This is a genomic window from Nocardia sp. NPDC050717 (assembly GCF_040654275.1).
GTDB lineage: Bacteria > Actinomycetota > Actinomycetes > Mycobacteriales > Mycobacteriaceae > Nocardia.
In genome coordinates this window covers 56,334-113,164 of sequence record NZ_JBFAHR010000009.1, presented here as the reverse complement: position 1 = coordinate 113,164, position 56,831 = coordinate 56,334, and the positions used below count along the sequence as shown (strand labels likewise).

Below are 56,831 nucleotides of genomic sequence, written 5' to 3'. Positions count from 1 at the left end.
GCCGCCGATCCCCATCAGCACGCGCGCGGCGATCAGGATCTCGGCGCTGGGCGCGAACGCGGCGAGCACCGAGGCCAGGCCGAACAGGGAGGCGCCGAGGAGCAGGATGTTGCGGCGGCCGATCCGATCGCCGAGATTGCCCATCGTGATGAGCAGCCCCGCCAGCATGAAGCCGTAGATATCGAGGATCCAGAGCTGTTGGGAGGCACTGGGGTCCAGGTCGGCCGTGAGCGTCGGCATGGCGAGGAACAGCACCGAGATGTCCATCGACACCAGCAGCACCGGGAGCAGCAGCACGCCGAGGCCCAGCCACGCGCGGCGTCCACCGGCGACTGCGGTGGGCACCGCCGGTTCCAGCTTCGTCATTCCGACATCCTTCCAGGGGTTTGCGTACGCCGTACGCGGGGAACGGGTACAGTGTACGCATGACCGGGGGTAATGGAAAGTGAATCATGGGATGACTGATGCGAAGCTCACCCGCACCGCGATCGTCGACGTAGCGATCGCCCTCGCCGACGCCGACGGGCTCGACGCGGTCTCGATGCGGCGCATCGCCGAGCGGCTCGAGGTCGGCACCATGTCGCTGTATCGGCACGTGACCAACAAGGACGAGCTGATCGCCGCGATGACCGACGAGATCGCGGCTCGGCATCCCTATCCCGACCCGGCGGGGCGCGGTTGGACCTGGCGCGATCGCGTCCGCATCGCGGCGCAGATCGATTGGGAGCTCTACCAGCAGCATCCCTGGGTGCTGCTCACCTTCGCGGTGCCCCGCTACAGCTTCGGCCCGCAGGGGCTGAACAGCCTGGCCTGGCTGGTGGCGGGGCTGCGCGAGCTGGAGGTGTCGGTGCGCGAGGCCACCACCATGGCGTTCACGGTGTGGAACTACATCTCCGGCGCGAGCCTGCCCGTCGTCGGCGGCTCGCTGCTGGCCGAGAAGCGCACCGCCACCGACGACACGAACGGGCTGCGGGATCTACTGGAGGGCACTCCCTCGTTCCCGGTGCCACCCGCCCTGGCCGAGCTGAACGGTGCCGGGGTGAGCGAGCTGACCTCGGAGGACCTGCTGTTCCTCGGCCTGGACGCGCTGTGCGACGGATTCGCGGCCCGCGCCGACCGCGAGCAGCGACCGATGGCGGGCTGACCACGGCGCTTGACCTCAACCGTCATTCAGGTTGAACGATGGTGGCCATGCACGCGATCAGACTGCACGAATTCGGTCCCGCCACGAACCTGCGCTACGAGACCGTCCCCGATCCCGAACCCGCCGCCGGTCAGGTGCGCATCGCCGTCGCGGCGAGCGGTGTGCACCTGGTCGACACCGCGTTGCGCCGTGGCGAGCCGGGCCCGTTCCCGGTGCCCGCCCTGCCGACGGTGCCCGGACGTGAGATCGCCGGAGTCGTCGACCGGGTGGGTGATGGCGTCGATCCGGGCCTGCTCGGCCGCGCGGTGGTCACCCATCTCGGCACCGCCCCCGGCGGGTACGCCGAGCTGGCGGTGGCCGCCGCCGATCGCCTGCTGACCATCCCCGACGGCGTCTCCCCCGGCGCCGCCGTCGCCATGGTCGGCACCGGCCGCACCACCCTCGGCATCCTGCTGTTCACCGATCTCGACGCCGACAGTGTCGCGGTGGTGACCGCGGCGGCCGGTGGCATCGGCACCCTGCTCACGCAGTACGCCAGAGCGATGGGCGCCACCGTGATCGGGCTGGCGGGCGGGCCCGCGAAGGTCCGCCGGGTCGAGGCCAACGGCGCCGACATCGCCGTGGACTACACCGTCGCCGACTGGCCGGACCGGGTCCGCGCCCGCCTGGGCGGACGCACCGCGACCGATGTGTTCGACGGTGTCGGCGGCGCGAACGGCGCGGCCGCGGTCGATCTGCTCGGCCCGGGCGGCACCCACCTGATCTACGGCTGGTCCAGCGGCACCGAAACCGCCATGGACCCGACGACTCTCGCGTCCCGGCACCTCACCTCCCGCTCCGTACTCGGCCCGCCGATGATCGAACGCGCCGGCGGCGATCTCCTGCCTCTGTCCCAGCGCGCCCTCGACCTCACCGCCGAGGGCATCTTCACCCCCGCGCTCACGGAGTTCCCCCTCGCCGAGGCCGCCCGGGCCCACGAGGCGCTCGAATCCCGCGCCACCACAGGGAAAGTCGTCCTCATCCCCTGAGCCACGCGCACCGGGCCGTGGTGAAGACTGGTCGCATGACGGACGCACAGGAACCCGCAGATCGTCGCCTCGCAGCCGCAGCCCTGGCCGCGAACGACCCCACCGGGTGGTTCGAGCCCCTCTACGCCGAGGCCGCTGCGGGTTCCTCGCCCGTCCCCTGGGACCGCCCCGACCCGAATCCCCTGCTGGTGGACTGGTTCACCGGTCGTTCGACGCCGCGGGGAATCCGCGCCCTGGTCATCGGCTGCGGCTTCGGCACCGACGCCGAATTCGTCGCCGCCCAGGGCATCCGCACCACCGCCTTCGACATCTCCCCCACCGCGATCCACAGCGCCCGCGCCCGCCACCCCGAGTCGCCGGTCACCTACCGGGTCGCCGATCTGCTGCACCCGCCCGCGGCCTGGACGGCGGCCTTCGACCTGGTGATCGAATCCATCACCGTGCAATCCCTGCCACCGGCGGTGCGCGAGCCCGCCACCGCGGCCCTGCGCACCTTCCTGGCCCCCGGCGCGACCCTGCTCGTCATCGCCGACATCGCCGGCGCACCCCTGCCCGGCCCACCCTGGCCCCTCACCCCGGAAGACATCGACGCCATCGCCACCCCCGACCTCACCCCGGTCCGCGTCGAGCGCCTCCCCCGCCCCGACCTCCCCGGCCGCCACCGCTGGCGCGCCGAATTCCACCGGGCGGCCTCGACCGTCTGACGTCCGTCACGGCAGCGCCGCGCAGTTGCTCGGGGCGGGGACCTCGGCGAGGCGCTGGGTGAGCCAGTCGTGAGCGGCGACCGTCGCGGGCAGGAATTCCAGCAGGTGGCCGATCGCGGTACTCGGAAACAACGGGGGCAGCCAGACCGTCGGCTCGAACTGTACGGTGGCGCCCTGCCCGCACCAGTCGACAGCGAGCTGACGGACCTGCGGATAGGTCAGCACATCGTCGTTGGTACCGGCGGCGATCAGGACCGGCGCCACCGGCTTTCGCCTGCCGATGCGCTGATCGTCGACGATCGCCGCCAGTTCCGGTGTGCTGTCGATGATCTCGATCGGCTGCCGTCCGCCTGCGGTGTACCAGGTGACCGGTCGCAGCATGGTGCGCAGCACCGCTTCCGCGACGCAGGTCGTGGCCAGCTCGGCCATCATCTGCTTGCCCGCGGCATTGGTGACCTCGTCGACGACGGGCGCGAGCTCCGGGTTGTTCGCGACGATGCCGTTGAGCGTGTAACCGAGCAATCCGGGCGCGAAGCCACCGAGCACCCCGGGCACGAGCCCGTTGACGGCGGGCGCGCTCGCCAGTACCGCGCGCAGGTCCGCGGGCGGCGCCCCGGTATAGGTGCCGCGCAGGTCGAGTTCCGGGGCGTAGTCACCGTGCAGTTCGGCCGCGGCGGCCGCCGCGCCGCCGCCCTGGGAGTAACCGAAGATCGCACTGGGACGGGTGATTCCGGTCAGCGCCCGGGCGGCGCGGATCGAGTCGAGGACCGCGTGCGCTTCGGCCGCCCGGTTGACGTAGTCGTGCACCGCGGGTGTGCCGAGCCCGTGGTAGTCGGTCATCACCACCGCCATGCCGCGCGCGAGCAGCGCATAGGCGGTGACGATCTCGTAGCTGACCCACAGGTCGAGCGGGAAGCTGTAATGGACGAGTTCGGCGAATCCCTTCGACGGCGCGCACTGGTCGCCCTGCCCCTGGGTGCCCGGCGCCACCGCGACGAGCGGTCGCGGCCCCGGACCGGGCCAGGGCAGCGTGGGTTCGAGATACGTGCCGGTGACCGCGGCGGGACGCCCGTGCGTGTCGGCGCTGAGGTACATGATCCGCACGGCGTTCGCGGGCACCTGGCCCTGCGCGCCGGGCACCGACAGGGCGAGTGTGAACGGTTCGCTGCGCACGATCTGCCCGGGCGCCCCGGCCGGCAGCGGCGTCGGCGGTAGGTAGAAGTCGCCCCGCGATCCGGACCCCGAGGCCGACCCGGAACCCGGTGTCGCGGCGGCGGGCCCGGTGACGGCGATCAGCGCCACGGCGAGCATCGCCGCCGCGAGTGTCGCCCAGGGACTGCGTTTCCCGGCGAGGCCCCGGCCGGTGCGCCGCGCGGAGGTCATCGCGTCGAGCGACATTCGCGCTCCTTCGGGTCTGCGGCTCCGGCCGCGGTGGTCGTGATCAGGAAGTCGTTGTCGTCGGGTTCGGTGAGCAGGGCGGTCATCGTCGCGCGGTCGAAGGGCCACAGGTCGATGGTGTTCTGTTCGGTGAAGTACCAGGAGTTGCAGCCGGTGTTCCACACGGTCGGACCCATCGCCTCGGTGACCGCGTCGGTGAACCGGGTGGTGGCCTCCTCGGTGACCTCGACGGTGTCGAACTCGCCCGCGGCGAAGCGTCGCAGCCAGCGGGTGATGTAGCGGGCGGTCAGTTCGGCCGAGTACTGCAGGGAGATCGATCCGGTCGGGGAATTCGGCCCGAGCACGGTGAACAGATTCGGGAAGCCCGGAATGGCGGACATCCGGTAGGCGCGTGGGCCTTTCGCCCACGCCTGGTCGATGGTGAGCCCGTCGCGGCCGCGCAGGTTCATCGGCCGCATGTAGTTGTGCGGGTGGAAGCCGGTCGCGAAGACGATGACGTCGACCGCGTGTTCGCGCCCGTCGGCGGTGCGGATGCCGGCCGGGGTGATCTCGGTGATCGCGTCGGTCACCAGTCCGGCGTTGTCCGCCTGGATCGCCCGGTAGTAGCTGCCGGAGAGGACCTGCCGCTTGCACAGGGGCTGATAGCCGGGCGTCAGCGACTCGCGCAGAGCCTTGTCACGGACCTGCACGCGCAGCGACCACCTCGCCAGCTCCTGCACGGCGCGCCTGCGCCAGGTCGGACGCAGCGCGACATCGGCGAGGATCCCCGACGCCCACAGCGCCGCCGCGTAGACACGGTCGTGCAGGGCGGGCGAGGCCGCGAGCGCCTTGGCCACGAGGGCGGATCGGCGCAATCCCATCGGCGCCCACAGCACCCACTGCGGGGTGCGGGTGAACTGGAGCAGCCGCGCCGCCTCGGGTTGCAGCGCCGAGACCACCTGCACGCCCGTCGATCCGGACCCGATCACCGCGACACGCCTGCCCGCGGTGACGAGCGCGTCGTCCCAGCGGGCCGTGTGCACGACTGTGCCCTCGAAGCTGTCGAGGCCGGGCAGATCCGGGGTGAACGGATGGTGCAGGACCCCGGTCGCGGCGATGACGAAGTCCGCGCTCAACCGGGTGCCGTCCGCGACGGTCACCTGCCATCGATCGTCCTCGAACACCGCGTCGGTGACTTCGCTGTCCAGGCGAAGATGCGCGCGCAAGCCGAATTCGTCCACGACTTTCGCGTGATAGCGCTGGATCTCCGGGCCGGTGGCCCACACCCGGCTCCAGTCCGGCTTCGGCGCGAAGCCGAACTGATAGAGCTGGGACGGTACATCACAGGTCAGCCCGGGGTAGCGGTTCCAGAACCACACCCCGCCGACGTCGGATCCCTTCTCCAGGATCACGAAGTCCTCGAAGCCCGCTTTCTTGAAGGTGACGGCGGCCGCGATCCCGGCGACACCGGCGCCGATGATGATGATGGAGGGTTCGCGAGGTGGCGTCGTTGCCATGGGTTTCGCCTTTCGGGGTAGCGCGTTGTCAGGGTCCGGTCGGGGCGCGCAGGGCCGCCCGCAGGACTTTTCCGCCGGCGTTGCGCGGGATCTCGTCGAGCACGATGAATCGCTTGGGCACCTTGTAGCGCTCGAGTCCTTCGCGGACATGCTGTTTGAGCGACGCCTCGCCCGGGTCGGCCGCGCCGGGACCGAGCACGATGTAGGCGTCGAGGACCTGGCCGAATTCGGCGTCGGGCACGCCGATCACGACCGCGTCGCTGATGGCGGGGTGCGCGGCGAGCAGGTTCTCGACTTCACCGGGGAAGACGTTCTCCCCGCCGGAGACGATCATGTCGTCGGCGCGACCGTCGATGAACAGCAGGCCGCCGGCATCGATGTGGCCCATGTCGCCGGTCGAGACGTGGCCGTCGACGATCTCCTTGGCCGAGGTCCGCGCCGTGGGATCGGGAGTGTAGCCGGTGTATTCCAGGCCGCTGCGGACGAAGATCTCGCCGATCTCCCCCGGCGCGGCGTCGCTCCGGTCGGCCCGCAGGATACGGACCGACACTCCGAGGGCGGGGCGGCCGACCGTGTCGGAGGCGGCCACGAGATCGGCGGGTGTGGCGATCGTGACCAGTCCCGCTTCGGTCGAGCCGTACCCGTTGACCAGGATCGGGCCGAAGACCTCGATCAGCCGCGCGACCGTCGTCGGGGAGATCGGCGCGGCGCCGGTGACGATGATGCGCAATGCCGCACGCCCCGAACCGCTTTCGGCCAGTTCCGGCGCCGCGAGCAGGCGCTGCAGCATGACCGGCACCGCCATCACCGCCGTCACCCGGTGCCGGGCGATGTCGTCGAGCGCGGCGGCGGCGTCGAAGCGACGGCGGCAGATCGCGGTCGCGCCGAGCGCCAGCGGACCGAGCAGCGACAGCAGCCCGAATCCGTGGAACATCGGCGGCGCCACCAGGACCCGGTCGGTGGAGCGCAGTCGCAGAATGGACATCGCGGTCAGCGTGAGCGCCACGATCGCGGTGGGCTTCACCGCCCGCGGCACCCCTTTGGCCAGGCCGGTGGTCCCCGAGGTCAGCAGGGTCATCGCCACCGCCCGCCGCACGCGCGGCGGTGCCGGATGACGGCGACCCGCGAGCTCGTCCAGTGTCGGGAAGTCGCCGGGGCCGGTGCCGGGTTCGTGCCAGGCCAGTACCCGCAGGCCCGCGATGCCCGCCTCGGCCACCGCGGCGGTGTACTCGTCGTCGTAGACGAGGACGTCGGGGTTGTGCCTGGCGAGGATGGATCGCAGTTGCGCGGCCGGGAGTTCGGTGTTGATGAAGATCAACTCCGCGCCCAGTTGCGCCCCCGCCGACATCGCCTCGGCGAAGCCGCGGTGGTTGCGGCAGAGGATGCCGACCGACCTCGGTGGTGTCGGGGTGGCGGCATACAGTGCCGCGGCGATCGCCTCTGTCCGTCGCTGCAACTGCCGATAGGTCAGGTGCCCGGAGTCGTCGATGATCGCGATCTTGTCCGGGTGCCGAATCGCGGTGGCCGCCAGCAACATCGCCGGAGTCGGTCCGTACCGATGGAAGGCACGCGCCAACGCCGCTGCCTTGCGCGGGCCGACGGGGGCGAGCATCCCCGAAGCGAGGACCGCCGGAATCGCCGCGCCCCACTGGCGGGCGGTGTGCGTCAGGTCAGTGGGCACGGGTGTTCACCCGCGGTCGATCGTCCCGGTCGGCCGGTACCGGAGTGGGCGTGATCCGCGACAGCGAGGCCTGGGTGTCCCCCAGGTTTCGGTAGATCCGTTCCACGAGCACCTCGAGTGGCAGCCGGAACACGGTGGCCGACACCGCCGAGGGGAACCCGTAGAGCGGGGTCATCGTCCGCGGCTTCTTGACCACCGCCTTGGCCAGCACCTTCGCCGCGTCGTCCGGGGTCTGCCCGGGAAGCACGCGCATCCACCGGCTCGGGGCGCTCATTCTCGTGTGCAGCAGGCCGCCGTAGAAGGTCGTCAGCGTGACCCCGTCCGCGCGGGCTTCGGCGCCGACCGCGCGCATCCACCAGTCGAAGGCCAGTTTCGACGACAGGTAGAAGCCCCACTTCGGCGCGTTGGGGAACATGATCCCGACGGTGGAGACGTTCACGATGTGGCCGCTGCCGCGCGCCCGCATGCCGGGCAGCAGTGCCAGCGTCAGCCGCATCGGCCCGAGGTAGTTGGCGCCTGCGGTGGCGGTGAGGTCCTTGGGCCGGTCATAGGACAGGTGGATCGAACGCCGTAACGACTTGCCCGCGTTGTGGATCAGCACATCGACCTCGCCCAGGCCGTAGCGCACCGACGCCGCGAACTCCGCGACGGACTGCTCGTCGGTGAGATCGAGGCGATACGGGTACGCTTCGCCGCCGGCCGCGTTGATCTCCTCGGCCACCTCGAGCAGCCGCTCCATCGAACGGGCGGCGATGACCACCCGCGCACCGGCCGCGGCGAACCAGCGCGCGGTCGCCTCGCCGACGCCGAACGACGCCCCGGTGATCACGACGACCTTGCCCTCGACCGCGCGCCGCAGCGCCGCGCTGCTGCGCAGTCCGCGGGGGCCGACGAGCCAGGCGATTCCGCGCGCGAGCGGCGTCTCCACGATCCGCGCGGGACCGGTGGGCAGAACTTCGGACATCAGTGATCACTCCGTCGTCTTCGATGCGGTGGACAGGGAGCCGAGGAATGCCACGGCCTGGGGGTCGGACAGCGCGGCATCGATGGCCCGCTGCGTCAGTTCGATGTCCGGGTCGGTGCGCAGCGCGGCCAGGATGGTCCCGAACATGGTGCCCACGACGAGCTCTTTGACCTGCGCGCGACTGATCGCGCGGGTGCGCGCCCAGTGCAGCGCCAGGCCCTCGAGGTAGGACACGAAGCCGTCGATCGCCGCGCGCAAGACCGGCGAGGCGTCCGAGCCGGTCACCTCGACGACCAGGGCGTCGGTCAGCTGGACGCGGTAGCGGTCGCGGATCTGCCGTACCTCGGCGTCGGCGACATCGGCGTACAACGCCTCGAAGGCCCGCGGCTGATGCTCGGCCTCGTCGAGGAACCGGTCGATTCCGCGGGTCAACCGGTCGAGCGCTGGTCCGCGCATGGCGAGCAGGTCGCCCCAGAACTCCTCGGCCGCCTGTTCGAGAACCGCCAGGTAGAAGCCTCGCTTGCCGCCGAAGTGATAGCTGATCGATCCCGCGGCCACCCCGAGCGAGCGCGCCAGATCGACGATGGACACCTCTTCGTAGCGATCGCTGCTGAACGCCGCCTTCCCCGCCGTCAACAGCGCCGCACGCGAGGCCTCGCCTCGTCGATTGCCGACCACCACACCTCCCAGAGTTTGAATCGGATTCAGTAACGCTGAGAGTAGGGGTCGCCCACCCCCCGGTCAAGAACTTTCTGAATACGATTCAATAAGTCCGTCGACCTCCGCGCGCAGGACGTCAACGCAAGTACTGCACCAGGCGGAACTCGTGCTCCACGAGATCACGCATGACCATGACGACGTACCGGCATGACCGGATCGGGTAGGCGAAGACCCGCTATTCGCCCTGCGCGGCAACAGGTTCCGCGGGCCGCCGCCAGGCCGGGATCGTGCGATAGGTGGCGGCGCGCAGGACCCACTCGACGGGGCCGTAGGGGTGGCCGCGCAGCCACCAGGTACTGATGGCGAGCTGGGCGGCGAAGGTGAGCAGGGCGACGCCGATGACGGCCAGGGGCGGGAGGTCGTCGGCGAGGGCGAAACCGTAGCCGGTGTAGACGATCATGAGCACGACCGACTGGCCGATGTAGTTGGTGGCGGCCATCCGGCCCGCGGGGGCGAGCAGGGCGAGGAACCGGCCGGTGCGCGGCAGGTGCGTCAGGCGCAGGATCGCGGCGAGGTAGGCGAAGGTCATGGCGGGAGCGATCAGGTACTGCACGCCGTGCAGCAGCGGCGGGTCCCACCAGTGCATGAGCTGGCCGAAGGTCATGGCCGAGATCGGCACGCCGAGACCGAACCCGATCAGCATCGCGCGAGAAGACCAGCGGCGCAGCGTCTCCGGGTCCTCGAACAGCCTGCGGTTGCCCGCCGTCATCCCGAGCAGGAACATCGCCAGGCTCGGCAGGCCCTGGCTGAACCAGATCAGGAACAGCCAGATCGGGGCGATAGCGGTCTGGGCGGCGAAGGTGTCGGCGAAGCCACCGGTGTAGTCGGCCGACAGCTTCGGCAGGTCGAAGAACTCGCCGAGCCCGAGGATGCCGACGTCGCCGCCGGGCAGGAACGCCCACACCGACCACAGGGTGTACAGCACGATCGCGGTGACGATCGCGGTGCGCGCCTTCTTCTTCCGCAGCGCGATCAGCAGCAGGCACAGCACCGCGTACAGGGTGAGGATGTCGCCGATCCACAGGAACCAGACGTGCAGCAGCCCGATCCCGAACAGGGCGCCACACCGCCGCAGCAACCGCCGGGTGGGTGCGGCGCCCGCCCGCTCGGCGGCGGCGATCTGCAGCGTGAACGAGTACCCGAACAGGAAGGCGAACAGCAGATAGAAGCGACCGGTGAACAGCGCGTCGACGGCCGCGCGCACCACCTGGTCGAGGGTGCCGTCGAACACCGAGACCGGCTTGTCGCGGGTGCCGACCACCGACCAGAGCGTGGTCGCGACGATCGCGTTGGTGATCAGGATGCCGAACAGCGCGAACCCGCGCACGATGTCGATCTCGGCGATGCGGCGGCCCGAAGGTGGTGCGGACGAGCGTGTTCCGGCGGTCATTCACCGAGGGTAGGCGTGGCGTGCCGCTCGGCTCGTCCACCGCGAGAGCGAATTCTCCCCACGACCCAGGTCCCTCCCACATCCGTCTCGCGGCGTATTGACATCGGCGCCTGCGACTAGAATTCGCCCGTGCGCACTCCCCGCCCGCCGCGACCCGACCTGGTCGCCGCCGTCGAATCCCTGCACGCCGATCTCGCGCGCTGGCTGGGTTCGGCCGCGCCGGACGAGGTCTTCGACCGCTTCGCCGCCGCGCAGCATCCGGCGTTCACCATGGTCACCACCGCGGGCGCGGTGCTCGCGCGCGATGAACTGCTGACCGGTCTGCGCCGCGCGCGCAACGCCCGCCCCGGCCTCGCCATCGACATCACCGAGGTCGAGACCGTCGTCGACGACGCGACGATCGTGCTCCGGTTCCTCGAGACCCATCGCGTCGGCGCCACGGCCGACTCGCGCCGGGTCACCGCCGTGCTCGACCGCGACCTGCGCTGGCGCAGCGTGCACGAAACGCCGCTGCCCTGATCGAGGCCGCCGCGGTGCCACAATGGGAGCCGACTCGGGCGGGGACACGCGACCACCACGGAGGCCCAGATGCAGGCAGTCGTCATCGACGAGTTCGGCGAACCGAAGGATGTGCTCGGCACGCGGGAGGTGCCCGCGCCGGAGCCCGGGCCGGGTGAGGTGCGGATCGCGACCATCCTCTCCCCGATCCACAATCACGACCTGGCCATCATCCGCGGCGTCTACGGATACCGGCCGCCGCTGCCCGCCACCCCCGGCACCGAGGCGGTGGGTGTCGTCGACGCGGTCGGCGCGGGCGTCACCGGGCCCGAGGTCGGTCAGCGCGTGGCGGTCGCGGGGGCACGGGCGGCCTGGGCCGACTACTTCCTGGCCCGCGCCGACCAGGTCGTCCCGATGCCGCCGAGCGTGCCCGACGAGACGGCCTGCCAGCTGCTGGCGATGCCGTTGAGTTCGCTTATGCTCCTCGACGACCTGCGGGTGCGACCGGGCGAGTGGATCGCGGTGAACGCCGCGAACGGTGCGGTCGGCCGGCTGGTGAACCTGTTCGCGCAGCAGCGCGGCGTCCGGGTGCTGAGCCTGGTGCGCGGGCCCGACTCGGTGCGCGCTATCGAGCAACTCGGCTACGGGCCGGTGCTCGACACCGAGGTCGACGGCTGGACGGCGCGGGCGGCGGAGGTCACCAACGGCGAACCGATCGTGCGCGGTGTCGATCAGGTCAGCGGTCCGGCCGCCAACGCGTTGATGTCACTGCTGGCGCCCCGCGGCGAGCTGGTCTCCTTCGGCGCGCTGTCGGGTCAGCCGCTGATCATCGACACCGGCGCGGTTATCTTCAAACAGGCTGTGGTGAAAGGTTTCTGGGGCCAGCAGCGCGGCGCCGAGATTGATCGCGGCGACTACGTGCGGCTGATCACCGAACTGGTCGGCTGGGCCGCCGACGGCACCGTGCGCCTCGACGTGCAGGCCGAGTTCCCGCTCGACCGGGCCGCCGAGGCCGCCGTCGCCGCGGAGACGCCGGGCCGCAACGCCAAGGTGGTCCTGCGCGCCGGCGCCCGCTGACCGCGGCGATCGGCAGCGCCGATCATGCGATCGCGGCCCACGGTGTTCGCCGCCGTGGGCCGCGTCGCCTTGGTACGGTCCGCCCACCCCGAGCGAAGGAGCCGTCCGGCATGACGACACCGCCGAACCCCGACTACGCCCAGGTGGTTCCCGCCGCCGTGCTGTCGATGCCCGCCGCCGCCCACCTCGGTTTCCGCTTCGGCCGGATCGCGCCCGGCGAGGTGGAACTCGTCCAGCCGCACCGCCCCGAACTCACCCAGCACAACGGCTATCTGCAGGGCGGCGTGCTCGGTTCGCTGGCGGATTTCGCGGCAGGGTCGGCCGCGGGCACCCTGCTCCCGATCGGGTGGGTCAACATGACCATCGACTACACGGTGAAGCTCCTGGCTCCGGCCAAGGGCGCCGAGATCATCGCCAGGGGCCGGGTGATCAAGCCGGGCGCCACGCTGACCGTCGCGGCGGCCGAGCTGTTCTCCGTAGAGGACGGCACCGAAACCCTGTGCGCCACGGCGCTGGTCACGCTCCGCAATGTGAACACGGCGGGCTGACCGCCGGTCTCAGCGCCGGTCGACGGCCACCGCGGCGTACGGCGTCGACGGGGTGGGAGGGGTGTCGAAGCGGGCGTTCGGCAGATAGAGGCGGTCCCCGAAGGCCGCGACGGTGGCGGGGACGTCGAAGCGGGGGTCGGTGATCCGCCGCTCGACCTGTCCCCGCGTCCCGGCGCCGTCGAGCGTGAGGACCGCGACGGCGTTGCGCCGGTTCTGGACGGCGAACAGCGTATTGCCTTGCAGCAGCAGCCCGTCCACGTCGGGTAGCGAATCGCCGTGCAGGTCCACGCGCGTGGTGAGCCCCGTCGCCGGATCGACGCGGAACAGCTCACCGGTCACCGATTGCGCGATCAGCAGCGCGCTCCCGTCCGGCGTCCGCACGATCCCGTTGGCGTTGAAAGCCTCGGGGACATAGGTCATGTCACCGCTGAGCGGGATCCGGCGCACCTGCTCGGCCCGCGGCAGGGCGCCGTCCGGCCCGATCGGCAGGTGATAGAGGACCGCGGCAGTGGAGTCGGTGACCCACGCGCCCTCGGCGGTGAGCACGATGTCGTTGACGAAAGTGCCGGGGCCGGTGGCGAACCGGTAGGTGGCCAGCACCGCGCCGGTCCCGGTGTCGAGCACCCGGAGGTCCCCGCCGGTGCCGCCCGCCACGAAGAGCCTGCCACGATCGTCGAGCTGCAGGCCGAGCGCGGGTGTCCCCGGACCTCGGCTGAGCAGGTGCCCCTGCCCGGTGACGAGGTCGGCCCGATAGATCGACCCGTCGGCCATGGAACCGAAGTAGGCCACCGGCAGCGCCCCGATGGCGATCCCCTCGGCCTGGAACCCGTCGGGCAGCACGATCGTGGTGGGAAACAAGGGTCCCTGCGCGACCGCGTGGTCGACGGGGAGCAGGACGGCCGCGGCGACGGCGACCGATCCGAGAAGACGTACCGCACTGTTCATGTCCTCTATCGAAGACCGTCGGCATCCATGAATCCAACACATGTTTGTCACCACAACGATCGTGATACACGATGATCGGATGGAGTTGCAGCAGTTGCGCTATGTCCTGGCCGTCGCCGAGACGAACAGTTTCACCCGGGCGGCCGAGCGCTGCCTGGTTGTCCAGTCCGCGCTGAGTCACCAGATCGCCAAGCTGGAGCGCGAATTGGGGGCGCCGCTGTTCGAGCGGACCAGCCGCCGGGTGCGGCTCACCCCGGCTGGCGCGGCCTTTCTCCCGGCCGCGCGCCAGTGCCTCGCGGCCGCCGAGCGGGCGGGCGCGGAGGTCGCGGCCGCGATCGGCGAGGTGCGCGGCAGGCTCGCGGTCGGGCTGATCCCGACCGTCGCCGCGGTGGATCTGCCCGCCGCGCTGGGCGCGTTCCGGGCCCGCCACCCGGCGGTGCGGATCAGTCTGCGGGTCGGGGCGAGCGAGGACCTGGCCGAGCAGGTCGAACAGGGCGCCCTGGACGTGGCGTTCCTCGGCATGCCGACCACGGTGCGCCCGCGCGGGGTCGCGGTCCACGAACTCGCGCGCGATCGGCTCGTCGCGGTGGTCGCACCGGGGCATCGGCTCGCCTCCGCCGGCGAGGTCGACCTGCGGGCACTGGCCGAGGAGGTCTTCGTCGATCTCCCGGCGGGGACGGCGGGCCGCGTCCAGTCCGATCTCGCCTTCGCCGCGGCCGGGCTGACCCGCGACGTCGCCTTCGAGGTCACGACGGCGGACTACATCGCACGCCTGGTCGCCGCCGATCTGTGCGTGGCCATGCTGCCGAGAGCCCATGCGCCACAACTGGTCGGCGTGCGCACGATCGAGGTCACCGACGCGCCCACCCGGGTGGAGTACGCCGTCTGGAGCCGGACGGGCCGCAGTCCCGCCGCCACGGCATTGCTCGCCGCCCTCGACATCCCGACCGGCACCGACAGCCCGACCGGCACCGACGGCCCCGCCGATGTCGGCGGGGCCGTGGGCAGCGCGTCACTCAGGCCGGCGTGACCGCCACCGGCAGCGACTCCAGGCCGCGGATGACGACATTCGGCTTGAACGGCGGGTTCTCGCTGCGCAGTTCCAGCGAGCCGACCTTGCGCAGCAGCACGTCGAGCAGGATCTCCATCTCCAGCAGCGCCAGCGGGGCGCCGAGGCAGTAGTGGATGCCGAGGCTGAAGCCCAGGTGCTTCTTGGCCGGGTTCTTCGGGTCGGAGTAGCGGGTCACGTCCACCCGCTCCGGATCGGGGAACGCGGCCGGATCGTGATTGCTCGAATTGATCAGCACCACCACCCCTTCGCCCTGCTCGAACCGGTGCCCGGCCACCGTGATCGGCCGGGTCGCGGCGCGCGTGGTGATCTGTACCGACGGGTCGAGGCGCAACAGTTCGTCCGGGGTGTGGGCGAGCATCTCGGGACGGTCGCGCAGCACCTGGATCTGCTCGGGGTTGCGCAGCAGGCGCAGCATGCCGGTGCCGATGAGATTGGCGGTGGTCTCGTGCCCGGCGACGAAGGTGGTGATGCAGGTGGCGAGCAGTTCCTGCTCGGTGAGCACGTCGCCGCGGTCCTCGACCTGCGACAGCGCGCTGAGCAGATCGTCGCGCGGGCTCACGCGGCGTTCGTTGAGCAGTTCGCGGAAGTAGCCCATGAATCCGCGCGAGGCCGCGCTGCGCGCCCGCAGGCATTCCTCGGGCAGCGTGTAGTCGTGGTCGAAGCCGCGGGCCAGGTCCTGCGACCAGCGGTGCACCTGGTCGTAGGCCTCCTTGGGCACGCCGATCAGCTCGCAGGCGATGATCAGCGGCAGCGGGTAGGCGATCAGCTCGACGAGGTCGAATTCGCCCGCGGCCATGGCGTCGTCGACGAGCTGCTCGCACAGCTGCTCGATCCGTGGGCGCAGCCGGGTCACCATGCGCGGGGTGAATCCCTTGGTGACGAGGTTGCGCAGGCGGGTGTGGTCCGGCGGCTCCATCCACAGGAACGAGGTGGGCAATTCCTCGGGGGCGTTCTCCGGCGACACCGTCGGGTGCATCATCGCCGCTTCCTCGGCGTGACTCCAGGCGGTGGTGGACAGCACCGCCGCGCAGTCCTCGTAGCGGGTGAGCACGTGGTGGCCGAGCGGGGTCTGGTGGATCGGGCCCGCTTCGCGCAGCACGCGGGCGGGGCTGTAGGGGTCGGCGCGTCCGTCGGGCCCGAACAGCTGGACCAGTGCGGTCTGGACGGCGTCGGTATCGATCGTGGAGGTCATGGGTGGGTCTCCTCGCGAGGGTGGTCAGGACAGGAGGATGCGGCGCAGCGTGCCCGGCGCGGTGAGCGCGGCGGGCGGATCGACCAGGTGGGCGACCCGCAGGAAGGTCCTCGCCACGCGCGGATCGTGGTGGGCGACGCGCTGCACCCTGGTCACGAAGACATCGGTGAGCCGGGTGCGCAGGGTGCGCCTGCCCGCCACGCCGGGATGGCGCAGATCCGAGCCGGCGGCCAGCTGCCAGGCCACCGCCACCGCGTCGGCGGCGGCCGCGTAGAAGCGAGCGGGGAGGTCGTCGGCGTCGAGGCTCTCGCGCAGGGCCGCGGCCTGCAGCGCGGCCACGGTCATGCCCTGGGCGTAGAGCGGGTTGAACGCGCACTGGGCGTCGCCGAGCACGACGAGCCCGGCGGGCGGGGAACTCTGGCGATCGAAGCGCCTGCGTACGGCGGTGCGGAAGCGGTACGGGACCGGCTCGCCGAGGGCGTCGGAGCCGACGACGATGGTGTGGATGTCGGGCGCCGACAGCGACGCGGCGTAGTCGAGGAAGCCCTGGTCGTCGGTCGGCGGGTGGTCGCCGAGCATCCCGGCGAGGGTGACGTGCCAGCGGTCGCCCTCCACCCGCACCGCCCCGCCGCCCCGCCCGTCGGCGCCGGTCGACACGATCACCGACGCCTGTCCTCCGAGCTGGCCGGGCCGGTGCCGGAAGAACCGCGACGCGTAGCCCAGATCCACGTCGAGACGTTCCTCCTCGGGCACCGCCGCGCCGATCTCGGTGAGCCACTGGATGATCCGCGAGCCGCGGCCGCCCGCGTCGACGATCAGGTCGGCGGCCAGGGTCTGCTCGCCCGCCGGGCCGCTCACCCGGACGGCGCGCACCCGCTCGGCGTCACCGACCAGGCCCTGCGCCGTCGTCCTGGTCAGCAGTTCGATGCCGCGCAGCCGCAGGGTGCGCCGGCGCAGCACGGTTTCGAGCAGCGACCGGGTGGCGATCAGCGAGGTGAGGCCGGTCGCGCCCGCCGCCAGCCGGGAGCCGCCGACGTACCAGCGGGTGCCGACGAGCACCTCGGCCACGGTCGCACCGTCCGAGACGGCTTCCTCGGTGAAGCCCGGATACAGCTCCTCCATGATCCGGCGGCCCCGGTCGAGCAGGCCGTGCAGGTGCCAGGCCTGCGGAACTCCGCGGCGCACAGTCTCTTTCGCGTCCAGCTCGTCGCGTTCCACCAGGGTGACCCGATCGAACCGCTCGGCGAGCACCCGCGCCGCCAGCAGCCCGGCGAACCCGGCGCCGATGACGAGCGCGTGCTGGCGCGAGGCGGTCACAGGGTCACCGGGAGGTGCCGGATGCCGCGATGGATCAGGCTGGGCCGGTATTCGATCGGCTGCTCGGCCAGTGCCAGCTCGGGCGCGCGATCGAGCAGCGTGCGGATCGCGGTCTCGGCCTCGATCCGGGCCAGCGGCGCGCCGACGCAGTAGTGGATGCCGAGACTGAACCCGAGATGCTTGCGCGGCGGGCGGTTTCCGGTGAAGCGGGTGATGTCGAAGGTGTCGGGATCGTGGTACACCCGCTCGTCGCGATTGGCCGAGCCGGTGAGCACGACGACGCCGTCGCCGCGCCGGAAGCTGTGCTCACCGACCTGTGTGTCGGCCAGCGCCACCCGGATCGTGAACTGGGTGGGCGCGTCATAGCGCAGCATCTCGTCGATGGCGGGCCCGATCAGTTCCGGACGCGCGCGCAGCAGCGCGAGCTGCCCGGGATGGCGCAGCAGGGCGAGCATGCCGTTGCCGATGAGGTTGATCGAGGTCTCCATGCCCGCCACGAGCAGCAGCAGCGACATCCCGATCACCTCGGGCTCGGTGAGGAAGTCACCGTCCACGCTGGCCGCGACGAGTTCGCTGAGCAGGTCGGTGCCGCGCCGCTGCTTCTTCTCGGCGATGAGCCCGGCGAAGTGGCCCATGCAGGCGATGGCCGCGTCGGTGCGGGCGCTGATGTCGTCGGGCCCGAGCAGCGAGTCGGGGTCGCTGCCGCGCGCGATGGCCAGCTGCCAGGCGCGGAAGCTGGGACCGTCGGCGGCGTCGGCGCCGAGCAGCCGCACCGCGACCATGGCGACGGCCAGCGGGACCGCCAGATCCTCGAGCACGTCGAGTTCGCCGCGCTCGAGCGCCGCGTCGACCAGGCCGTCCACCACGGTGCCCGCCACCGGCGCCAGCTCGCCGATCATCTTGGGGGTGAACGCCTTGGCCACCAGCTTGCGGTAGCGCCCGTGCTCGGGCGGGTCCATCCGGACGAACGAGCCGGGGATGGCGGCGCTGGTGTCGCGGAAGGGGCTGATGCCCGCCGCGTAACCGTGGCCCCAATCGGCGCCGGTGAGGACCGCCGCGCACTCCTCGTAGCGGGTCACCAGCCGCACCGGCACCTCATCGAGCGAGTACGGGAACAGCGGGGTGGCGGTGCGCACGCGGGCATAGGCGGGATACGGGTCGGCGCGGTGCTCGGGCGCGAAGGCGTCGAAGGTGAGGTCGGCGGGGACAGCGGTACTCATCGGCCCTCCAGGCTGATTCGCAGTTCGGACATGCCGCGCACGACCACGTTCGGGCGATACGGCGGTTCGGCGAGCAGGTGCATCCGCTCGACCCTGGTGGCGACGGCGCGCAGCACCGCCTGCATCTCGAGGCGGGCCAGCGGCGCGCCGAGGCAGTAGTGCAGACCGAGACCGAACGACAGGTGCCGTTCGGGTCGCCGGCCCGGCAGGTAGCGGCCGATGTCGAAGCGGTCGGCCTCGGGGAAGGCCTCCGGATCGCGGGCCGCAGAGCCGATCAGCACGATCACCGCGTCGCCCGGAACGAAAGTCCTTCCGGCGAGGTCGATCTCGTGCCGGGCGGTGCGGGTGGTCAGGTGCACGGGCGGGTCGTAGCGCAACACCTCGTCGACGGCGGGACCACACAGCGCGGGGTCCTCGCGCAGCCGCTGGAACTGGTCGGGATGCCGGATCAGCGCCAGCAACCCGTTGCCGATGAGATTGACCGTGGTCTCGTGCCCGGCCACGACGAGGATGAGCAGGGTGCCGATCAGTTCGGTGCGGGTGAGCCGGACCCCGGCCTCCTCGGCGTGGACCAGCGCCGTGATCAGGTCGTCGCGCGGGTCGGCGCGCCGCTGGGCGACCAGGTCGCCGAAGAACTCGTCGAACGCGTGCACGGCCGTGGTGCGCGCGGCCAGTTCGGCCGGGCTCAGCAGGGTGTCGGGGTCGAGGCCGCGCGCGATGTGCGCGGAGATCTCGCGCACGTGGGCGTGCGCTTCGGCGGGGACGCCGAGCAGTTCGCAGATCAGCGTCAACGGCACCGGGTAGGCCAGCGCCTCGAGCGCGTTCGTCTCGCCGTCGGCCAGCATGGCGGTGAGCAGTCCGTCGACGAGCCGGTCGGCCCGCTCGTGCAGTCCGGCGACGGTGCGGGCGGTGAACGCCTTGCCCACCAGACCGCGCAGACGGGTGTGGTCCGGCGGCTCCATCCACAGGAACGAGCCGGGCAGTTCCACATCGCTGTCGCCGTGCAGCAGCTCCGGTTCCTCGGCGTGGCTCCAGCGCGGATCACTCAGGATGGCCTGGGCCTGCGCGTGCCGCGGTACCAGGTGGGTCTCGCGCGGCCCCGGCACGAACGGCCCGGCGGCGCGCAGGGTCTCGTAACTGGGGTACGGGTCGTGGCGGCAGTGCGGCGCGACGCTCTCCAGCACCGCGATCTGCACCGGGGTCGGGTCCTCGACCGCGACATGATCGGAAGTCACCGGCAGCTCCTAGGGGCGATTTCGGTGCGGGGATTTCGCCGCTCATCGTCGTCGCGCGGGGGCCGCGAATTCGCCCAGTATCGCCTGCTCCGATCGGGCGATAGTCGAATATCTTTATCAGGCAGTGCAATTGGCCGATCGACGGTGATTATCGGCGCGCGTATTTCGTTATTCGTTCAACGCGATGTCATATGCCGCTGTTGTCGTTTCCGGCATGAATTCCTCGCGTTCGAGCGACACGCTCACCACGCTGCTGGCCCGGGTCGCCGCCGAGCGGCCGGACGTGCCTGCGACGTTCTGGTCGGTCTCGGAGCAGCTGGACAACGCCGAGATGCTGGCACGCGCCCGGACGACGGCGACCGCGCTGGTGCGGCGCGGGATCGGCCGTGGCGAACCCGTCGGCGTGCTCAGCCCCAACGCGCCGGAGTTCCTGACCTCGCTGTTCGGCATCGCCGCCGCGGGCGGCGCCGCCACTCCCCTGCCGCTGCCCGCGGGCGCCGGGGCGACAGCCGCCTACCCGGCCAAGCTGGCGGCGATCACCGCGGCGGCCGGCATGCGGACGATCCTCGTCTCGCCCCGCTTCGCCTCGATGATCCCGCTGCTCGGGGACATCGGCGTCGAATTCGTCGACACCGGCGCACTCGTCGACGAGGTCACCGCCGACGTGGACATCCTGCCCACCCCCGGCCCCGACGATCTGGCCATCGTGCAATTCACCTCCGGCAGCACCGCGCTGCCCAAGGGTGTGCGCCTCACCCACGCGAACGTGGTGAGCGGACTGGCCGCCATCCGCACCGGCATCGATCTCGGACTCGACGATCAGGGCGGATTCTGGTTGCCGCTGTTCCACGACATGGGACTGTTCGGCACCCTGTCGGCGGTGCTGCGCGGCATCCCGTCGCACGTGTGGTCGCCGCTCGCGTTCGTGAAGGATCCGGCGCGCTGGCTCGGCGAGTTCGCCGCGACGAAGACCACCATCACCGCGATGCCGAACTTCGGCTACGAGGCGCTACTCGCCGCGATCCCGCCGGAGCGGGTCGCCGACTACGACCTGAGTCACTGGCGGATCGCGTTCAACGGCGCCGAACCGATCGCCGAATCGGTGGTCAGCGCGTTCTGCGAACGGTTCGCGCCCGCCGGTTTCGCAGCCTCGACGATGTTCGGCGTGTACGGCATGGCCGAGGCCACCCTCGCGGTCGCGTTCCCGCCGCTGCTGCGCGAGCCGGTGTTCGAGTGGGTCGACCGTGCCCTGCTCTCGGACGCCGCCGTGGCCGACGAGGTGCCGCGCGACGCCGCGGGCGCGCGGGCGGTGGCCTCGGTCGGCGGACCCGTCGAAGGGATCGCGGTGCGGATCGTGCACACCGACACCGGCGCCGACCTGCCCGACGGGCGGGTCGGCGAGATCCTGATCCACGGCGCGCCGGTCACAGACGGCTATCTCACCGCCGACCCGGAGTCCGTGGCCGACCGATTCGTCGACGGGTGGTTGCGCACCGGCGATCTCGGCTACCGGCGCGGCGCCGAACTGTTCGTCACCGGCCGCTGCAAGGACATGATCACCGTGCGCGGCGTGAACTACTACGCCCAGGACGTCGAGGCGGCCGTCCGTGACCTCGACGGCATCCACAAGGGCCGCTGCACCGCCGCCGTCGATCCCGACGCCGACGACGTGATCGCCCTGATCGCCGAGACCGAACGCACCGGCGCCGCGGCCGACGCGCTCGCCGAGGCCATCCGCGCGGCCGTCGCCGCCCACCTCGGGCTGGGTGCGGTCGAGGTGCACCTGGTCGCGCCGCGCAGCATCCCCCGCACCAGCAGCGGCAAGCTCCAACGCCTCGCCGCCCGCGATCTGATCGGCCGGCGATGACGCCGCGCCCGGCTCCCCTTCGATCGAACGGAGTGCCTCGTGCACAGCTTTGACGTGTTCCGCCACTACGAACGCCTGCACTGGAAACTGAGCGATCTGGACCTGCCCGCCGTCGACCCGACGCTGGTCCGCCCCGAATACATCACCCTGGCCAAGAGCGCCGCGATGGGCGAGTCCAATGTGATCGCCGCGGTGCACGGATTCCTCAACGAATTCGTCGACGACTACGACTTCTCCACCTTCGCGGTGGTGTGGGGTTACCAGGAGGTGCAGCACCACTACGCGTTCCGCTCCTGGCTCGGCGCGATCGGCGAGGACGTGGAGGACCGCGCCGTGGACGCCATGCGCGAACCGTACGCGCCGGGCAGTACGCCCTCGGCGACGCTGGCCACCAACATCATCTCCGAGCTCACCGTCAACCACGTGTACCGCGCGGTGTCGAGCTGGGTGGCCGAACCGGTGCTGAAGGAGTTGTTGCTCAACGCCAGTCGCGACGAGGCCGGGCACGCGCGCGAGTTCATCCACTACACCAACGAGCGGCTGAAGAAGCGCCCGGAGGAACTGCCCTCGGTGCTCGAGACCCTCTATGTCTACAGCTCCGAGGCCAAGATCAAGCATCCGGTGAGCACCTTCAAGGCGGGCATCGCCGAACTCGGCGACCACGAGACCATCGACACCGGCTTCGAGCTGTTCCTCGAGCAGGTCGCCGCCGAGGGCGAACTCGAGGTGCTGCACGACAAGGTGCGCCGCACCTTCGCCTCGATCACCGGGCTCGACCTGTCCAGCAACGCGAAGGTGCGTCGCGCGCTGGCCGACGCCATCGCCTGATGACGGCCGCCGAGCAGACCGCGGCCGTCACGGTGCCGTGGTCGGTGATCCCCGACTACCACTGCTTCGGCTGCTCCCCGCACAACGCCGCCGGGCTGCGCCTGAGCTTCACGCCGCGCTCCGACGGCGCCCTGGTGGCGGCGTTCCGGCTGGGCCGGGCCTTCGAGTCCTATCCCGGTGTCGTGCACGGCGGCCTGATCGGCGTGGTGTGCGACGAGGTGATGGGCAATCTCATCGTGCTCGCGCGCAACGTGCCCGCCTTCACCGTCTCCCAGCGCACCCGCTTCCTCACCCCGCTGCTGATCGACCGCGAATACCGCTGTGTGGCAACGCTGCCCGCCGAGCGCGGTGCGGGTCCGATCGCCGCGCACGCGGAGATCCTCGATGCCGACGGCGCGGTGTGCGCGACGTCGACGGCCACCTACCAGCCCTTCGAGCTGCACGCGGTCCGCGACCAGCTCACCCTCGACGACGACGAAGTCGCCCTGCTCGACCACGCCCTGTCCACGGCGAACACCTTCTCCCCGAACGGAGCCCGGCCATGACCACCACTTCCGCCGACACCATCCTGCGCACGGTCACCGAGATCGCGGTCACCGAGACCGGCCTGCCCGCCGCCGACCTGACCCCCGACGCCGACCTGCGCGCCATGGCCGGTGTCGATTCGGTGCGGGTGCTGCGGATGATCGCCCGCATCGAGCGCACCTTCGACATCGAACTCGAGGACGAAGACGTCTTCGGCATGTCCACCCTGGCCGAGGTCACCGCCGTGGTGGAGCGCTCCGTGCGCGGAGCGTCCGCATGACGGTCGTCGCCGATACCAATCAGCACTACGATCTCGATCCCGACATCTTCGGCGAGTTCCTCGATCCGCTGCGCAAATACAGTGCGGCACTGTACGAATCCGCCGACGACACCCTGGAGACGGCGCAGCGCAACAAGCTGCGCTTCGTCGCCGAGCGGCTCGGGCTGCGCGGCGGGGAACACCTGCTCGACGTCGGCTGCGGCTGGGGTTCGCTGATCCTGTACATGGCGAGCGAACTGGGTTGCCACACACTGGGTGTCAGCCCGGCGCCCCGCCAGCACGACTACATCGCCGCGCAGGCCGCCGCACGCGGGGTGAGCGAGCTGGTGCGGACCCGCGTCGGGCATTTCGAGCGGCTCGAGCTGCCGGCGCGCGGTTTCGACGCCGTCACCCTGCTCGGCTCGATCGTGCACATGCCCGATCCCGACGAGGTGTTCCGCCGCGCCAAGGCGGTGCTGCGCCGCGGCGGCACCCTCTACGTGTCGGAGAGCTGCTTCCGCAACGCGGCCACCCGCACCGCGTTCGACGATCGTGACGGCACCGGATTCGTCCGCGAGGACATCTTCGGTTTCGGCGAGCTGCGCCCGCTCTCGGAGCTGGTCGCGTCCGCCGAGAACGCCGGCTTCTCGGTGCTCTCGGTCGACGACCTCACCGAGAACTACCGGCGCACGATCGAGGACTGGATCGCCAATGTCGACGCCGCCGCCGACCGCATCGACGCGCACGGCGCCGGCCTGGCGGCCAAGCTGCGCCACTATCTCGAGATCGCCAACGCGGGCTGGGGTTACACCACCAAGCACTACGCGCTGGTCTGCCGGAATGCCAGGTAGGACATGATCAGCACACCGGGGCTGCTGCCCGTCACCGAGCTCACCGCCGCGGTCGACGGCTTCCTCGCCGCCTCCCCCGCGACCCGCGCCTGGGACGTGGAGACCGCCTTCGACTGGGCCGCCGCCGACGCGGGCAGGCTCACCGAGGGACAACGGTCCGCTGTCCAGTTCGTCACCCTCATCGAGGATCACCTGCCCGGCTATTTCGACGTCTACCACCGGCACTTCCCGGTCGACGACAGCGTGGACCTGCCGACCTTCGAACACAATCGGGAGCTCTACCACTTCACGGTGCGCTGGGCGCTCGAGGAGGACACCCACGCCAGGGCACTGGCCCGCTATCAGGAGTCGGCGGGCATGGCCGAAAGGTCGACGCTGCGTGCGGAACTGGCGGTCGAGGGGCACAAACCGTTCGACCTGCCCTACGACCATCCCGTCCAGTTCTTCGCCTACGCGCTGGTGCAGGAGAAGGCGACGCAGATGTACTACCAGCAGCTGCGCGATGTCGTCGCCGACCCGGTGCTGGCCGCGGTGCTCACCCGGCTGTCCCGGGACGAGGCCAGGCATTTCAGTTTCATGGCCGAGGTGGTGACCCGGTACCTGCGCCACGACGGTGACGCCGTGGTGGCCCCGATCCGCGACGTCATCGCCCATTTCCGGATGCCGCTGTCGGACACGCTGCGCGGTTATTGGCGGTGGGCGCTGCGCATCGCCGAGGTCACCGACTACGACCACACCGCCGCCTACGAGCACCTGGTGAAGGTGATCGACCGGGCGGTGGACACCCGCACCGAGCCGGTCGACGAGCTCATCACGTTCGTCGAGAGCTGCCGCACCATCGCCTGAGCACACGAGGACGGCCCCGCTCCTCGCGAGCGGGGCCGTCCTCGTCGGTGTCAGTTGCTCTGGGCCAGCACGAGAATCGTGGTGCTGCCGTGGGCGATGAGCTTGCCCGCAGCGTCGGTGATGCGGCCCTCCGCGGTGGCGGTGCGCCTGCCGACGTGGACGGCGGTGGCCTCGCAGGTCAGGCGGCTGCCGTCGAGGGTGACGGCGCGGATGAAGTTCACCTTCAGCTCGAGGGTGGTGTAGGCGACACCGTCGGCGAGCTCGGTGAACACCGCGCTGCCCATGGCGGTGTCGAGCAGCGTGGCGAGCACGCCGCCGTGCACGGTGAACATGGCGTTGATGGTCGCCGGGTTCGGGTCGAGGTAGTAGCGGGTGCGTCCCTTGGCCGCGCTCTCCAGGCGGATGCCGAGCGAATCGCCGACCCCCAGTTTCTCCTGCAGCCCGCGTTCGAACACCGCGGTCAGTTCGGCGACGCGCCGGGCCGCGGTCGCGTCGACGTCGACATCAGTACTGGTCATGGTTTTCCTCCCTGCGGACGATTCCTCCGCCATTCGACCAGCGCGTGGTGAATTCCGTCTTGCCGCAAGCCATTCCATCCCGACCTCCGATCGCCTGATCGAGATCACCCGAGTTCGGCGAGTCGTTCGCCGGGCGCCGGTACCGTCGCGGGATGGCCGACATCACCGCAGCCGCCCCCGTCGCGTCCATCGGCGCCGACTTCTTCGACGATCCACACGCCCACTACCGGCGCTGGCGCGCCGAGGCCCCGGTGCACCGGGTCCGCTTCCCCGACGACGTCATCCGCTGGGTGATCGTCGGCTACGCCGAAGCCCGCCAGGCACTGGCCGATCCGCGCCTGGCCAAGGATGTCGTGCGGGTCGACGCGATCCTGCACGACAAGCGCGACTCCACCCCCTCGGACCCGAACGCGCTGACCCTGCTCAGCCACATGCTCAGCACCGACCCACCCGCGCACACCCGGCTGCGCAAGCTGGTGAACAAGGCGTTCACCGCCAAGCAGGTCGCCACGTTGCGCCCTCGGATCGAGCAGATCACCACCGCGCTGCTCGACGCCGTCGCCGGCCGCGACGAGGTGGATCTGCTGGCGGAGTTCGCCAATCCCCTTCCGGTGACGGTGATCTGCGAGCTGCTCGGCGTGCCCTACGCCGATCGCGCCGACTTCCAGGCCTGGACGCGTGCCCTGGTCACCGTCGTCGGGGAGGGCGAGGACACCGAGCGTCCGGCCGCGTCGGCGGCGATGGTCGGCTACCTGGCGAACCTGGTGCGGGCCAAGCAGGCCGAGCCCGCCGACGACCTGCTGTCCCAGCTGGTCCTGGCCGACGACGACGGCGACCGCCTCACCGACCGCGAGCTGGTGTCGATGGCGTTCCTGCTGCTGGTCGCCGGGCACGAGACCACCGTCAATCTCATCGCCAACGGCGTCAACGCGCTGCTGCGCGACCGCGCGCAGTGGCAGGCCCTGTGCGCCGACCCGGCGGGAGTGCCCGCGGCGATCGAGGAGTTCCTCCGCTACGACGGACCGGTCGGCATGGCGACGGTGCGGTACACGACCGAGCCGGTCACCCTGGGCGGCATCGAGATCCCCGCGAACGAGCTGGTCTACGTCTCGCTCGCGGCCGCCAACCGCGACCCCGCCCGCTTCGCCGACCCGGACACCCTCACCGTCGACGGCCACCCCACCGGCCACCTCGCCTTCGGCCACGGCATCCACTTCTGCGTCGGCGCGCCCTTGGCCCGCCTCGAAGCCGAGATCGCCTTCACCACCCTGCTCACCCGCTTTCCCGATCTGCGCCTGGCGCCCACCGCCGACTCCCTCGGCTGGCAGACCAGCACGCTCATCCGCGGGCTGCTCGAACTTCCGGTGCGGCTGCGCTGAGCGGAGATCGCGCCACCCGGGTCGCGGCGGCTGCGCATCGTCCATCCCCGCGGATGGCGGGTCGCGGGATGCCGCCGATCCACGACCGCGGCGGGAGAACCGCAGGGCCGGATCACTCGCCCCGCCCACCGATGCCGTGCGCACCCGCCGGCGGGCTCGACCCGGCGCGTATGTCGGGACGGCGGCGTAGCATCGGGCTCGATCCAGCTGTCCACGGCAACGAGGTGGTCATGTCCAAGAAGCTCGTGTCCGTCCTGCTCGCCGCCGCGGCGTTCGGCCTGCCGCTGTCGGCGGCGCCCGCGGTGGCTTCCGCGCCGGCCGCCGCGCCCGTGGCCTCCGGTTCCGCCGAACTCCCGCTCGCGATTCTCGACACGCTTGTCTGCCTGATCCAGCTGCCGCCGTCGGCCTCGGGTGATTCGTCCCAGGGCTGCAACACCTGAGAGATCGCGGGTCGTCCTGCAGACCGGCTAGAACAGGCTGGTCTGTACCGGGGGCGCGGTGGCCGTGATGGCGGGGTCGAGCACGATCCGGCGCCCGATCAACCGCGAGTCGTTCACCAGCAACAGCTCTCCGTCGCCCGCCTCGTCCGCGCAGGCGATGGTGTGGCCGTGGGCGGTGACGGCGTCGAGGACGTACTCGCCGCGGTCCTCGGTGAACTCCAGGGCATCCGGGAAGCGGCCTCGCGTGTGGAGGGTGTCGTAGAACTCCCGGCCTCCTGACCAGGCTGTATCGGTGCGGGAGGTCTCCACGGGCAGGACCCCCGCCGCGTGCTCGGCCGCGTCCGCGACGGCGGCCTCCACCGCCGCCCAGGGCCGCAACGGTCTGGTCAGGATCCTGGTCTTGGTGACACCGGCGACGGCCTGCCGGAACCCGGCCCGCTCCGACACCGCCCGCTCCAGCTCGCGCACATGCAGCCCGTCGGGCGAATCGGTGATGAACCGCGCCACCAGCGCCCCCTGCTCATAGAGCCGGCGATGTCGCCGCACCGCCGAGGCCGTCCCCACCTTCGTCATCCCGTCACCGAAGTAGGCGATGTACAGATGATGCGGCTGCGCCACGTACTCCCGCACCTGCTCCGGCAACCCCGACAGCGGCCCCCGATGACTGTGCACCACCGCCCACCCCTCGGTCACCCGGCACTGCCCACACTGCTTCCCACTGTCGACCCTCGCCCACCGCGGATACACCTGCCGTCCCCGCCGCCCACCCCCGAACCCGTGATATCCCAGGCAATACCGCGCATCCCCGTCCACCCGGAACGCCAACCGGGTCCCGACCCCCGGTAGAAATTCGATACTGCCGTCCTCCCGGATCAGCTCGTAACTCCACCGCCCCTGCTCGTCCCACCGTGTCCCGCAATACAGAGCAGACCCCGCCATCATCCCGCGAACCTACCGGAACCCGCGCCACGCACCTCCCACTGACCGAACGGGCCACGAGTCGCAGACTGCCCAGGGCTCGTCCGCGGCGAGCACGGCCGTCGGCCCCATCGTGTGTGCGGGCCTGAACCGACAGGCCGACGTCCGGTCGAACTGGTGAGCATGCCTGCGACGTCCTGACGTAACCTGAGGGGGTGACGGATGAAACACCAGCTCAGCGGCTTCGTCTCGCACTCGAGATGTCCGAATTCGGCGTGCGGATGTACCGCATGCGAATGCGCCGGATGTACCCGCTCGCCTCGTCGACCGACCTCGATGACCTTGTCGCGTCCTGGCTATTGTCCCGATCTGGAACCGGAGAAGCATTCGGCCACCCGTCCGCCCGATTCGCGTGAACGCACTCGAATCAGCGCTGCGGCGAGCGCGAGCCGATGCTTCGGCATCGGCGTCGTTGGCCACCGCCACCGCGAGGTCGATGTCATGGGTGAATCGGGGAATCGAGCGGGCCGATACGGCGAATCCGCCGACGAGCGCCCACCGGTACCCCAGTTTGTCGATAGCAACCACCGGTCACCTGATTCGCACTCAAACTCCTGTCCCGTGACGACGACACGCGACCACAAGACCTCGCGGATCTCCGCGAATTGCTGAGCGTTGCCACCGAGGCGGACATCGCGGCGGCTCGCGCGGCCGTGCGCTTGATCGAGGACCGCGGCTATCACCGCGACCGCGACCTGGAAGCAGATCTGGACATGCTGATTGCCGTCTGACCCTTCGCGTTCATCGGCTCGACGGTCAGTGCCCGTAGGAGCTGTCACGTTCCGATGAGTGAACGTGACTCACAGGTCCAGGATCAGGACTTCCGAGTGGGCTCGGGAGACGCAGAGCATCATGGTTTTGCCGGATTCGCGTTCCTCGGGGGTGAGCAGGGAGTCGCGGTGGTCGATCTCGCCGTCGAGGACGGGGGTTTCGCAGCTGCCGCAGGTGCCCTCGCGGCAGGAGGTGATGACGGGGACGCCGGCTGATTCGAGGACGTCGACGATGGAGCGGTCCGGCGCGATGCGCAGGGTTCGGCCGGTCTGGGCCAGGCGGATCTCGAAGGCGGCGTCGGGGCCGGTGCGTTCGACGGCGCGCGGGACGAAGCGTTCGGTGCGCACGGAGATGCCCTGCCGCTGCCCTTCGGCCTCGACCGCGGCCAGGAGGGGTTCGGGCCCGCAGCAGTACACCGTCGCGCCCGGGCTCGCGGCCAGGACGTCGGCGACGGGCAGCAGCCCGGACACGTCCTGGGGAACCAGGTTCACCGCCGGATACCGGCTGGTGAGCATGTCCGCGAAGGCCATGTGTGCCTTCGTCCGCGCACCGTAGTGCAGGGTCCACCGCGCGCCGGCCCGATCGGCGGCGGCGATCATCGGCAGGATCGGGGTGATCCCGATCCCCCCGGCCACGAACGTGTATTCGGGTGCCGTGCTCAGCTCGAAGTTGTTGCGCGGCAACGACACCGACAGCGAGCTGCCGGGGAGCGCGGTGCGGTGCAGGTAGGCCGACCCGCCCCGTCCGGTGGGCTCGTGCAGGACCGCGATCCGCCAGCGATCGCGCTCGGCGGGGTCACCGCACAGCGAGTACTGCCGCACACCCGCATCCCCGACCGCCACGTCGATGTGCGCCCCCGGCGTCCACGACGGCAGGTCCCCACCGTCGGCCGCCGCGAGCACCAGCGCGAACACCGCGTCGGCTTCGTCGGTTCGTTCGATCACCCGCACGCTAAACCCGGTCACGCTCGTGCCCTTTCGCAGTCCGGCCACTCCTACGGCGAAGTCGTCCCTTTCACCGTGCTGGCCGCAACCCGGCTGCGCCGCCGCGCGATGCCGAGTCGATTGGAGCGATCGACATTCACTATCGCCCCGACAGTGGGCACGCGACCCACCCGACACTGACTCCCATGACTCCAGTGGCGGAACTGGTCGACAAGACCAGACAGTTCGTGGCAGACCACGTGATCCCGGTGGAACGCGAGGTCGTGGTCGGTGGCCGGGTCACCGACGACGCCCTGCGCCTGGACCTGCAGAAGAAGGCCAAGGAGGCCGGGGTGTTCGGCCCGCTCTCCGATCCCGAGTACGGCGGTCTCGGTCTCGACACCAGGGCGCAGGCCGAGGTGCTCGAGGCGGCGGGCGCGAGCCTGCTCGGACCGCTGGCGGTCAACGCCTGGGCGCCCGACGACGGCAACATCCACCTGCTGGCCGCGGTCGCGAACCCCGGGCAGCGCGAGCGGTACCTGGCACCGCTGGCCGCGGGCGAGGTCCGCTCGGCGATCGCCATGACCGAGCCGGCCCCCGGCGCGGGCTCGGACCCGCGGATGCTGGCCACAATCGCCGAGGAGACCGATTCCGGCTGGGTCATCAACGGCCGCAAGCACTTCACCACCGGCGCCCAGGGCGCCGCGTTCACCATCTGCGTCGCCACCACCGTCGACGGGCCCACGATGTTCCTGGTCGACCAGGACAACCCCGGCCTGCGGGTGGGCCGCCGGATGCCGACGCTGGACCACACCAGCGCGCCCGGCGGACACTGCGAGGTCGAGTTCGCCGACTGCGAGGTCCCCGAGTCGGCGATCCTTGGCACGGTCGGCCGCGGCCTGGATCTGGCACAGGTCCGGTTGGCGCCCTCGCGCCTGGTGTTCTGCATGAACTGGCTCGGCCTGGCCGTGCGCGCCCAGCAGCTCACCATCGACCACATCGGCAACCGCACCTCGTTCGGCGTGCCGATCGCCGACCACGGTCTGGCCCAGGGCCTGATCGCCGACAACGAGATCGACATCGCCGCCGCCCGCGGGCTGATCCGCACCACCGCGGCCACCATCGACGCGCACGGCGCCGCCTCCGGGCAGGCCAGGCACGAGGCCTCGATCACCAAGACCTTCGTCTCCGAGGCGGTGTGGCGGGTGCTCGACCGCGCGGTGCAGCTGCACGGCGGACTCGGGGTCTGCGAGGACCACCTGGTGGCCCGGTTCCTGGTGGAGGCCAGGGCTTTCCGCATCTACGAGGGTCCGTCGGAGGTGCTGCGCTGGTCGATCGCACGGCGCGTCCTGCGCGGACCGCGCTGAGAGGACGACGAGATGACCCGCAGTATCGTCGGATTCGGCGCCGCCTACCCCGCCCTCGACCCCGATGCCGTCGACTTCGGTTACCTGCGTGACGCCTCCCAGGCGCTCGTGCCGTTCGGCGCGCACGTCGGGACGGTGATCACCGAGATCTCCCCGGACCGCTCGGTGGTGGAGATCCCCGCCGAACCGGTCATGTGCAACCACATGGGCACCGTGCACGCGGGCGCGCTGTTCACCGCCGCCGACATCGCGGGCGCCGCGGCGTTCGTCGGCGCGGCCGCGCACCGCCTGCACACCATCGACCGGCTGGTCCTGCGCGGCGGCACCGCCGCCTACCGCAAGCCGGCGCGTGGCCGCATCCGCGCGGTGGCCACCGTCGACGCCACCGAGCTGGCCATGATCCTGGCCGCCACCGAGTCCACCCGGTTCGGCCTGTCCGGTCGCGCCGAGCTGCTCGACGACAACGACGTGCTCACCGCCGAATTCACCTTCGACTACGTGTGCGATGTCCGCATCGCCGGAACGGACGACGCATGAATCCCGGAGCGCGCGGCGATTCCGCGCAGGACGGCGCCGCGGTCTCGACCACGCCCGACACCGCCCTGGTCGAGACCGTCGACGGCGTGCGGTTCACGGTGCGCTGGCTGGCCGCCGAGGACGCCACCGCACCCGTGGTGCTGATCCTGCCCGCGATGGCGATGAAGGCCCGCAACTACCAGGCGCTGGCCAAAGCACTGCACGCCACCGGACTGTCGGTGGCCTCCGTCGATCTGCGCGCGCACGGCGAGGCCGAGCCCGCGCTCGGCGAGCACGCCGACTTCGGCTACCGCGAGATGCTCGAAATCGACCTGCCCGCCATCGTTTCCGCCGTCGAAGAGCGGTTCCCGCAGGCGCCCCTGCACCTGTTCGGGCACAGCCTGGGCGGGCAGCTGGCCCTGCTGTTCGCCGCCGCCGAGCCCGAGCGGGTCGCCGGGGTGACCGTGATCGGCACCGGCACCGTGTTCTGGTGGGCCTTCGGTCCGCGCCGCTGGTTCGAGGCGCTGAGCCAGATCCAGTGGATCGGTCTGGTCGCCCGGGTCAAGGGGCACTGGCCGGGCGGGGTGCTGATCCCGGCACCGATGCCGGGCGGGGTGATGGTCGACTGGTCGATCCACTCGCTGACCAGCTACTACCGGCCGCGCGGCACCACCCGCCGCTACAACTCGCTGCTGGCGCGGATGACCCTGCCGGTGCTGGCGATCTCGCTGGCCGACGACGTGCTCGGCCCGAAGTCCAATGTCGACTTCCTGGTGTCGCGGATGCCCGCCGCGCGGGTCACCCAGTGGCACATCGACGCGGACTCCGCTGTCGAGCACCGCGACCACTTCGCCTGGTTGAAGGATTCGCCCGCGATCGCGACCGAGGTATCGCGCTGGATCACCACCGGCTCCGAGCCGGCCTGAGGAGAGACGTGGCACGACTGCAGATCCAGGCGGTGTCGAAGAAGTTCGACGCCGACTACGCGGTGCGCGAGGTGAGCCTCGACATCGCCGACGGCGAATTCATGGTGCTGCTCGGCCCCAGCGGCTGCGGCAAATCCACCCTGCTGCGAATGATCGCCGGACTCGAGGAACCCAGCGAGGGCCGGATCCTGGTTGGCGGCACCGACGTCACCGACGCCGCCCCGCAACGCCGCGACCTGGCGATGGTGTTCCAGAGCTACGCGCTCTACCCGCACCTGTCGGTGGCCAAGAACATCGGCTTCCCGCTGCGGGCCCGGCGCAGGCCGCGCGCGGAGATCGCCGAGCGGGTGGCGGAGGTGTCGGCGACCCTGGAGTTGTCGGCGCTGCTCGACCGTCGCCCGGTGGCGCTCTCGGGCGGGCAGCGGCAGCGAGTCGCGTTGGCACGGGCCATGGTTCGCGATCCCGGCGCCTTCCTGATGGACGAGCCGCTGTCCAATCTCGACGCGAAACTGCGCAGCGCGACGCGCGCCGAACTGATCGCCCTGCACCAGCGGTTGGGGGCGACGTTCCTCTACGTCACCCACGACCAGGTCGAGGCGATGACGATGGCCTCGCGCATCGCGCTGCTCAACGAGGGCCGGGTCGAACAGTGCGGCACCCCCGCCGAGCTCTACGACCAGCCTCGCTCGACCTTCGTCGCCGGATTCCTCGGCGCGCCGCCGATGAACCTGTTCCCCGCCGTCGTCACCGCGGCCGAGGGCGCGCTGCGGGTGACGGCCGACGGGGTCGACGCCGCCCTCGACATCACCGACGATCTCGACGCCGCCACCCCGGTGATCGCCGGTATCCGGCCCGAACGCCTGCGCATCGACCCCGCGGCCAACGATGTCCGCGGCACGGTGCGCATGGTCGAGAACCTCGGCAGTGAGGAACTGGTGCATCTCGACGCGGGCGCGACCAGCCTGTGCGTGCGCGCCGCGCGCCCGGCCGGTGTCGCGGCGGGCGAGAACATCACCCTGCGCGTGGATCCCGCCGACATCCACCTGTTCGACCCCGATACCGGCTTGCGGCTGACCTGGCGTGCGCCGCAACCGGATCCGCCGAAGCCCGTGGACGCGGCGGCCGTGCCCGTCCCCTGATTTCCCGCACCACTCGATGAGGAGAACCACCATGAAACGCACCCTGCCCATCCTGGGCGTGGTGTTCACCGCCGCGGTCGCCCTGAGCGGCTGCGGTCTGGGCGGCACCGTGTCCTCGGACACCAGCTCGACCGCGCAGATCCCGGAGCTGAAGCCCGACCAGCAGGTCTCGATCACCTTCGAGTCCTACAACTACGGTCTCGCCGGTGCCTGGACCGATACGTTCAACGCGCTGATCGCCGACTTCGGCAAGAAGTACCCCAACATCAAGGTGACGGCGCAGAAGCCGCAGGGCAACAGCCCGAACCCGGCCACCGACACCATCTCCAGCATCCAGAACCAGATGGTCGCGGGCACCCCGCCCGATGTCGCCCAGCTCGGTTTCTCCGACCTGGACTTCACCATCAACCAGCTGCAGGCCAAGCCGCTCGACACCCTCGTCGGCAAGCAGGAGGTGGCCCGCAACTTCGACGGCCGCCACGCCTATGCCCCGCGCGCCCGCGTCCTCGACGACTGGAACGGCCACACCTACGGCGTACCGTTCGTGTTCTCCACGCCGGTGCTGTATTTCAACGCCTCGCTGCTGACCGAAGCCGGGCTCGACCCGGCCAAGCCTCCGGCCACCTGGGCCGAGGTGGCCACCGCGGCCGCGCAGATCACCGAGCGCACCGGGAAGGGCGGGGTGTACGTCGACTGCCTGACCAAGACGGCCAAGGACTGGTGCTTCCAGTCGATGGTGCGTTCCAACGGCGGCCGGGTCATCTCCCAGGACCGCCGCACGCTCACCTACGCCGACGCGCCCGCCGTCGAAGTGACCCGGATGGCGCAGAACCTGGTGAATTCGGGCGGCATGCCCAAGCTCAACCAGAAGCAGGGCTACGAGGCGTTCGCGCGCGGCGAGATCGGCATGATCCTCGAGACCAGCGCCATCCAGGGCACCTTCGTCACCGGCGCCAAGGACAAGTGGGATCTGCGCTCGGCGCCGATGCCCGCGTTCGGCGACAAGCCCACGGTGCCGACCAATTCCGGTGCGGGGCTGCACATCCTGTCCAACGATCCGGCCAAGCAGCGCGCCTCGTGGGAGCTGATCAAGTTCCTCACCAGCGAGGAGTCCTACATCAAGATCGCGCAGAACATCGGCTACCTGCCGCTGCGGACCGGCCTGCTCGACCAGCCCGACGGCCTGAAGGACTGGGCCGCCAAGAACCCGCTGCTGAAGCCGAACGTCGCCCAGCTGGGCACCATGGAGCCGTGGGTCTCCATGCCCGGCAACAACTATCTGCAGATCCGCGACGGCATGATGGACGCGGTGGAGGCGATCGTCTTCCAGGGCAAGGATCCGCAGTCGACCCTGACCGCCGCGCAGGCCGAGGGCGCCAAGCTCATCCCGGCGGCATGATGAGTGATCTGACCATCGTCCAGCTCACCGACACCCACCTGCGTCCGACCGGTGAGCTCGTCCACGGTGTCGTCGACACCGACGCGAACCTCGCGCGGGTGCTCACCCAGCTGCGCGCGGCCGGGCAGCACGTGGATGCCCTGGTGCTCTCGGGTGACCTGTCCGACAACGGGTCACCCGAGGCGTACCGGCGGCTGCGGGCGGCCGTGGAGCCGGTCGCGGCCGAGCTCGGCGCCGAGATCGTCTACGTGATGGGCAATCACGACGAGCGGGCCGCCTTCGGCGAGGAACTCCTCGATCGGGCGCCCGGTTCGGTGGATCCCGCCCTGCCGCACGATTCCTGCGTCGAAATCGCCGGCCTGCGCGTCATCGCGCTCGACAGCACGACGCCACTGCGGCACGAGGGCAGGCTCGAACTCGAGCAGCTGGCCTGGCTCACCGACCAGCTGCGGACCCCCGCCCCGCGCGGCACGCTGCTGGTGCTGCACCACCCGCCGATCCCCTCCCCCGTCGCCACCGCCGATTTCCTCAAGCTCGAGGACGCCGACCGGCTGGCCGAGGTGCTCGCGGGCTCGGATGTGCGGATGATCCTGTGCGGGCACAACCACCTGACCGCCGCGGCGGCGGTGGCGGGGATTCCGGTGTGGATCGGTCCGGCGCTGTCGTACCGGATCGATCCGATGGCACCCGCGGGACGCCATCGTGGCTTCGCCGGATTCGGGTACAGCCGCATCGATCTGGTCGGCTCGACCCTGCTCGCGACGGCGATCGAGGCGACCGAGGCGGTCCCGGTGTACGACCGGCCCGAGGCCGAGGTGCTCGAGCAGCTGGCGGCGATCGCCGCGCGGACGCGGTGACATGTTCGTCATCGACGATCGGCAGGACCCGGCGCAGGTGGCGCACGTCGCCGCCGCGCCGGGTCCGCGCCGGGTCACCCGTCGCGCGCTGACCCGCCTCGTCGCGCCCTACCTGTATCTGGCGCCCGCGCTGGTGCTGCTGGTGGTGTGGACCTATCAGCCGCTGGCCCAGGCCGTCGAGCTGTCCACCTATTCGTGGAACCTGCTCCCGACCGCACCCATGAAGCCGGTCGGGACGGCCAATTACGAACGGCTGCTGGACCTTCCGGCATTCTGGGGATCGCTGGGCCGCACCGCCACCCTGATCCTGGGGTTGCTTCCGTTCACCGTGCTGTTGCCGGTGCTCATCGCGCTGACGAGCCGGCGCGTGCACGGCCGGGCCAGGACCGTCTATCAGGCGCTGGTGTTCGCGCCGTTTCTCGTCGCACCGGTCGCCGCGGCGGCGGTGTGGCGGTGGCTGCTGCATCCGGGCACCGGCTTCGTCGATCAGCTGCTCGGCACCGGCCACAACTGGGTCTACGACGCCTCGACCGCGCAGGCGGTGATCATCGTGATCACCGGCTGGCAGCTGCTCGGGTTCGCGACGCTGGTGGTGTGGGCCGGGCTGGCCGGCATCAGCGGTGACTACAGCGAGGCCGCGCGGGTCGACGGGGCGACACCGGGGCAGATCCGGCGCTGGATCACCCTGCCGCTGCTGTCGCCCACGCTGTTGTTCCTGGTGCTCACGACCGTGCTGCTCAGTCCCACCCTGTCGTTCCCGCTGATCGATTCGATGACTCAGGGCGGGCCCTCGCAGGCCACCACCAACATCTACTACCTGCTCTGGGACTACGCGTTCCACAGCTTCGACGCCGGGCTCAGCGCCGCGGCGGGCGTGCTGTTGTTCGCCGGTTTCGGCGCACTGGCCGCGGTGCTGGTCTGGATCTCGGAAAAGGTTGCCGTTCATGATGATTGACCGTCTCCGCGCGGCGGGCAGCCATCTGCTGCTCGCCGCGACGGCGCTGCTGTGCGTGTTCCCCATCTACTGGCTGTTCGCCACGGCGCTGCGCCGTCCCGAGGACGTCACCTCGCTGACGCCGCTGCCGTGGCCGCTGTCGATCGAGAACTATCTCGACGCGGCGCAGAAGGTGGATGTCGCCGGGCTGATCGCGAACACGTTCTTCGTGGCGATCCTGTCCGCGGCCGGACAGCTGCTGGTGGCACTGCTCGCGTCGTACGCGTTCGCGATGTACACCTTTCCGCTGCAGCGGCTGATGTACCTGGCGTTCGTGGGCGTCTGGCTGGTGCCGTTCCAGGTGACCATGCTGCCCAACTACATCCTGCTCAACGAGCTGGGCCTGATCAACACGCTCATCGGCTGCGTCGTGCCCACCCTGTGCTCGGCGCTGGGCGTCCTGCTGCTGCGCCAGCACATGACCGCGTTCCCGAAGGAGCTCATCGCCGCCGCGAAGATGGACGGCCGCTCCTCCTGGGCCATCCTGTGGACCGTGGTCGTCCCCAACCTGCGCCCCGCCCTGGCCGCCCTCGGCATCCTGCTGTTCATCAACGCCTGGAACGAGTACTTCTGGCCGGCCGTGGTGCTGCGCCAGTCCAACGACGTGCTCCAGCTCGGCCTGCGCAGCTTCATGGGCACCGAAGGCGACCAATGGGGCCCCATGATGGCCCTGGCCAGCCTCGCCTGCCTCCCCGTCCTGCTGCTCTACCTGGTCCTCCAACGCCACATCGTCAACGCCTTCGTCCGGTCGGGTCTCAAGTGAACTCGTCGCGCCCTCCACGGTGACCGGATGCGATGCACACCGCGACGCACGCTGCGGTCCCCACAGGAGGACGACCGGAGGTCGATTCAGCCGGCTTGACGAGTATTGCCGGGGTACATAGGGCGACCTATGGTTGAGGACGCAACGTATCCCGTTGTGCCGATGCTGATTTCGCGGGGTGCGAAGTGCCATGACGGTGGGTTCGGTGGTCCGGCGGCGGGCGTGGGCGGTGGGGATGATCGCCGCCGTTCTGGCCTCGGCCAGCGCGGGATGGGCGACGGCGCAACCGTCTTCGACGGTGCCGCCGCCCTCGGCCACGACGTCCACGCGGTCCGGCGGCGGGACCGGGGACGGATTCACGCCGACGCTGCGAGCGCCGGCCACCGCGACGCGGGGTGGCTCGATCTCGGTGCGCGGGACGAATTGGGTGTGCGGTGAGGTGACGATCGTCCCGCCGTGGGCCACGACACCGACCACGGCGGCCGGGACGAGCCCGCCGCTCGCCGTCGTCACCGCGGATGTCGGCTACGACTACACGTTCTCCGCGTCGGTGCCGGTGCCGAAGGCAGCGGCGCTGGGGGCGAGCACGCTGTGGGTCAGCTGCACCGCGGACCCCGATATCACCGACTCCGTCTCGGTCCGGATTCTCGCGGTCCCGGTGGTCACCGAGCCGATCGTCACCGGGGCACCGCCCGCCGTCGACCCACCGGTCGTCACCGAGGCACCGCCGGCTGTCGACCCGGTGCCGCCCACCGCGGAAGCGCAGGGCCCGGACGGATCGTCCGGTTCGCCCTCGGCGGGGCCGGTCGGGCTCGTCGGTCTGCTGCTCGTCGCCGGGGTCATCGCGCTCGCCGTCCGCGAACGAACACGCGCACCCGATCCGGCACCCGTGATCGGTGCGAGCGTTGCGCCCGAGCCGCGCGCACCCGAGGTCGGGGTGCGGGTCCACGCCGATCCGCGGCCGCGCCTGGAGATCAGGACCGTGCCCGCCCAGGTGCCGACCGTCGAGATCAGGACGCACCGGCCGGAACCGTTCATCACCGTGCGGGAGGTCCGCTGATGTTTCCCGAAGCCCTGACCGCGCGAGCGGTGCTGTACGACAACGGCTCCCACGAGGTCGGCCGCGCCGAGCTGACGGCCAGGCTGCGCGAGATCGGCTTCGATCGCGAACTCCGCCTGGCCGCACCGGCACTCGGTCCGCTCGTGCGCGATCTCGCCCTGCCGAAGATCGCGGCGGCGCTGGACGGCCTGCTCGACATCAACGTCGGGGACGCGGCGCTCGTCGGCTGGCGGGGGTACGACCGGCTCCGTGGCGCCGCCCAGCGCACCCGCACCGGCCCCGAGGAGAATGTCGAACTGCTCGCCCACGAACTCACCCACACCTACCGGCCGAGCCTCGAGATCCTCGTGGACGGGCACTCGTCGGGCCTGCTCACCGTGGAACTCGTGCTGGCGCTGGAGATGCAGCCGCTGGCGGCGACCGTCCGCGACGCGCACCTCGTCGCCCTCGGCCCCGGCGACTGCACCGTCTCCGTGTCGATCGGCACCGCATCGGTCGGGCCGATCATCGAGCGGCAGCGGGAGATTCCGACCGCACGGATGGTCGACCTCCGCAGGCCGATCCCCCTGCTCACAACCGGCCGCCCCGGCGGACAGCACGGCCCACGCAGGCCCGCCTGAGCACACGGTGCCACACCATCTGCCGGGCCAGAGCGGTCAGACCGTCGAGATGCACTCGGCCGCAACAAGGAAGTGCCCGGCCGCAGGTGCACCGCATGCCCGGAGGTCGGGTGCGATCCCGGTGCAGCGATGCTCGGAACAGGACGGCCGGTGCCCTTAGATGTTCAGCGCACGGCGACCGGTGCGTTCAGCTCGCCGATGAGGGCCGTGTCGTGGGTGGCGGTTCGGAAGGCGGGGTGGTCGAGGATGTCGTGGAGGAAGTCGGTGGTGGTGGCCACGCCGGGGCCGGTGATGGTGGTCTCGGCGAGGGCGCGGCGCATGCGCGCGATGGCCGTGGGTCGATCCGGCGCCCAGACGATGACCTTGGCGAGGAGCGAATCGTAGTGTGGCGGAACGGCGTAGCCGGGCGAGACGTGGGTGTCCACGCGGACGAAGGGACCGGCGGGGAGTGCGCATTCGACGAGCGTGCCGGGGGCGGGCGCGAACGCGCGTTCCGGGTCTTCGGCGTTGAGGCGGCATTCGATGGCGACACCGTGGGGCGCGCGATCGCCGAGGGTCAGCGGTTCGCCCGCCGCGATACGCAACTGTTCGGCGACCAGGTCGACGCCGGTGACCATCTCGGTGACCGGGTGTTCGACCTGGAGTCGGCAGTTGACCTCCATGAAGTAGAACTGGCCGTCGGGGGCGAGCAGGAACTCCACGGTGCCCGCGCCCACGTAGCCCGCGGCCGCGCACCCGCGCACGGCGGCGGCGCCGATGCGCTCGGCCAGCTCCGGTGACAGGCCGGGCGCCGGCGCCTCCTCGACCAGTTTCTGGTGCCTGCGCTGCAGCGAACAGTCCCGCAGACCCAGGTGCCGGACGGTGCCGTGGGTGTCGGCGAGGATCTGGACCTCCACGTGCCTGGCCGATTCCAGGTAGCGCTCGACGTAGAGCCTGCCGTCGCCGAAGACGGCGGCGGCCGCGGCCCTGGTGTGCTGCCAGGCCGTGGCGAACTCGTCGCAGGCACGCACCACCCGCATCCCGCGGCCGCCACCACCGGCGACGGCCTTGATGATCACCGGGTAGCCGATCTCGTCGGCCAGGGCGCGCGCCGCGCCGGGATCGTCGATAGCGTCGCGGCTGCCGGGCAGCAGGGGCAGCCCCGCGTCGGCCATCAGCGCGCGAGCCGAGGACTTGTCCCCGAGGCGGGCCATCACCGCCGGCGGTGCGCCGACGAACACGAAGCCCTCCGCCTGGCACACCTCGGCGAAATCCGGGTCCTCCGAGAGGAATCCGTACCCGGGATGGATCGCGTCGGCACCGGTGGCACGGGCCGCCTCGATGATCGCGGGGATCGACAGGTAGCTGCGTTTGGCCGGGGCCGGTCCGATCTGGACGTGTTCGTCCGCCAGACGCACCGCCGCGGAGTCGCGGTCCGCCGCCGAGTGCACCGCCACCGTGGCGATGCCCAGTTCGCGGCAGGTCCGGATCACCCGGACCGCGATCTCCCCGCGATTGGCGATCAGGACCTTGCGGAAGGGGCGGGTCACCGCAGCGCCTCGAACACGATCAGCGCCTGGCCGTGTTCCACGGCGTCGCCGTTGTCGACGAGGATCTCCGCCACCACGCCCTCGCGGGCGGCGGTGACCGGGATCATCAGCTTCATCGCCTCGATGATGCCGACCTGCTGACCCGCTCGAACCGGGTCACCGGCCGCGACGAACGGCGCCGCACCGGGTTCCGGAGACCGGTAGAACACGCCCACGGTTTCCGCGGTCAGCGTGAAAGTGTCCCCGGCGGGCGCGGTCTCGGCGGGCGCGACGACCGGGGGCGCGGCCGGGGTGACGAGCGCGAGGTGCCCGGTGGTGTCGGCGGGCGCGGCGTGGCCCGCGGCCTGCGCCGACACGGGGTGGTCGTCCCAGGTGACGCGCAGCGACACCGGACCGTTGGCGACGGTCACCGACGTCGGGGCGAGGGCGGCGGCGCGCACGTGCAGCGCGTGCCGGGTCAGGACCGCCAGGCTGTGGTCGGCGTCGGTGGCGCTCACCGCCCGCTGGACGGATTCGCTGAGGGCGGGGTCGGTCATCGGTTCTCCTGGATCTCGGTGCGGGCGAGTCGAATCCGCGGTCCGGTCCCGAAAGCGCAGGACCTGACCGAGTGCCGTCATGGGGTTGCGAAGCAGGAAGTCGGCCATCGGGTCTCCGGGGCGAGGGGCGTGCCGCGACCGCGTGCGTGGTCGCGGAACGCCGGGGTCATGGGGTCGAGATCGCCTCGGGATGGGCCAGGCCGTAGCCCCGGAAACGGCTGTGCCGCTGGGCGATCAGGTCTTCGGCCGGCCAGGCGCGCAGCTCGTGCACGGCCTTGCGCACCGCCCGTCTCAGCAGCGCCGCGGCGGCGACCGGATCGCGGTCGGCACCACCCTCTGGCTCGGGGACGACGGCGTCGGCGATGCCGAGCTCGAGCAGGGCGGCGGCGTCGACGCGCAACGCGGCGGCGGCCCGTGGGGCAGCGGCGGGGTCCTTCCAGAGGATGGCGGCGCATCCTTCCGGGCTGATCACCGAGTAGATCGCGTTCTCGCACACCAGAACCCGGTCGGCCAGGGCGAGCGCCAGAGCTCCCCCGCTGCCACCCTCCCCGGTGATCACGGTGACCACCGGCACGGGCAGCCCGGCCAGCAGTTTCAGCGATTCGGCGATGGCCACCGCCTGCCCCTGCTCTTCGGCCTCGATGCCGGGATAGGCGCCCGCGGTGTCCACCAGCGCGACGACCGGCCTGCCGAGTTTCGCGGCCAGGCGCAGCACCCGGACCGCCTTGCGATAGCCCGCGGGCGTGGGCATCCCGTAGTTGCGTTCGGTGAGTTCGGGTCCGGTGTGGCCCTTCTGGGTGCCGAGGACCACAACCGGCAGACCGTCCAGACGGGCCAGGCCCGCGATCATGGCAGGGCAGTCGGCCGACATACGATCGCCGTGCAGTTCGACGAAATCGTCGAAGGCCGCGGCGAAATAGTCCAAGGTGGTCGGCCGGTCGAGACGCCGGGCCGCGCGCACCCGGTCCCAGGTTTCACCGACAGTGAGCGCGGCGGGATCGGTGATGAGCGCGTCGGTGTCACCGGGCTCGGTGCGCAACGGTGGCCGCTCGGTCATCGCGACCAGCCGGGAGAGCCGGGCGCGCAGCGCCCAGCGGTGGCAGATCATGTCGACGATGCCGTGTTCGAGCAGGAATTCCGCGGTCTGGAAGCCCTCGGGCAGGGTCTGGCCGATGGTCTGCCGGATCACCCGGGGCCCCGCGAAGCCGAGGCGCGCACCGGGTTCGGCGATGATGATGTCGGTGGCGGTGGCGAACGACGCCGCGACACCGCCGTAGGTGGGGTCGCTGATGATCGAGATCGTCAGCACGCCCGCGTCGTCGAGGCGGCGCAGTGCCCGGCTGGTCTTGGCCATCTGCATGAGCGCAACGATGCCCTCCTGCATCCTGGCCCCGCCGGAGGCGGTCACCAGCACCAGGGGCGCCCGGTCGGCCAGTGCCGCCTCCGCCGCGGCGGTGACGGCCTCGCCCACGGCGCTGCCGAGGCTCCCACCGAGGAAGCGGAAGTCCATGACCGCCAGCACGATCGGGACGCCGTCGACGGTGCCGCGCACACACCGGATCGCCTCCGGCAGCTCGGTGCTCTCCCTCGCCTGCCTGATCCGCTCGGGGTAGGCGCGGGTGTCGGTGAAGGCGAGCGGGTCGGCGACGGTGGCCGCGGTGGCGATCGGCCGGGCCGAGTCGGCGTCGAGGAGCTGGTCGACGCGCTGGTCGGCGGTGAGCATGCCGTGGCCGTCGCATTCGGGGCACACCCGGCTCGCCCGCTCGTAGCGTTTGCGGTAGATCATCGTGTCGCAGGTGGGGCACAGCATCCAGGCCGTGCCGGTGGTCGCGGTGGTGTCGACGACGGTCATCGGTCCTCCAGCGGACGTGGGACGTAGCGGGCGCAGGCCGCGGGCAGGCGCACTCCCGCGGTGCGCAGCTGGGCGACGCGGGTGAGGTGGGCGGCGCCGAACAGGAGCTGCCCGGCGATCTCGGCGACCGCGCGGTTCTCCGGTGCGGCGAGATGGGTGCCCGCCGCCCAGGTGTTGAAGGCGCCCATCGCAGGCCCGCACCAGATCTGGTAGTCGGCGACCCGATCGGCCTCGCCGCGGATGCTCCAGCCCGAGGACAGGCCGAGGTACCAGCGGAACACCAACGCCATCTTGGCTTTCGGGTCCCGCTCTGCCCCGGTCAGCTGGGCCGGGTCGCGCTCGGTGAAGTACCGCACGCACTCCTGCCACACCTCGTCGAGCGGCCTGCGGAACAGGGTGGATTCCAGCTCGCCGCGCAGCGCGGTCGGCAGCGCGTCGAGCCCGGGGTAGGCGCGGTAGGTGTCGTAGAGCTTCTGCGCGCGGGCCGCGAACATCGTGCCCCGGCGCAGCACCTGTACCTGCACGCCGAGTTCGAACATGTCCGAGGACGGCGACATGGCGCAGTCGGCGAATTCGGCGCGCGCCAGCAGGGTCTTGGTGGCGCCGCACTGTGCCGCCTCGACGGCCGACTGGTTGACCGACCCCGTCACCACGTAGGCGGCGCCGAGCCCGAAGGCGGCCGCGACGGCGTCGGGTGTGCCGAGTCCGCCTGCCGCGCCGATCCGGACGCGCTCGGCGCCGGGCGCCGTGGCGGCCAGCCGGTCCCTGGCCGCGATCAGTTCCGGCAGCAGCACCGTGAGCGGCCTGCGGTCGGTGTGGCCGCCGGAGTCGGCTTCGGCGGTGATGTCGTCGGCCATCGGCACCTGCTCGGCGAGCCGGGCCTGCTCGGCCGAGATCCGGCCCGCCGCCACGAGTTCGCGCAGCAGCCGGGCGGGCGCGGGCCGCAGGAACAGTTCGGCCACCTCCACCCGGGAGACCTTGGCGATCACCCGGTGCCCGATCTCGATGCCGCCCCGCCGGTCGAGGCTCAGGCCGAGGGCCCGATAGCGCACGACCTCGGCGGTCAGGTCCATGAAGGCGGAGGCCTCCACACAGCGCACACCGTGACGCAGGCAGGCGTCGACGATCGCGCGTTCCAGGGCGGGTTCGCTCGGACTGTGGATGAGGTTGCAGGCGAACGGCTGTGCGCCCAGATCCGCGGCGAGTTCGCCCAGTGCCGCGTCCACCGTGGCGGGTGCGACGCCCGCGGCGCCGTAGGCGGCCAGGTAGCCGTGCCGCGCCATGGCTTTCACCAGGGCGGGCGAGGCGATGCCGTTGGCCATCGCGCCGGCCGCGTAGGCCGCGCGGACACCGTGGGCCGCGCGGAACGCGCTGTCGCCGAGGCGTTCCGGCGGCAACGGCGCCACCGCGGCGAGCACCTGGGCGCGGGCGGCCACGGCCTCGTCGGCGGTGGCGCCGACCTGCCCGTCCGCGCGCACGATCCAGACCGGCGAATCCAGGTCGAGCAGCAGGGCGGTGACGGCTTGAGTGGTGGTGGCGATCGCCACGGTGCGCATCGTGGTCATCACGCGCTCCGATCGACGAGTTCGACGGCCAGGTCGGTGACCTCGTAGATGCGCAGGCCGGGCTTCCACAGCGAGCCGTCGACCACCGCGGTCACGCCGTGCGGCCCCCGGTGCAGCGCCTTGATGTGGGCCTCGAGCTCGACGGTGCCGTCGGTGGGCAGGAACTGGCCGCGGTAGCGCCAGCTGAAGGGGATGTCGGCGGGAATGCGGAACACCGGGTCGGTCATGTCCGCGGCGTGGCCGCCGTCCACGAGCCATTCCTGGACGGCGTGGATCACCGATTCGACACCGAGTGAGCCGGGGATCACCGGGTCGAGGTGGAAGTGGCGGGCGAAGAACCAGTCCGCCGGGTCGATGGGCCGCAGCGAATGCAGGTATCCCGCACCGTGTTTCCCGCCGCCGTCGACCACGTCGACCCGGTCGATGAGGGCCAGCGTCCGGCGCGAGCACAGGGGCGAGGCCGAATCGGCGCGGCGGGTGGCCACGTCGATCGTCCGGACCTGGGCGGTCGGGTTCTCGGCCAGCCAGGACGGCGCGGGGCGGCCGGCGTCGAGCCCGGTCTGGTTGGCGAGGGCCTCGTCGCTGAAGTAGCCGAACATGGTCTCGCCGGTGTAGAACGGCGCGCCGTCGACGCTGAGCGTGTAGTCGAAGGTCTGCAGGGAGGAGCCGGGCAGGATCGTCGTCGACAGCATCCGGGAGGACTGTTCGATGGTGCGGTCGCGCAGGTCGACCTGGCGCAGGACCGTCGCCGTGCCGCCGAGATTGCGCAGGCTCAGGGTGGTGCCGGGCTGGGTCAGCGTTGGTCCCGCGTAGTAGCCCATGAGCAGGGCGGCCTGCAGCGAGGTCTCCATGTACACGAAGTGCGGCATGGATTCGTTGGCCGTGTCGGCGTAGTACCAGGAGTCGGCGGGCGAGTCGTATTCGGTGGTGTAGGCCGCGTGGTCGAGAGTGCCTCGCGCGCCGTCGAATTCGCGGACACGGTCGACCAGGAGCAGGCCGCCGGTGGGCAGCCGGGTCGCGCGGACGCCGGTGTACTCCGCGAACTCCGAGCCCATGGCGATCGCCTGGTCGCCGCGCGCCAGGTGGGTCATGTGGAATTCGTTGAGGAGCAGGCCCGGGACCGCCTGGCCGGGGCCGACGCCCGCGCCTGCCGCCTCGGCGACCGCGACCTCGACGGACAGGCTCGGCTGCCCGTCCGAAAAGCTCGCGGTGCCCCTGACGTGGGGCCGGGGCACGAGATCGAGGTCGCTGACGACGAGTTCCACCGTGTCCCGGCGCACCCCGTTGCCGGCGGGCGAGCCGGGCAGTGCCTGGACCGCGGTCGCCGTCCCCTCGGTCAAGGTGCTGCCGGACAGGCACAGGTGCATACCGGTGAACAGCGCGAAGACCTGGGCTGCCTGGCGGGCGGCGGCGTCGGGCGCGCCGTCGTAGTGGGCCACGATGCGACCGTCACCGGTGCCGCCGTAGAGCTCGATCGACTCGATCCGGTTCAGCACCAACGGTTCTCCCGCGGCCAATCGCGCCGCGACTTCGACGCCTTCACGCCGGTGACCCGGCCCGAACACCTCCGCGACGGCACCCGCGGCCAGCGACTCGAGAGCCGCGCGGTCCAACCGGGTACGCGTGGTGCGCGCCAACGGCTTGAACGCGCCCTCCCTCGCGGCCTCGACGGTCGCATCGGCGGCCAGGTCGCCGACCGGTGTCACACCACGGTGGCCGGGTACCGCCGCGCGGGTGCCGGCCGCAGGCTGGTGCGTCCCCACGACAGGTTCCGCCGACCCGGTGCCGGGTCGTGCGGCCCTCGCCTCGTCGGCGGACGCCCCGTTCGCGGAGAACTCTGCGGCGGCACCGATGGCCCGGCCCTGTGCGTCGAGGTCCACCTGCGCCGACTCGCTCGACGAGGGTGTGGCGAGGGCTCGCGTCCAGAGCGCGCGCTGCAGGGCGGCCTGGGCGGCGAGCGCGGAGCGGTGGGCGGTGACGACGCCGGTGCGGAGGTCGGCGATGACGCCGCGCGGTGCGCCGGTGCTCGCCTCCCCCGTGTGTGCGTGCTCGGGCACTTCCCCCTGGCGCGTGAAACGCCCCTGTGCCAGGGGCGGCTCCCCTGTCGACCGAGTCGACTCCGCGGTCTGCCCGGTAGGGCCCACGGCGTGCCCGGCGGGAGCCACAGGGTGCGCGGCGGGGACGACGGCATGTCCGGCGGGGACCACGGCGTGTCCAGAAAGGTCCGCTGCTGGAGCGGGGTCGTGCGTCTGCCCCACCGCGTGCGCTTGGTCGGTCGGCCGGGCGGTGTGCGGGGGCAGCGCGGCCGGGTCGGGCAGGGCGCGGGCCACGCCGGTCGGGTCGAAGGCGATGCCGTCGAAGTCGAGGGCTGTCATCGGGTCCACTTCCTCACCGAGGTCTGGAACTTCTCCGTCAGGTCGGGCGTCGTGAGGACGGTGACGTCCGAGAAACGTTGCAGCACTGTGCCGTCGGTGGACAGTGCGGTGGCGTCGATGCGGGCTTCGAGCCTGCCCGCGCGCGGGTTGTCGACCACCAGGACGAACGGTTCGGTGGTCGGGAGCGGGTGGTGGTAGTCGATCCGGCCGACGCCGAGGGGCAGGCAGGCGCTGCCGAGCAGGCGGTGGCCGAGGACGGGCGGCCCCTGCAGGATCAGGTCGGCGGCGACCGGATCGTGCAGCCGGCCCGCGTAGGCGCCGCCGGCGACCGGCCCGGTGGGCAGGTGGCAGTCCAGGACGATCGCGGTGTCGCTCTCGGCCCGGATGGCGCGCAGCCCCTGCAGCGCGGGGGCGTGGAACTGGACGCCGTCCCGGTAGATCCGTTCGGCCGAGGTGCCGGGTCCGGCGGGCACCGCCTGCCGGGCACCGCTGTCCGGGGTGGCGGCGAGCAGCAGGGTCGCCCGGAAGTGCGCCACCTTGCCGTCGAAGACGGTGGCGCGCACCGCGGTACGGCCGTCGACGTCGGCGGCGGGGACCAGCTCGATCTCCAGCGCGGTGACCGGGTGATCGAAGACGAGGCCCTTGAGCACCTGGTAGTCGCGCACGCCCACCACGGTGCGGCCCGGCGCGGTGCGTTCGGCGAGATGGATCATCGCGCCGAGGCCGAAGGTCGCGGGCAATACGAGGTGTTCGCCGATCCGGTGGGCCTCGATCACGGGTTCGTCGACGAGTCCGGCGATGTCGCGGCGGGCCCGCACGGTGGCCGCGACGCGGTCTCCGGTCGACAGGGCCGTGGCGGCGCCGACCAGCAGGACCGGTTCGGGGCGGCGGTCCGTGGTGAACTGGGTGGTGAAGGCGGCGGCGCCCGCGGCGGGGGCCAGCAGCGGGATGCCGCGGGCCCGGAAGTGCTCACGCAGGTCGGCGGTCACCATGCCGCCGTCCCAGGCGCCCCAGTCGATCGCGGTGACGCGATGTCCGGGATGCCTGCGCCGCCAGCTCACCGCGAACCGGCACAGGGCCTCGTTCGCCGCGGCGTAGTCGGCTTGGCCGGCGTTGCCGAACAGGCCTGCCACCGAGGTGAACAGGATCAGGTCTTTCGGCGCGCCCACCGCGGCGAGCACGGCGGCCAGGCCACCGAGCTTCGGGCGCAGCACGCGGGCGATCGAGTCGGCGGTCTTGTCCGGGATCATCGAGTCGGCCAGGACCCCGGCGCCGTGTACGACACCGGTGATCCGGTCGCGCCACGGCGCGACGGCCTCGGCGAGCGCCGTCGCGTCGGTGGCGTCGACGCTCAGGTACTCGGCGCGGTCGCCGAGGGCGGCCAGGGTGGCGCGGATCTCGCGAACGGCGCGGATGTCGCCGCAGGCCCGCTCGATGTCCCTGGGCCGCGCGCCGGTTCCGGCCAGCGCGCGCACCGCGGCGGGCTTGAGCTCGCCGTCGGCAAGTCCGTGCGCCCAGGTGGGCTCGTCGGTGAGCGTGGTGCGGCCCAGCAGCAGGAACCGCGCCGCGCTGTGCCGGGCGAGCGCGAGGACGCATGTCGCCGTCACTCCCCTGGCCCCGCCGGTCACCAGCAGGAGGTCGTCCCCGGTGAGCACCGAAGGAGCGAAGTCCGTTGCCGCGCTGATGATCTCGGTGGTGACGGCGGACCGATACCCGCTCGGCACCGGCGTGCGGCGCTGTCCCGAGATGTCGACGCCGATCTCGACGGTGTCGATCGCCGCGTCGCACAGTTCCTCGAGCACGATCTGCGCCACCCGGGACGGCGTGGCCGCGGGCGCGAGGTCGAGCGCGCGGCAGAACAGGGCGGGTTCCTCGGCGGCGAGGGTTTTCACCAGGCCGCCGAGCCCACCGAGCAGGGCGGGCACCGGTTCGGCGTCCCCGAGCAGGCCGAGGTGGCCGTCGAGGCGGGTGACGGTGACGAACCCGGCGCGACCGGTCGCCCCCCGCAGGGCGGGTACCACGCGGCCGGCGACCAGGATCGCCTCGGTCAGGATCCGCTCGGCCTGCGCCCATTCCGTGGCGACACCCGCCACGACCACGCACAGATCGGCGGCGGCCACGGTGTCGTCGGGCCGGACCCGGCGCACCGTCCAGCTGAGCGCGCGCAACGCTTCCTCGATCGCCTCCGCGTCGGTTTCGGCGGACTCGTCCAGGCAGACGATCAGCGCCCGGCCCGCGGGCCGGTACGGGTCCACCGCCAGGTCGACCGGGGCGAGCTCGACGAGTTCGACGACGTGCCGCGGCGTTTCGGCCGCGGCCTCAGCTTTTGGGTGGACATCACCCCCGGCCAGCTCGGCCACGATCTGATCGAGGTTGCGCAGCGTGCCGAGTTGCTCGGGACCGAGACTCGGCAGTGTCGGGAACCGTTCCTGGAGGGCGCCGATCACCTGGACCCGCTTGATCGAATCGACCCCCAGATCCGCTTCCAGATCCATGGTCGGATCGACCATCTCGACCGGGTAGCCGGTTTTGTCGGCGACCACTTCCCGCAGCGCCTGCCGCAGGGTCTCGGCGGTGGGCGCGAGAGCCGCGTCCACCGAGGCGACCTCGTCCGCGTCCGAGGCGTCCGGGGTGGCGGAACTCGCAGAGACTGCCGCGGTCGAGCCGTCGCCGGCGAGCAGATCGGCGATCTGATCGAGGGTGCGCAGCGTGCCCAGCTGCTCGGGACCGAGACTCGGCAGTGTCGGGAACCGTTCCTGGAGGGCGCCGATCACCTGGACCCGCTTGATCGAATCGACCCCCAGATCCGCTTCCAGATCCATGGCCGGATCGACCATCTCGACCGGATAGCCGGTCTTGTCGGCGACCACTTGGCGCAGGACCCGCCGTAGTGTGTCGGCGTCGGTTCCGGCACTTCGGGTGACAGCAGCGATTTCGTCTCCGGCGCCGGTCGCCGCGCTGCCGTCGGCGAGCAGATCGGCGATCTGATCGAGGGTGCGCAAGGTGCCCAACTGCTCGGGGCCCAGGCTCGGCAGGGACGGGAACCGCTCCTGCAGCGCGCCGATCACCTGCACACGCTTGATCGAATCGACGCCGAGATCGGCCTCGAGGTCCATGGTCGGATCAACCATCTCGACCGGGTAGCCGGTCTTGTCGGCGACCACTTCGCGCAGGGCTGCGCGGATCGCGTCGCCGCCCAGCGTCTCTGCCGGAGCGGCGGCCTCGGATTCCGTGGTGGGATCGGCACTCGCGGCCGCGTCGGCACTCGCGGTCGGCGCGCCGGTCGGGTAGGCGGTGCCGTTTCCGGTGGGTGCCGCCGGTTCGGGCGCGGGGGCGGGCAGATGGCCGTTCGAGGGAACCTCCGCGGGCCCGTTGCCCGGGGTGTGCGCGGCGGGCAGGGCCCGGGTGGGTGCGGGCGCCGGCACCACGGAGGGGGTGGTCCGGTAGCTGGTCACCGAACGCGGGCTCGTTGCCCCGCCTTCCAGCTCGGCCAGCTGGGCGAGCACATCGCTTGCCCGCGAGTGGCTTTCGCTGATGGCGACACCGTGGTCCTTCACGGCTTCGATGGCGCGCAGCAGGTGGTCGTCGACGGCACCGGCACTCAGCGCGCCCGCCAGGCCACGGGCCAGGTCGAGCTGACCGTCGAGGTACTGCCGGTGCGTGTCCAGATGCTGGGTGAGCGCGGTGTCGAGCGGATCGACGGGGATGGTCACGAGCTGTTCCTCCACGAGCGGGGGCACCGAGGGGCGGTGCGAGAGTTCGGACACGGCAGGTGATGCGGGGATCGGGTGCGACGGCGCGCCGCCGACCACGGCGTGCGCAGCCTGCTCGACCCGCACGGACGCGGTGGGCGCGTCGACGGGTGCCGACACCGGGTCGGGGGCAGCGAGGGCGTGCGGTGCCGCATCGGTGGTTGGCGCCGCGAGCTGGACGCGGTAGTCGCCCGACAACGCGTCGGCGTAGGCGGCGCGGCGGGAGTCGGGGACGTATTCGGGTGCCGACAGGGTCACGGTCATCCGGCCTGCCGCCGGGGTGGTCGGCGCGGCGTCGGGGGCTGCGTAGCGGTTGATGCCCGACATCGCGACACCCAAGACGGCGAGCCGGACGGCGGCCCGCTTGAGTGCCACGTCGCCGTTGCCGATCGGCCCGGAGTCGGTGGCGAACGCGATCACGTCGTCGCCGAGGGTGCGGCGCACCAGCGAGGTCAGCACCTGCTTCGGACCGCATTCGACGAAGATCGCGCAGCCGTCGGCGTGCATGGCCCGCAGCGCGTCGACGAACTCGACCGGCTGGCTCAGCTGCGCGGTGAGGGTCGCCCGGTTGGCGGCGACATCGGCGCCGTAGGAGGCGCCCGCGGTGTCGGCGTAGACCGGCGCGTCGGGTTCGGCGATGTCGACTTCCGCGACGGCGGCGCCGAATTCGGTGACCGCGTGCGCCACATACGGGGTGTGGAAGGCGGCGGCGACCGGCAGATCCCTGGTGGCCCAGCCCTTCTCGGCACTGCGCGCGGTGAAGGCGGCGATACCGTCGGGCCCACCGCCGACGACGATCTGGTCGGGCGCGTTGTGATTGCAGATCCACACGTCGTCGAGATCGGCGATGACCTCGGCGACCTCGTCGCGGGCCGCGTTGACGGCCACCATCGTGCCCGCCTCCGCGCCGTCGGCGACCGTCATCGCCGCGCCACGCGCCCTGGCCAGACCGAAGAAGTCCGCGGTGCTCAGCGCGCCGGAGGCCCACAGCGCGGTCAGCTCGCCGAAGCTGTGGCCGAGGTAGCCGTGTGCCCTGAGCCCGAATTCGGTGAGCACCCGGAACTGCCCGGCCGCGAGCGCCCCGATCGCGGGCTGCGCGAATTCGGTACGGCGCAGCGCGGATTCCTGCTCGGCACGGGCCTGCTCGGTGAACGCGGGCGGCGGGAACACCACCGCGCCCAGCCGCTGCTCGGCACCGACGAACGCGGCGTTGGCCGCGTCGAAGGCCGCCCCGACGGGCGGATTGTTCAGCGCAGTGTCCAGGCCCATGTCGACATATTGGCTACCCTGCCCCGCGAACAGCACACCCACCTTGGGGGCGGGCACGGCGGCCGCGCGGAAGTACACGCCCTCGGGGTGGTCCCAGTGCGCCGCGTCGGGATGACGCACCAGTTCGTCGACGGCGAGCGAGCGCAGATCCGCCGCGGTGTCGTCGTCGACGGAGACGAAGCCGATCCTGGCGTGCGCGGCCGGAATGTCGCCGCCGTCGGTCCCCGGGGTGCTGCGCACGACGTCGATCAGCGCGGCGACATCGGGGGCGTGCCACAGATGCGCGCGAGGCACCCGGTGCAGCACCGGTCCGCGCGTCTGGTCGGCCTCCTCGAGCACGATGTGGAAGTTGGTGCCGCCGAAGCCCATCGCCGAGGCGGCCGCCCGGCGCACCGGGCGCTGTGGATCCAGCACCCACGGGCGGGTCCTGGTGTTGACGTAGAACGGCGTGCGGGCGGCGTCGATCTCGCTGTTGGGCGCGTCGACATTGATCGTCGAGGGCAGCACCTTCTGGTGCAGGGCCAGCGCCAGCTTCATCACGCCTGCGGTGCCCGCGGCGCCCTTGGTGTGCCCGATCTGGGACTTCACGCTGCCCAGCGCCGCGAACCCGGTCTCCGAACTCGCCTCGGCGAGCAGCCCTTTCAGCGCGGTCAGCTCGGTCTTGTCGCCGACGGCCGTGCCGGTCGCGTGTGCCTCGATGAGCTCGACGTCGGCGGGTGAGCATTCCGCATCGGCGTAGGCGCGGTCGAGCGCCACCCGCTGGCCCTCCGCGCGGGGCGCGTAGATGCTCTTGGAACGGCCGTCGCTGGAGGAACCGAGACCGCGGATCACCGCGTAGATCCGGTTGCCGTCGCGGCGCGCGTCGGACAGGCGGCGCAGGGCGAGCATGGTGATGCCCTCGCCCAGCAGGGTGCCGTCGGCCTCGGCGGAGAACGGGCTGATCCGCCCGGTCGGCGAGAGCGCGCCGACCTTGCTGAAGCACAGGTAGATGAAGATCGAGTTCTCGGTGTCGACGCCGCCGGTGATCATCATGTCGGCGCGACCGTCCTGCAGTTCCGCGATCGCCGTGCGGATCGCGGCCAGCGAGGCCGCGCAGGCCGCGTCGACGGTGCAGTTGATGCCGCCGAGCCCGAGCCGGTTCGCGACCCGGCCCGCCACCACGTTGGCGAGCAGACCGGGGAAGGAGTTCTCCTCCCACGGCGCGAATGCGGCGACGAACCGGCGCGAGATCTCGCTGACATCGCTCTCCGACAGGCCCATCGACCGGCCCGCTTCCGCCAGCACCGGCGTGGACAGGCGCGCGGCCAGTGGATGCATCAGCGGCACCGGGCCGGTGGTGCCGAGCACCACGCCGGTGCGCGCCGGGTCGTACCATTCCGAGCCGGTCGCGCCTGCGTCGGCCAGCAGGTCGCGTGCCACCCCGAGGCTCAGGGTCTGCATGGTGCTGGTGACCTCGAGCTGATTCGGCGGCATCCCGAACTCGAGCGGGTCGAACGCGACATCGGGCAGGAAGGCGCCGCGGCGCGAATAGGTCTTGTCCGGCGCCGAGCGGTCGGCGTCGTAGTAGTCGTCCAGGCTCCAGCGCGACGCGGGCACCTCGGAGGTGCAGTCGACGCCGTCGATGATGTTCTGCCAGTACTCGCGGTGGGTGTGTGCCTTGGGCAGCAGACCCGACATCCCGACAATGGCGATCGGGTCGCGTGCCAGGCGTCGTTCGTCTGTCACGGAAGGTTCCTCTCAGGCGGCGACGGTGGTGGCGGTGGCCGAGGCGATCAGTTCGGCCGCGGCGGCGGCGAACAGGCGGTGGCCCACCGGACTCGGGTGCAGACCGTCGGCGGTCCACACCTCGGGCCTGGCCCATTCGGGCCTGGCGGCGATATCGAGGAGCAGGGCGCCGGTGTCGTCGGTGACCCGGGCGAGGACGTCGTTGGCGGTGGCGAAACGCTCGCGCAGCAGGGCGCGGAAGCCGTCCGGCACCGGCAGGCGGGCGGGGATGTCGGGATAGCTCGCGGTGAACACCGTGGCTTCCCGCGCCCGCAGGGTGGCGAAGATGGTGTGCAGGTTGTCGGCGAAACGGGCCGCGTCGTACGCGCTGACCAGGTCGTTCACGCCGACAACCACGCCGTAGAGGCCGGCCCGCGCCGCCGAGGTCGCCGGTGCGAGCTGGCTCGCGACGACATCGCCGGTGGTGGCGCCGTGGGTGCCGAAGTTCCGGATCGTGGTGGGCCGCAACCCGAGCTGCCCGCCCAGGCGCGCGACCCAGCCCCGGTAGCCACCCGCCGCGGCGGGGTCGCCGCGGCCCTCCACGAAGCTGTCCCCCAGCGCCGTCAGGCCGGCCGCGATCACGCCGACACCCCGGTGTTCACCACATGGCGGTCGGCGACCGGGAAGTTCACTTCCTCGTAGAGCGCGGCGAGCTCGGCCTCACCGAAGAACTTGTCCGGCGGGTACAGCCCGGCGATCAGCCCGAAGAACTTCTTCGAGTAGTGCTCGCTGCGGCTGGCCGCGCGGAACACCGAGTCGTAGTAGGGGGTCAGCGTGAGCTCGGAGATCGACTGGGTGAGCTCGTAGGTGCTGGCGCTCTGGGCGTCGCGCTCGCGCTGGTACTCCGGCATGGTCTCCTCGAAGGGCCGTGCGCCCGAGAGGCTTTCGTGCACCAGGTCGGCCAGCAGCTGGCTGTACTTGAAGGCGTCGGTGATGCCCCAGCCGGTGAACGGGTCCTTGTGGTAGCCCGCGTCGCCGACCAGCGCCCAGCCGGGACCGAAGGACTGACGCCGGTAGTTGTCGGGGTAGAGCATCGGCCGGAACGGCTCGACCCGCTTGCCGGTCTCGCGCAGCCGCGCGCCGATCTCGGGGTCGATCTGGTCCACGATCTCCTGCACGCCCGCGTCGGGATCGGTGCGGAAGTCGCGGAACCGGTCGCGCTTGCGCATGACCGCCACCAGGGCCAGGCCGTCGTTGGTCGGCCAGGACGCGAACTGCTGCTCACCGAACCCGGTGCGGTGGTGCATGCCCCAGTCCACGCCCTCGTAGTACGAGTAGTAGATGAAGCAGGCGGCGGGCGAACCCTCGTAGGTGGCCGCACCGACCTCCTTGGCGACGATCGAGTTCGAACCATCCGCGCCCACCACCAGTTTCGCGCGGAACTCCTGCTCGGGCCCCTCGCCGACGCGGCCGCGGACACCGGCGACCCGGTCACCCTCGCGCAGCAGGCCGGTGACGGTGAAGCCCTCGATCACCTCGGCGCCGGACTCCCCCGCCGCGTCGACCAGGATCTTGTCGAGGACGGTGCGGCGCGGGCAGTACACGGCGTCGATGCCGTCGGCCGACGGATCGGCCATGCCCGGGATCTCGATGTCGGTGTAGGTGAAGTTGAGGTGCCGGATCGGCGGGCAGCCGGTGGCCACCACGGCGTCGAGCAGGCCCCAGGACTTCAGGAAGCCCAGACCGGCCTGGTGGATGTAGTGCGTAGACGGGGTGTCGCTGGGGAAACTCGCGCGATCCACGGCGAGCACGCGGTGGCCCTGACGGGCCAGCAGCATGGCCAGGGGCGAACCCGCGACCCGGGTTCCGACGACGATGACGTCATACATGATGTGATCACTTTCGGTGGTCGAATTCCGATTTCGAGTCTGTCGCCGGTGGAATACGGAAACCACTGGGGTCCACCGCAATTCATCGGCCGATCGGTCCCGGCTATCGTCGGCGGGACCGGCGCGGAATTTCGCGTCGCGTTACCCGCGCGACACGTAGAGCTGATCTATTTCGGCGGAATAGGTTTCGGCGATCGCGGCCCTGCGCAATTTCAGCGACGAGGTGAGCAGGCCGGCGTCGACGGTGAAATCGCCGTCGACGACGCGGAATGCGCGAATGGATTCCGGTCGCGACACCAGCGAATTCGCGTCGTCCACGGCGGCCTGGATCGCCTCGGCCGGATCGGCGTCGGGATGCTCGGCGCGCCACTTCGCGCACCGCTCGGCGTCGAGGGTGACCAGCGCCGTCACGAACGGGCGCCCGTCGCCGACCACCATGCAGTTGCTCACCAGCGGATGCAGCCGCACCCGGTCCTCGAGCGGGGTCGGGGCCACGTTCTTGCCGCCGGAGGTCACCAGGATCTCCTTCTTGCGCCCGGTGATCCGCAGGTGGCCGTCGTCGAGCTCGCCGATGTCGCCGGTGTGCAGCCAGCCCTCGGCGTCGACGGGCCGTTGCCCCGCGGCCGCGCCCCAGTAGCCGGGCGAGACGTGCGGGCCGCGCACGAGGACTTCGCCGTCGGCGCCGATCCCGACCTCGGTCCCCGGAATGGGACGGCCCACGGTGCCGAGGCGGTTGGTGGACGGCGCACTCACGGTGACCGCGGTGGCCGCCTCGGTGAGGCCGTAGCAGTTGAGGATCACCACCCCGAAGCCGGCGTAGAAGCCCGCGGTGGTGTCGTCGAGGGAGGCGCCGCCGGAGATCACGTAGCGCAGCCGCCCGCCGAACGCGGCCGCGACGGCGTCGT

General features: G+C 71.3%; 50 protein-coding genes and 2 pseudogenes (2 of these 52 cut by a window edge). 27 read left to right on the top strand and 25 right to left on the bottom strand.

Features of this window, described 5'->3' with window-relative positions; all coding sequences use genetic code 11:
- A protein-coding gene (locus tag AB0H56_RS19310; RefSeq protein ID WP_357164814.1) for an MFS transporter crosses the window boundary here: on the bottom strand, positions 1-366 show its 5' end (the start). Its footprint begins 1,140 nt before the window's first position; only the first 366 of its 1,506 coding nucleotides appear in the window; its start codon is at positions 364-366; its stop codon lies beyond the left edge, outside the window.
- A gap of 91 nt (positions 367-457) precedes the next feature.
- Here AB0H56_RS19310 and AB0H56_RS19305 point away from each other — a divergent pair, with 91 nt between their 5' ends.
- The 3 genes from AB0H56_RS19305 to AB0H56_RS19295 are packed head-to-tail and all read left to right on the top strand — an operon-like array spanning position 458 to position 2,876.
- Positions 458-1,144, top strand: coding sequence for a TetR family transcriptional regulator (locus tag AB0H56_RS19305; RefSeq protein WP_357164811.1), 687 nt, complete (start codon positions 458-460; stop codon positions 1,142-1,144).
- A gap of 47 nt (positions 1,145-1,191) precedes the next feature.
- Complete coding sequence (locus tag AB0H56_RS19300; protein ID WP_357164808.1) at positions 1,192-2,172, top strand: zinc-binding dehydrogenase; 981 nt, start codon at positions 1,192-1,194, stop codon at positions 2,170-2,172.
- A gap of 35 nt (positions 2,173-2,207) precedes the next feature.
- Positions 2,208-2,876, top strand: coding sequence for a class I SAM-dependent methyltransferase (locus tag AB0H56_RS19295; protein WP_357164805.1), 669 nt, complete (start codon positions 2,208-2,210; stop codon positions 2,874-2,876).
- 6 nt (positions 2,877-2,882) lie between these two features.
- Here the strand turns inward: AB0H56_RS19295 and AB0H56_RS19290 are convergent, their stop codons facing one another.
- The 6 genes from AB0H56_RS19290 to AB0H56_RS19265 all read right to left on the bottom strand — a co-directional run bounded on the left by AB0H56_RS19290 (position 2,883) and on the right by AB0H56_RS19265 (position 10,525).
- Positions 2,883-4,274 carry an alpha/beta fold hydrolase gene (locus AB0H56_RS19290; RefSeq protein ID WP_357164802.1) on the bottom strand — a complete coding sequence of 464 codons (1,392 nt, stop codon included), beginning with the start codon at positions 4,272-4,274 and terminating at the stop codon, positions 2,883-2,885.
- Complete coding sequence (locus AB0H56_RS19285; protein ID WP_357164799.1) at positions 4,256-5,770, bottom strand: NAD(P)/FAD-dependent oxidoreductase; 1,515 nt, start codon at positions 5,768-5,770, stop codon at positions 4,256-4,258. The genes AB0H56_RS19290 and AB0H56_RS19285 overlap by 19 nt, the downstream gene beginning before the upstream one ends.
- A gap of 28 nt (positions 5,771-5,798) precedes the next feature.
- Positions 5,799-7,451: an AMP-binding protein gene (locus AB0H56_RS19280; RefSeq protein WP_357164796.1), complete on the bottom strand. Its 1,653-nt coding sequence runs from the start codon at positions 7,449-7,451 to the stop codon at positions 5,799-5,801.
- Positions 7,441-8,415, bottom strand: coding sequence for an SDR family NAD(P)-dependent oxidoreductase (locus tag AB0H56_RS19275; protein WP_357164793.1), 975 nt, complete (start codon positions 8,413-8,415; stop codon positions 7,441-7,443). Before AB0H56_RS19275 ends, AB0H56_RS19280 begins: the two co-directional genes overlap by 11 nt.
- Before the next feature lie 6 nt (positions 8,416-8,421).
- On the bottom strand, positions 8,422-9,093 hold the full coding sequence (locus AB0H56_RS19270; RefSeq protein ID WP_357164790.1) for a helix-turn-helix domain-containing protein: 672 nt from the start codon (positions 9,091-9,093) through the stop codon (positions 8,422-8,424).
- Positions 9,094-9,310: 217 nt separating this feature from the next.
- Positions 9,311-10,525, bottom strand: coding sequence for a DUF418 domain-containing protein (locus tag AB0H56_RS19265; protein WP_357164787.1), 1,215 nt, complete (start codon positions 10,523-10,525; stop codon positions 9,311-9,313).
- Positions 10,526-10,654: 129 nt separating this feature from the next.
- Here AB0H56_RS19265 and AB0H56_RS19260 point away from each other — a divergent pair, with 129 nt between their 5' ends.
- From AB0H56_RS19260 to AB0H56_RS19250, 3 genes are all read left to right on the top strand, one after another.
- Positions 10,655-11,044, top strand: a complete 390-nt coding sequence (locus AB0H56_RS19260; RefSeq protein WP_357164784.1) for a hypothetical protein — start codon at positions 10,655-10,657, stop codon at positions 11,042-11,044.
- A 69-nt stretch (positions 11,045-11,113) separates the two neighbouring features.
- Positions 11,114-12,100, top strand: a complete 987-nt coding sequence (locus AB0H56_RS19255) for a zinc-binding dehydrogenase (protein ID WP_357164781.1) — start codon at positions 11,114-11,116, stop codon at positions 12,098-12,100.
- 110 nt (positions 12,101-12,210) lie between these two features.
- Positions 12,211-12,648, top strand: coding sequence for a PaaI family thioesterase (locus AB0H56_RS19250; RefSeq protein ID WP_357164778.1), 438 nt, complete (start codon positions 12,211-12,213; stop codon positions 12,646-12,648).
- A gap of 9 nt (positions 12,649-12,657) precedes the next feature.
- On the opposite strand, the gene AB0H56_RS19245 is transcribed toward AB0H56_RS19250, so the two are convergent.
- Positions 12,658-13,593, bottom strand: a complete 936-nt coding sequence (locus AB0H56_RS19245; RefSeq protein WP_357164775.1) for a superoxide dismutase — start codon at positions 13,591-13,593, stop codon at positions 12,658-12,660.
- A gap of 79 nt (positions 13,594-13,672) precedes the next feature.
- Between AB0H56_RS19245 and AB0H56_RS19240 the strand changes: the two genes are divergently transcribed.
- A complete protein-coding gene (locus tag AB0H56_RS19240) occupies positions 13,673-14,623 on the top strand; it encodes a LysR family transcriptional regulator (RefSeq protein WP_357164772.1) in 951 nt (316 codons plus the stop codon).
- Here AB0H56_RS19240 and AB0H56_RS19235 read toward each other — a convergent pair.
- Genes AB0H56_RS19235 through AB0H56_RS19220 form a run of 4 tightly spaced genes read right to left on the bottom strand, consistent with a single transcriptional unit; the run spans position 14,610 to position 19,629 of the window.
- A complete protein-coding gene (locus AB0H56_RS19235) occupies positions 14,610-15,857 on the bottom strand; it encodes a cytochrome P450 (protein WP_357164769.1) in 1,248 nt (415 codons plus the stop codon). The genes AB0H56_RS19240 and AB0H56_RS19235 overlap by 14 nt on opposite strands.
- Before the next feature lie 24 nt (positions 15,858-15,881).
- Positions 15,882-17,174, bottom strand: a complete 1,293-nt coding sequence (locus AB0H56_RS19230) for an FAD-dependent monooxygenase (RefSeq protein WP_357164766.1) — start codon at positions 17,172-17,174, stop codon at positions 15,882-15,884.
- Positions 17,171-18,394: a cytochrome P450 gene (locus tag AB0H56_RS19225; RefSeq protein ID WP_357164763.1), complete on the bottom strand. Its 1,224-nt coding sequence runs from the start codon at positions 18,392-18,394 to the stop codon at positions 17,171-17,173. Before AB0H56_RS19225 ends, AB0H56_RS19230 begins: the two co-directional genes overlap by 4 nt.
- The gene (locus AB0H56_RS19220) at positions 18,391-19,629 is read right to left on the bottom strand and encodes a cytochrome P450 (RefSeq protein ID WP_357164760.1); all 1,239 of its coding nucleotides are present in this window, start codon (positions 19,627-19,629) and stop codon (positions 18,391-18,393) included. The genes AB0H56_RS19225 and AB0H56_RS19220 overlap by 4 nt, the downstream gene beginning before the upstream one ends.
- 214 nt (positions 19,630-19,843) lie before the next feature.
- Here AB0H56_RS19220 and AB0H56_RS19215 point away from each other — a divergent pair, with 214 nt between their 5' ends.
- Genes AB0H56_RS19215 through AB0H56_RS19190 form a run of 6 tightly spaced genes read left to right on the top strand, consistent with a single transcriptional unit; the run spans position 19,844 to position 24,805 of the window.
- On the top strand, positions 19,844-21,496 hold the full coding sequence (locus tag AB0H56_RS19215) for an AMP-binding protein (RefSeq protein WP_357164757.1): 1,653 nt from the start codon (positions 19,844-19,846) through the stop codon (positions 21,494-21,496).
- A gap of 39 nt (positions 21,497-21,535) precedes the next feature.
- Positions 21,536-22,324: a ferritin-like domain-containing protein gene (locus tag AB0H56_RS19210; RefSeq protein ID WP_067489055.1), complete on the top strand. Its 789-nt coding sequence runs from the start codon at positions 21,536-21,538 to the stop codon at positions 22,322-22,324.
- Positions 22,324-22,869: a PaaI family thioesterase gene (locus AB0H56_RS19205; protein WP_357164754.1), complete on the top strand. Its 546-nt coding sequence runs from the start codon at positions 22,324-22,326 to the stop codon at positions 22,867-22,869. The genes AB0H56_RS19210 and AB0H56_RS19205 overlap by 1 nt, the downstream gene beginning before the upstream one ends.
- Positions 22,866-23,129, top strand: a complete 264-nt coding sequence (locus tag AB0H56_RS19200) for an acyl carrier protein (RefSeq protein ID WP_357164751.1) — start codon at positions 22,866-22,868, stop codon at positions 23,127-23,129. Before AB0H56_RS19205 ends, AB0H56_RS19200 begins: the two co-directional genes overlap by 4 nt.
- Positions 23,126-23,959, top strand: a complete 834-nt coding sequence (locus tag AB0H56_RS19195) for a class I SAM-dependent methyltransferase (RefSeq protein ID WP_357164748.1) — start codon at positions 23,126-23,128, stop codon at positions 23,957-23,959. Before AB0H56_RS19200 ends, AB0H56_RS19195 begins: the two co-directional genes overlap by 4 nt.
- 3 nt (positions 23,960-23,962) lie before the next feature.
- The gene (locus tag AB0H56_RS19190) at positions 23,963-24,805 is read left to right on the top strand and encodes an acyl-ACP desaturase (protein WP_357164745.1); all 843 of its coding nucleotides are present in this window, start codon (positions 23,963-23,965) and stop codon (positions 24,803-24,805) included.
- A gap of 50 nt (positions 24,806-24,855) precedes the next feature.
- On the opposite strand, the gene AB0H56_RS19185 is transcribed toward AB0H56_RS19190, so the two are convergent.
- Complete coding sequence (locus tag AB0H56_RS19185) at positions 24,856-25,323, bottom strand: PaaI family thioesterase (protein WP_110035370.1); 468 nt, start codon at positions 25,321-25,323, stop codon at positions 24,856-24,858.
- Between the two features lie 152 nt (positions 25,324-25,475).
- Between AB0H56_RS19185 and AB0H56_RS19180 the strand changes: the two genes are divergently transcribed.
- Both AB0H56_RS19180 and AB0H56_RS19175 read left to right on the top strand, forming a co-directional pair.
- Complete coding sequence (locus AB0H56_RS19180) at positions 25,476-26,702, top strand: cytochrome P450 (protein WP_357164742.1); 1,227 nt, start codon at positions 25,476-25,478, stop codon at positions 26,700-26,702.
- Positions 26,703-26,932: 230 nt separating this feature from the next.
- The gene (locus AB0H56_RS19175; protein WP_357164739.1) at positions 26,933-27,142 is read left to right on the top strand and encodes a hypothetical protein; all 210 of its coding nucleotides are present in this window, start codon (positions 26,933-26,935) and stop codon (positions 27,140-27,142) included.
- A 27-nt stretch (positions 27,143-27,169) separates the two neighbouring features.
- Here AB0H56_RS19175 and AB0H56_RS19170 read toward each other — a convergent pair whose 3' ends face one another.
- Positions 27,170-27,835 carry a hypothetical protein gene (locus AB0H56_RS19170; RefSeq protein ID WP_357164736.1) on the bottom strand — a complete coding sequence of 222 codons (666 nt, stop codon included), beginning with the start codon at positions 27,833-27,835 and terminating at the stop codon, positions 27,170-27,172.
- A 440-nt stretch (positions 27,836-28,275) separates the two neighbouring features.
- On the opposite strand from AB0H56_RS19170, the gene AB0H56_RS19165 reads away from it, so the two are divergent.
- Positions 28,276-28,476 carry a hypothetical protein gene (locus tag AB0H56_RS19165; protein WP_357164733.1) on the top strand — a complete coding sequence of 67 codons (201 nt, stop codon included), beginning with the start codon at positions 28,276-28,278 and terminating at the stop codon, positions 28,474-28,476.
- A gap of 25 nt (positions 28,477-28,501) precedes the next feature.
- Here the strand turns inward: AB0H56_RS19165 and AB0H56_RS19160 are convergent.
- A pseudogene (locus AB0H56_RS19160) lies at positions 28,502-28,648 on the bottom strand (nucleotidyl transferase AbiEii/AbiGii toxin family protein); the annotation flags it as partial.
- Here AB0H56_RS19160 and AB0H56_RS19155 point away from each other — a divergent pair.
- Positions 28,638-28,851, top strand: a pseudogene (locus AB0H56_RS19155) (hypothetical protein); the annotation flags it as partial. The pseudogenes AB0H56_RS19160 and AB0H56_RS19155 overlap by 11 nt on opposite strands.
- A 69-nt stretch (positions 28,852-28,920) precedes the next feature.
- Here AB0H56_RS19155 and AB0H56_RS19150 read toward each other — a convergent pair.
- Positions 28,921-29,835 (bottom strand): PDR/VanB family oxidoreductase, encoded by a 915-nt coding sequence (locus tag AB0H56_RS19150; protein WP_357164730.1) that lies wholly within the window; start codon positions 29,833-29,835, stop codon positions 28,921-28,923.
- Positions 29,836-30,020: 185 nt separating this feature from the next.
- Here AB0H56_RS19150 and AB0H56_RS19145 point away from each other — a divergent pair, with 185 nt between their 5' ends.
- The 10 genes from AB0H56_RS19145 (at position 30,021) to AB0H56_RS19100 (ending at position 39,455) form a co-directional block, all read left to right on the top strand.
- The gene (locus AB0H56_RS19145; protein WP_357164727.1) at positions 30,021-31,181 is read left to right on the top strand and encodes an acyl-CoA dehydrogenase family protein; all 1,161 of its coding nucleotides are present in this window, start codon (positions 30,021-30,023) and stop codon (positions 31,179-31,181) included.
- 12 nt (positions 31,182-31,193) lie between these two features.
- Positions 31,194-31,718, top strand: a complete 525-nt coding sequence (locus AB0H56_RS19140) for a YiiD C-terminal domain-containing protein (RefSeq protein ID WP_357164724.1) — start codon at positions 31,194-31,196, stop codon at positions 31,716-31,718.
- Positions 31,715-32,623, top strand: a complete 909-nt coding sequence (locus AB0H56_RS19135; protein WP_357164722.1) for an alpha/beta fold hydrolase — start codon at positions 31,715-31,717, stop codon at positions 32,621-32,623. Before AB0H56_RS19140 ends, AB0H56_RS19135 begins: the two co-directional genes overlap by 4 nt.
- 8 nt (positions 32,624-32,631) lie before the next feature.
- A complete protein-coding gene (locus AB0H56_RS19130) occupies positions 32,632-33,762 on the top strand; it encodes an ABC transporter ATP-binding protein (RefSeq protein ID WP_357164719.1) in 1,131 nt (376 codons plus the stop codon).
- A gap of 31 nt (positions 33,763-33,793) precedes the next feature.
- On the top strand, positions 33,794-35,161 hold the full coding sequence (locus AB0H56_RS19125) for an ABC transporter substrate-binding protein (RefSeq protein WP_357164716.1): 1,368 nt from the start codon (positions 33,794-33,796) through the stop codon (positions 35,159-35,161).
- Complete coding sequence (locus tag AB0H56_RS19120) at positions 35,161-36,018, top strand: metallophosphoesterase (RefSeq protein ID WP_357165232.1); 858 nt, start codon at positions 35,161-35,163, stop codon at positions 36,016-36,018. Before AB0H56_RS19125 ends, AB0H56_RS19120 begins: the two co-directional genes overlap by 1 nt.
- A gap of 1 nt (position 36,019) precedes the next feature.
- Positions 36,020-36,973, top strand: a complete 954-nt coding sequence (locus AB0H56_RS19115) for a sugar ABC transporter permease (RefSeq protein ID WP_357164713.1) — start codon at positions 36,020-36,022, stop codon at positions 36,971-36,973.
- Positions 36,963-37,775, top strand: coding sequence for a carbohydrate ABC transporter permease (locus AB0H56_RS19110; protein WP_110035382.1), 813 nt, complete (start codon positions 36,963-36,965; stop codon positions 37,773-37,775). Before AB0H56_RS19115 ends, AB0H56_RS19110 begins: the two co-directional genes overlap by 11 nt.
- A 190-nt stretch (positions 37,776-37,965) precedes the next feature.
- Entirely contained in the window at positions 37,966-38,835 is an 870-nt protein-coding gene (locus AB0H56_RS19105; RefSeq protein WP_357164710.1) for a hypothetical protein, read from the top strand.
- Entirely contained in the window at positions 38,835-39,455 is a 621-nt protein-coding gene (locus tag AB0H56_RS19100; protein WP_357164707.1) for a hypothetical protein, read from the top strand. The genes AB0H56_RS19105 and AB0H56_RS19100 overlap by 1 nt, the downstream gene beginning before the upstream one ends.
- A 164-nt stretch (positions 39,456-39,619) precedes the next feature.
- On the opposite strand, the gene AB0H56_RS19095 is transcribed toward AB0H56_RS19100, so the two are convergent.
- The 9 genes from AB0H56_RS19095 to AB0H56_RS19055 form a co-directional block, all read right to left on the bottom strand.
- A complete protein-coding gene (locus tag AB0H56_RS19095) occupies positions 39,620-40,984 on the bottom strand; it encodes an acetyl-CoA carboxylase biotin carboxylase subunit (RefSeq protein WP_357164704.1) in 1,365 nt (454 codons plus the stop codon).
- A complete protein-coding gene (locus AB0H56_RS19090) occupies positions 40,981-41,520 on the bottom strand; it encodes an acetyl-CoA carboxylase biotin carboxyl carrier protein subunit (RefSeq protein WP_357164701.1) in 540 nt (179 codons plus the stop codon). The genes AB0H56_RS19095 and AB0H56_RS19090 overlap by 4 nt, the downstream gene beginning before the upstream one ends.
- Positions 41,521-41,686: 166 nt before the next feature.
- Entirely contained in the window at positions 41,687-43,372 is a 1,686-nt protein-coding gene (gene accD / locus AB0H56_RS19085) for an acetyl-CoA carboxylase, carboxyltransferase subunit beta (protein WP_357164698.1), read from the bottom strand.
- Positions 43,369-44,937: a PfaD family polyunsaturated fatty acid/polyketide biosynthesis protein gene (locus AB0H56_RS19080; RefSeq protein ID WP_357164695.1), complete on the bottom strand. Its 1,569-nt coding sequence runs from the start codon at positions 44,935-44,937 to the stop codon at positions 43,369-43,371. Before AB0H56_RS19080 ends, accD begins: the two co-directional genes overlap by 4 nt.
- Positions 44,937-47,312: a beta-ketoacyl synthase gene (locus tag AB0H56_RS19075; protein ID WP_357164692.1), complete on the bottom strand. Its 2,376-nt coding sequence runs from the start codon at positions 47,310-47,312 to the stop codon at positions 44,937-44,939. Before AB0H56_RS19075 ends, AB0H56_RS19080 begins: the two co-directional genes overlap by 1 nt.
- Positions 47,309-54,058: an SDR family NAD(P)-dependent oxidoreductase gene (locus AB0H56_RS19070; RefSeq protein ID WP_357164689.1), complete on the bottom strand. Its 6,750-nt coding sequence runs from the start codon at positions 54,056-54,058 to the stop codon at positions 47,309-47,311. The genes AB0H56_RS19075 and AB0H56_RS19070 overlap by 4 nt, the downstream gene beginning before the upstream one ends.
- Positions 54,059-54,070: 12 nt before the next feature.
- The gene (locus AB0H56_RS19065) at positions 54,071-54,679 is read right to left on the bottom strand and encodes an SGNH/GDSL hydrolase family protein (protein WP_357164685.1); all 609 of its coding nucleotides are present in this window, start codon (positions 54,677-54,679) and stop codon (positions 54,071-54,073) included.
- Positions 54,676-55,926, bottom strand: a complete 1,251-nt coding sequence (locus AB0H56_RS19060; RefSeq protein ID WP_357164682.1) for an NAD(P)/FAD-dependent oxidoreductase — start codon at positions 55,924-55,926, stop codon at positions 54,676-54,678. The genes AB0H56_RS19065 and AB0H56_RS19060 overlap by 4 nt, the downstream gene beginning before the upstream one ends.
- A 141-nt stretch (positions 55,927-56,067) precedes the next feature.
- Positions 56,068-56,831 carry the 3' end of an AMP-dependent synthetase/ligase gene (locus tag AB0H56_RS19055; RefSeq protein WP_357164679.1) on the bottom strand. The gene runs 901 nt beyond the window's last position, so the window shows 764 of its 1,665 coding nt (coding positions 902-1,665); the start codon falls outside the window, past its right edge; the stop codon is at positions 56,068-56,070.

Excerpts from the sequence above, each read along its gene's own strand:
- AB0H56_RS19305 (WP_357164811.1), top strand. The coding sequence starts at position 458 with ATGACTGATGCGAAGCTCACCCGCACCGCGATCGTCGACGTAGCGATC.
- AB0H56_RS19205 (WP_357164754.1), top strand. The coding sequence starts at position 22,324 with ATGACGGCCGCCGAGCAGACCGCGGCCGTCACGGTGCCGTGGTCGGTG.
- AB0H56_RS19285 (WP_357164799.1), bottom strand. The coding sequence starts at position 5,770 with ATGGCAACGACGCCACCTCGCGAACCCTCCATCATCATCATCGGCGCC.
- AB0H56_RS19245 (WP_357164775.1), bottom strand. The coding sequence starts at position 13,593 with ATGAACAGTGCGGTACGTCTTCTCGGATCGGTCGCCGTCGCCGCGGCC.
- AB0H56_RS19275 (WP_357164793.1), bottom strand. The coding sequence starts at position 8,415 with ATGTCCGAAGTTCTGCCCACCGGTCCCGCGCGGATCGTGGAGACGCCG.
- AB0H56_RS19180 (WP_357164742.1), top strand. The coding sequence starts at position 25,476 with ATGGCCGACATCACCGCAGCCGCCCCCGTCGCGTCCATCGGCGCCGAC.
- AB0H56_RS19105 (WP_357164710.1), top strand. The coding sequence starts at position 37,966 with ATGACGGTGGGTTCGGTGGTCCGGCGGCGGGCGTGGGCGGTGGGGATG.
- AB0H56_RS19110 (WP_110035382.1), top strand. The coding sequence starts at position 36,963 with ATGATGATTGACCGTCTCCGCGCGGCGGGCAGCCATCTGCTGCTCGCC.
- AB0H56_RS19125 (WP_357164716.1), top strand. The coding sequence starts at position 33,794 with ATGAAACGCACCCTGCCCATCCTGGGCGTGGTGTTCACCGCCGCGGTC.
- AB0H56_RS19240 (WP_357164772.1), top strand. The coding sequence starts at position 13,673 with ATGGAGTTGCAGCAGTTGCGCTATGTCCTGGCCGTCGCCGAGACGAAC.
- AB0H56_RS19300 (WP_357164808.1), top strand. The coding sequence starts at position 1,192 with ATGCACGCGATCAGACTGCACGAATTCGGTCCCGCCACGAACCTGCGC.
- AB0H56_RS19190 (WP_357164745.1), top strand. The coding sequence starts at position 23,963 with ATGATCAGCACACCGGGGCTGCTGCCCGTCACCGAGCTCACCGCCGCG.
- AB0H56_RS19290 (WP_357164802.1), bottom strand. The coding sequence starts at position 4,274 with ATGTCGCTCGACGCGATGACCTCCGCGCGGCGCACCGGCCGGGGCCTC.
- AB0H56_RS19060 (WP_357164682.1), bottom strand. The coding sequence starts at position 55,926 with ATGTATGACGTCATCGTCGTCGGAACCCGGGTCGCGGGTTCGCCCCTG.
- AB0H56_RS19175 (WP_357164739.1), top strand. The coding sequence starts at position 26,933 with ATGTCCAAGAAGCTCGTGTCCGTCCTGCTCGCCGCCGCGGCGTTCGGC.
- AB0H56_RS19090 (WP_357164701.1), bottom strand. The coding sequence starts at position 41,520 with ATGACCGACCCCGCCCTCAGCGAATCCGTCCAGCGGGCGGTGAGCGCC.
- AB0H56_RS19250 (WP_357164778.1), top strand. The coding sequence starts at position 12,211 with ATGACGACACCGCCGAACCCCGACTACGCCCAGGTGGTTCCCGCCGCC.
- AB0H56_RS19195 (WP_357164748.1), top strand. The coding sequence starts at position 23,126 with ATGACGGTCGTCGCCGATACCAATCAGCACTACGATCTCGATCCCGAC.
- AB0H56_RS19080 (WP_357164695.1), bottom strand. The coding sequence starts at position 44,937 with ATGACCACGATGCGCACCGTGGCGATCGCCACCACCACTCAAGCCGTC.
- AB0H56_RS19100 (WP_357164707.1), top strand. The coding sequence starts at position 38,835 with ATGTTTCCCGAAGCCCTGACCGCGCGAGCGGTGCTGTACGACAACGGC.
- AB0H56_RS19255 (WP_357164781.1), top strand. The coding sequence starts at position 11,114 with ATGCAGGCAGTCGTCATCGACGAGTTCGGCGAACCGAAGGATGTGCTC.
- AB0H56_RS19075 (WP_357164692.1), bottom strand. The coding sequence starts at position 47,312 with ATGACAGCCCTCGACTTCGACGGCATCGCCTTCGACCCGACCGGCGTG.
- AB0H56_RS19185 (WP_110035370.1), bottom strand. The coding sequence starts at position 25,323 with ATGACCAGTACTGATGTCGACGTCGACGCGACCGCGGCCCGGCGCGTC.
- AB0H56_RS19140 (WP_357164724.1), top strand. The coding sequence starts at position 31,194 with ATGACCCGCAGTATCGTCGGATTCGGCGCCGCCTACCCCGCCCTCGAC.
- AB0H56_RS19235 (WP_357164769.1), bottom strand. The coding sequence starts at position 15,857 with ATGACCTCCACGATCGATACCGACGCCGTCCAGACCGCACTGGTCCAG.
- AB0H56_RS19120 (WP_357165232.1), top strand. The coding sequence starts at position 35,161 with ATGAGTGATCTGACCATCGTCCAGCTCACCGACACCCACCTGCGTCCG.
- AB0H56_RS19295 (WP_357164805.1), top strand. The coding sequence starts at position 2,208 with ATGACGGACGCACAGGAACCCGCAGATCGTCGCCTCGCAGCCGCAGCC.
- AB0H56_RS19215 (WP_357164757.1), top strand. The coding sequence starts at position 19,844 with ATGAATTCCTCGCGTTCGAGCGACACGCTCACCACGCTGCTGGCCCGG.
- AB0H56_RS19115 (WP_357164713.1), top strand. The coding sequence starts at position 36,020 with ATGTTCGTCATCGACGATCGGCAGGACCCGGCGCAGGTGGCGCACGTC.
- AB0H56_RS19145 (WP_357164727.1), top strand. The coding sequence starts at position 30,021 with ATGACTCCAGTGGCGGAACTGGTCGACAAGACCAGACAGTTCGTGGCA.
- AB0H56_RS19265 (WP_357164787.1), bottom strand. The coding sequence starts at position 10,525 with ATGACCGCCGGAACACGCTCGTCCGCACCACCTTCGGGCCGCCGCATC.
- AB0H56_RS19225 (WP_357164763.1), bottom strand. The coding sequence starts at position 18,394 with ATGAGTACCGCTGTCCCCGCCGACCTCACCTTCGACGCCTTCGCGCCC.
- accD (WP_357164698.1), bottom strand. The coding sequence starts at position 43,372 with ATGACCGTCGTCGACACCACCGCGACCACCGGCACGGCCTGGATGCTG.
- AB0H56_RS19135 (WP_357164722.1), top strand. The coding sequence starts at position 31,715 with ATGAATCCCGGAGCGCGCGGCGATTCCGCGCAGGACGGCGCCGCGGTC.
- AB0H56_RS19200 (WP_357164751.1), top strand. The coding sequence starts at position 22,866 with ATGACCACCACTTCCGCCGACACCATCCTGCGCACGGTCACCGAGATC.